46 protein-coding genes and 1 pseudogene (2 of these 47 running past the window's edge) are annotated in these 57671 nt (G+C 41.5%); 27 read left to right on the top strand and 20 right to left on the bottom strand.

All coding sequences use genetic code 11. The features are described 5' to 3' along the window. The 9 genes in view from BSAG_RS01955 to BSAG_RS01995 are tightly spaced (at most 32 nt apart) and all read left to right on the top strand, a layout consistent with a single transcriptional unit that may run on beyond the window. Positions 1 to 1994, top strand: the 3' portion of a protein-coding gene (locus tag BSAG_RS01955) for a SusC/RagA family TonB-linked outer membrane protein (protein ID WP_004310819.1). It extends 952 nt beyond the left edge of the window; the window shows 1994 of its 2946 coding nt (coding positions 953–2946); its start codon lies off the left edge, out of view; the stop codon is at positions 1992 to 1994. A gap of 18 nt (positions 1995 to 2012) precedes the next feature. Then, positions 2013 to 3542, top strand: coding sequence for a RagB/SusD family nutrient uptake outer membrane protein (locus BSAG_RS01960; protein ID WP_004310820.1), 1530 nt, complete (start codon positions 2013 to 2015; stop codon positions 3540 to 3542). A gap of 21 nt (positions 3543 to 3563) precedes the next feature. Further along, positions 3564 to 4478 (top strand): DUF4984 domain-containing protein, encoded by a 915-nt coding sequence (locus BSAG_RS01965; protein ID WP_004310821.1) that lies wholly within the window; start codon positions 3564 to 3566, stop codon positions 4476 to 4478. A gap of 17 nt (positions 4479 to 4495) precedes the next feature. Next, positions 4496 to 6052 (top strand): DUF5003 domain-containing protein, encoded by a 1557-nt coding sequence (locus BSAG_RS01970; protein WP_004315960.1) that lies wholly within the window; start codon positions 4496 to 4498, stop codon positions 6050 to 6052. A gap of 11 nt (positions 6053 to 6063) precedes the next feature. Further along, a complete protein-coding gene (locus BSAG_RS01975; RefSeq protein WP_004312041.1) occupies positions 6064 to 8757 on the top strand; it encodes a DUF4458 domain-containing protein in 2694 nt (897 codons plus the stop codon). A 20-nt stretch (positions 8758 to 8777) separates the two neighbouring features. Beyond that, positions 8778 to 10487, top strand: coding sequence for a hypothetical protein (locus BSAG_RS01980; RefSeq protein ID WP_004312040.1), 1710 nt, complete (start codon positions 8778 to 8780; stop codon positions 10485 to 10487). 3 nt (positions 10488 to 10490) lie between these two features. Further along, positions 10491 to 12548, top strand: coding sequence for a S8 family serine peptidase (locus tag BSAG_RS01985; RefSeq protein ID WP_004312039.1), 2058 nt, complete (start codon positions 10491 to 10493; stop codon positions 12546 to 12548). Positions 12549 to 12559: 11 nt separating this feature from the next. Next, positions 12560 to 13372 carry a DUF1573 domain-containing protein gene (locus BSAG_RS01990; RefSeq protein ID WP_004315959.1) on the top strand — a complete coding sequence of 271 codons (813 nt, stop codon included), beginning with the start codon at positions 12560 to 12562 and terminating at the stop codon, positions 13370 to 13372. Positions 13373 to 13404: 32 nt separating this feature from the next. Then, complete coding sequence (locus tag BSAG_RS01995; RefSeq protein WP_008770893.1) at positions 13405 to 13887, top strand: lipocalin family protein; 483 nt, start codon at positions 13405 to 13407, stop codon at positions 13885 to 13887. Between the two features lie 3 nt (positions 13888 to 13890). Here the strand turns inward: BSAG_RS01995 and BSAG_RS25375 are convergent, their stop codons facing one another. Further along, positions 13891 to 14037 carry a hypothetical protein gene (locus BSAG_RS25375; RefSeq protein ID WP_008018500.1) on the bottom strand — a complete coding sequence of 49 codons (147 nt, stop codon included), beginning with the start codon at positions 14035 to 14037 and terminating at the stop codon, positions 13891 to 13893. A gap of 264 nt (positions 14038 to 14301) precedes the next feature. Here BSAG_RS25375 and BSAG_RS02000 point away from each other — a divergent pair, with 264 nt between their 5' ends. The 3 genes from BSAG_RS02000 (at position 14302) to BSAG_RS02010 (ending at position 16043) form a co-directional block, all read left to right on the top strand. Continuing rightward, the gene (locus tag BSAG_RS02000; protein WP_004315958.1) at positions 14302 to 14730 is read left to right on the top strand and encodes a Fur family transcriptional regulator; all 429 of its coding nucleotides are present in this window, start codon (positions 14302 to 14304) and stop codon (positions 14728 to 14730) included. Between the two features lie 22 nt (positions 14731 to 14752). After that, positions 14753 to 15313 (top strand): NADH peroxidase, encoded by a 561-nt coding sequence (locus tag BSAG_RS02005; RefSeq protein WP_004315957.1) that lies wholly within the window; start codon positions 14753 to 14755, stop codon positions 15311 to 15313. A 94-nt stretch (positions 15314 to 15407) separates the two neighbouring features. Next, the gene (locus tag BSAG_RS02010) at positions 15408 to 16043 is read left to right on the top strand and encodes a SagB/ThcOx family dehydrogenase (RefSeq protein ID WP_008018496.1); all 636 of its coding nucleotides are present in this window, start codon (positions 15408 to 15410) and stop codon (positions 16041 to 16043) included. A gap of 144 nt (positions 16044 to 16187) precedes the next feature. On the opposite strand, the gene BSAG_RS02015 is transcribed toward BSAG_RS02010, so the two are convergent. Both BSAG_RS02015 and trxA read right to left on the bottom strand, forming a co-directional pair. After that, positions 16188 to 16652: a thioredoxin family protein gene (locus BSAG_RS02015; RefSeq protein WP_004315955.1), complete on the bottom strand. Its 465-nt coding sequence runs from the start codon at positions 16650 to 16652 to the stop codon at positions 16188 to 16190. A gap of 17 nt (positions 16653 to 16669) precedes the next feature. After that, positions 16670 to 16969, bottom strand: a complete 300-nt coding sequence (gene trxA, locus BSAG_RS02020; protein ID WP_004315954.1) for a thioredoxin — start codon at positions 16967 to 16969, stop codon at positions 16670 to 16672. A gap of 169 nt (positions 16970 to 17138) precedes the next feature. On the opposite strand from trxA, the gene BSAG_RS02025 reads away from it, so the two are divergent. Next, positions 17139 to 18266 (top strand): glycosyltransferase family protein, encoded by a 1128-nt coding sequence (locus BSAG_RS02025; protein ID WP_004315953.1) that lies wholly within the window; start codon positions 17139 to 17141, stop codon positions 18264 to 18266. After that, positions 18263 to 18445, top strand: coding sequence for a type II toxin-antitoxin system HicB family antitoxin (locus BSAG_RS02030; protein WP_004315952.1), 183 nt, complete (start codon positions 18263 to 18265; stop codon positions 18443 to 18445). The genes BSAG_RS02025 and BSAG_RS02030 overlap by 4 nt, the downstream gene beginning before the upstream one ends. An 86-nt stretch (positions 18446 to 18531) precedes the next feature. Here BSAG_RS02030 and BSAG_RS02035 read toward each other — a convergent pair whose 3' ends face one another. The 3 genes from BSAG_RS02035 to BSAG_RS02045 are packed head-to-tail and all read right to left on the bottom strand — an operon-like array spanning position 18532 to position 24147. Further along, positions 18532 to 20688, bottom strand: coding sequence for a S46 family peptidase (locus BSAG_RS02035; RefSeq protein ID WP_004315951.1), 2157 nt, complete (start codon positions 20686 to 20688; stop codon positions 18532 to 18534). After that, positions 20689 to 22848: a S46 family peptidase gene (locus tag BSAG_RS02040; protein WP_004315950.1), complete on the bottom strand. Its 2160-nt coding sequence runs from the start codon at positions 22846 to 22848 to the stop codon at positions 20689 to 20691. A gap of 54 nt (positions 22849 to 22902) precedes the next feature. Further along, on the bottom strand, positions 22903 to 24147 hold the full coding sequence (locus BSAG_RS02045; protein ID WP_004315949.1) for an anaerobic sulfatase-maturation protein: 1245 nt from the start codon (positions 24145 to 24147) through the stop codon (positions 22903 to 22905). A gap of 157 nt (positions 24148 to 24304) precedes the next feature. On the opposite strand from BSAG_RS02045, the gene BSAG_RS02050 reads away from it, so the two are divergent. From BSAG_RS02050 to BSAG_RS25825, 3 genes are all read left to right on the top strand, one after another. Next, entirely contained in the window at positions 24305 to 25039 is a 735-nt protein-coding gene (locus tag BSAG_RS02050) for a DUF4369 domain-containing protein (protein WP_004297344.1), read from the top strand. Between the two features lie 42 nt (positions 25040 to 25081). Further along, positions 25082 to 26836, top strand: a complete 1755-nt coding sequence (locus BSAG_RS02055; protein ID WP_004315947.1) for a tetratricopeptide repeat protein — start codon at positions 25082 to 25084, stop codon at positions 26834 to 26836. Between the two features lie 165 nt (positions 26837 to 27001). Next, entirely contained in the window at positions 27002 to 27265 is a 264-nt protein-coding gene (locus BSAG_RS25825; RefSeq protein ID WP_004315946.1) for a hypothetical protein, read from the top strand. A gap of 312 nt (positions 27266 to 27577) precedes the next feature. On the opposite strand, the gene BSAG_RS02060 is transcribed toward BSAG_RS25825, so the two are convergent. After that, complete coding sequence (locus tag BSAG_RS02060) at positions 27578 to 28336, bottom strand: lysophospholipid acyltransferase family protein (protein ID WP_004315944.1); 759 nt, start codon at positions 28334 to 28336, stop codon at positions 27578 to 27580. Between the two features lie 120 nt (positions 28337 to 28456). On the opposite strand from BSAG_RS02060, the gene BSAG_RS02065 reads away from it, so the two are divergent. The 3 genes and pseudogenes from BSAG_RS02065 to BSAG_RS26225 form a co-directional block, all read left to right on the top strand. After that, positions 28457 to 29710: an exonuclease SbcCD subunit D C-terminal domain-containing protein gene (locus tag BSAG_RS02065; RefSeq protein WP_004315943.1), complete on the top strand. Its 1254-nt coding sequence runs from the start codon at positions 28457 to 28459 to the stop codon at positions 29708 to 29710. After that, positions 29707 to 32574: an AAA family ATPase gene (locus tag BSAG_RS02070; protein ID WP_004315942.1), complete on the top strand. Its 2868-nt coding sequence runs from the start codon at positions 29707 to 29709 to the stop codon at positions 32572 to 32574. Before BSAG_RS02065 ends, BSAG_RS02070 begins: the two co-directional genes overlap by 4 nt. Before the next feature lie 483 nt (positions 32575 to 33057). Then, positions 33058 to 33102, top strand: a pseudogene (locus BSAG_RS26225) (hypothetical protein); the annotation flags it as partial. A 72-nt stretch (positions 33103 to 33174) separates the two neighbouring features. Here the strand turns inward: BSAG_RS26225 and BSAG_RS02080 are convergent. The 4 genes from BSAG_RS02080 to BSAG_RS02095 all read right to left on the bottom strand — a co-directional run bounded on the left by BSAG_RS02080 (position 33175) and on the right by BSAG_RS02095 (position 37039). Then, positions 33175 to 33687, bottom strand: a complete 513-nt coding sequence (locus BSAG_RS02080) for an RNA polymerase sigma factor (RefSeq protein ID WP_004315940.1) — start codon at positions 33685 to 33687, stop codon at positions 33175 to 33177. Positions 33688 to 33755: 68 nt separating this feature from the next. Continuing rightward, positions 33756 to 34658 (bottom strand): vitamin B12 dependent-methionine synthase activation domain-containing protein, encoded by a 903-nt coding sequence (locus BSAG_RS02085; protein WP_008015952.1) that lies wholly within the window; start codon positions 34656 to 34658, stop codon positions 33756 to 33758. 300 nt (positions 34659 to 34958) lie between these two features. Next, on the bottom strand, positions 34959 to 36299 hold the full coding sequence (locus tag BSAG_RS02090; RefSeq protein WP_008770895.1) for a dihydroorotase: 1341 nt from the start codon (positions 36297 to 36299) through the stop codon (positions 34959 to 34961). Next, positions 36296 to 37039, bottom strand: a complete 744-nt coding sequence (locus BSAG_RS02095; RefSeq protein ID WP_004312608.1) for a polyprenol monophosphomannose synthase — start codon at positions 37037 to 37039, stop codon at positions 36296 to 36298. Before BSAG_RS02095 ends, BSAG_RS02090 begins: the two co-directional genes overlap by 4 nt. Positions 37040 to 37298: 259 nt before the next feature. Between BSAG_RS02095 and mfd the strand changes: the two genes are divergently transcribed. The 3 genes from mfd to BSAG_RS02110 all read left to right on the top strand — a co-directional run bounded on the left by mfd (position 37299) and on the right by BSAG_RS02110 (position 41257). After that, a complete protein-coding gene (gene mfd, locus BSAG_RS02100; RefSeq protein WP_008770896.1) occupies positions 37299 to 40673 on the top strand; it encodes a transcription-repair coupling factor in 3375 nt (1124 codons plus the stop codon). An 87-nt stretch (positions 40674 to 40760) separates the two neighbouring features. Then, a complete protein-coding gene (locus tag BSAG_RS02105) occupies positions 40761 to 40973 on the top strand; it encodes a hypothetical protein (protein WP_004312604.1) in 213 nt (70 codons plus the stop codon). Beyond that, the gene (locus BSAG_RS02110) at positions 40961 to 41257 is read left to right on the top strand and encodes a type II toxin-antitoxin system RelE/ParE family toxin (protein ID WP_004312602.1); all 297 of its coding nucleotides are present in this window, start codon (positions 40961 to 40963) and stop codon (positions 41255 to 41257) included. Before BSAG_RS02105 ends, BSAG_RS02110 begins: the two co-directional genes overlap by 13 nt. Positions 41258 to 41289: 32 nt before the next feature. Here the strand turns inward: BSAG_RS02110 and BSAG_RS02115 are convergent, their stop codons facing one another. The 9 genes from BSAG_RS02115 to BSAG_RS02155 form a co-directional block, all read right to left on the bottom strand. Beyond that, positions 41290 to 43146, bottom strand: a complete 1857-nt coding sequence (locus tag BSAG_RS02115; protein WP_004312601.1) for a YgiQ family radical SAM protein — start codon at positions 43144 to 43146, stop codon at positions 41290 to 41292. A gap of 105 nt (positions 43147 to 43251) precedes the next feature. Further along, positions 43252 to 43476: a sulfurtransferase TusA family protein gene (locus tag BSAG_RS02120; RefSeq protein WP_004312598.1), complete on the bottom strand. Its 225-nt coding sequence runs from the start codon at positions 43474 to 43476 to the stop codon at positions 43252 to 43254. Next, positions 43476 to 43793, bottom strand: a complete 318-nt coding sequence (locus BSAG_RS02125) for a hypothetical protein (protein ID WP_004312597.1) — start codon at positions 43791 to 43793, stop codon at positions 43476 to 43478. Before BSAG_RS02125 ends, BSAG_RS02120 begins: the two co-directional genes overlap by 1 nt. A gap of 78 nt (positions 43794 to 43871) precedes the next feature. Next, positions 43872 to 46781 carry a hypothetical protein gene (locus BSAG_RS02130; RefSeq protein WP_004312595.1) on the bottom strand — a complete coding sequence of 970 codons (2910 nt, stop codon included), beginning with the start codon at positions 46779 to 46781 and terminating at the stop codon, positions 43872 to 43874. 218 nt (positions 46782 to 46999) lie between these two features. Then, entirely contained in the window at positions 47000 to 48991 is a 1992-nt protein-coding gene (locus BSAG_RS02135; RefSeq protein WP_004312593.1) for a glucosamine-6-phosphate deaminase, read from the bottom strand. A 148-nt stretch (positions 48992 to 49139) separates the two neighbouring features. Continuing rightward, entirely contained in the window at positions 49140 to 49916 is a 777-nt protein-coding gene (locus BSAG_RS02140) for an amidohydrolase (RefSeq protein ID WP_004312590.1), read from the bottom strand. 37 nt (positions 49917 to 49953) lie between these two features. Next, positions 49954 to 50508 (bottom strand): 1-acyl-sn-glycerol-3-phosphate acyltransferase, encoded by a 555-nt coding sequence (locus tag BSAG_RS02145; protein WP_004312588.1) that lies wholly within the window; start codon positions 50506 to 50508, stop codon positions 49954 to 49956. 7 nt (positions 50509 to 50515) lie between these two features. Next, positions 50516 to 50785, bottom strand: coding sequence for a hypothetical protein (locus BSAG_RS02150; protein WP_004306027.1), 270 nt, complete (start codon positions 50783 to 50785; stop codon positions 50516 to 50518). Between the two features lie 123 nt (positions 50786 to 50908). Then, the gene (locus tag BSAG_RS02155) at positions 50909 to 52096 is read right to left on the bottom strand and encodes an ATP-binding protein (protein ID WP_004312586.1); all 1188 of its coding nucleotides are present in this window, start codon (positions 52094 to 52096) and stop codon (positions 50909 to 50911) included. 1014 nt (positions 52097 to 53110) lie between these two features. Between BSAG_RS02155 and BSAG_RS02160 the strand changes: the two genes are divergently transcribed. The 4 genes from BSAG_RS02160 to BSAG_RS02175 form a co-directional block, all read left to right on the top strand. Then, the gene (locus BSAG_RS02160; RefSeq protein WP_004314983.1) at positions 53111 to 54064 is read left to right on the top strand and encodes a tyrosine-type DNA invertase cluster 3b; all 954 of its coding nucleotides are present in this window, start codon (positions 53111 to 53113) and stop codon (positions 54062 to 54064) included. A 414-nt stretch (positions 54065 to 54478) separates the two neighbouring features. Continuing rightward, on the top strand, positions 54479 to 55228 hold the full coding sequence (locus BSAG_RS02165) for a YjbH domain-containing protein (RefSeq protein ID WP_004325599.1): 750 nt from the start codon (positions 54479 to 54481) through the stop codon (positions 55226 to 55228). 6 nt (positions 55229 to 55234) lie between these two features. Further along, positions 55235 to 56452, top strand: a complete 1218-nt coding sequence (locus tag BSAG_RS02170) for a hypothetical protein (RefSeq protein WP_004314980.1) — start codon at positions 55235 to 55237, stop codon at positions 56450 to 56452. 47 nt (positions 56453 to 56499) lie between these two features. Continuing rightward, positions 56500 to 57671, top strand: partial view of a carboxypeptidase-like regulatory domain-containing protein gene (locus BSAG_RS02175; RefSeq protein ID WP_004314979.1) — the 5' portion only. It continues 289 nt past the right edge of the window; only the first 1172 of its 1461 coding nucleotides appear in the window; it begins with the start codon at positions 56500 to 56502; its stop codon lies beyond the right edge, outside the window.

Below are 57671 nucleotides of genomic sequence, written 5' to 3'. Positions count from 1 at the left end.
ATTATGTGTCGGGTAACTTTTTTGACCAGGATGGAATTGCACAAGGGTCAGGATTCAGACGTTATAATATGCGTGCAAATGCAGACGTAAAAGCTAGTAATTGGCTTAAAGTTGGTACTACTTCCACTGTGTCTTATGAAGATATTGAACAGGCGCAGACTGGAGAATATACTTCAGTAACTCCAATTTCTGCTTCACACTTTATGATGCCTTACTGGAATCCTTATAATGAAGATGGATCGATAGCTTCAACTAAAGATGACAGTTGGACGGGAACCAATCAAAATCCGCTCGATTGGATGCGGAATAATCCTGTTAGTTATAAAAAATATAAAGTATTGTCCACTTTATATGCCGAAGTAAATCCCATTAAAGGCTTGACCATAAAGTCACAGTTTGCTGCAGATTATGCGCATATGACAGCGTTTAGACAATCCTTTCCGAGTTTTTCCACAAATAATGGTTCGGGGAATGCCGGGCGTAGTTCTAATGACAGATTGAGTCTGACAATTACTAATACTGCTAATTACATGTTTACATTGAGGGAAAAACATTCTTTTAATTTTTTATTAGGACAGGAAGGAGTAGATGCCCAGTCAGAAGGATTCTCCATTTCTATGAGAGGACAGAACAATGATCTTCTTACTAATATTTCGAATGGTACGCTAGCTGCCTCTTGGTCGGATACGGCGGCAGGAACCCTTTATTCCTATTCATACCTCTCTTTCTTCGGAAGAGGCGAGTATAATTATGATGGTCGCTATTATGTAGACTTTTCATTGCGTACTGATGCTTCTTCCCGTTTTGGTAAGGACAATCGATGGGGTGCTTTCTGGTCTGTCGGATTGATGTGGAACCTTAAGAAAGAAAAGTTTCTAAATGAGTGTAAATGGTTGACAACCACTCGTCTAGCTCTCAGTACGGGTACTTCCGGTAACTCGGATATCGGCTATTATGCATGGCAGTCTTTGGTGAAAGGCGGAATGGACTATATGGGTGAAACTGGTATTTACCCTGCTCAAAGCGGTAATCCCGATTTGAGTTGGGAGAAAACATGGACCACTAACTTGGCTTTGCATTTGGGCTTTTGGAACCGGATAAACTTGGACGTTGAGTTATATAATAAGAAGACTACGGATATGTTGATGGATGTTCCGCAGTCTTATGCAGTGAATGGTTCGGGAAGCCGTTGGGACAATATCGGAGCAATGGTCAACCGGGGTGTGGAAGTCATGGTGAACGGTGATGTTATCCGTACAAAAGATTTCTCATGGAATCTGAGCGCAAATTTCTCATATAATAAGAATAAAATTACCGAGCTCTATAATGGAGTAGATGAATACGAAATTGCAAGTACCAATCTTAAGTATGTGGTAGGTCGGTCATCTACTGAATTTTATATTAATCGCTATGCTGGAGTCAATCCTGCTAATGGCGATGCGTTGTGGTATACAAAAGATGGTGAGATAACAACAGAATTCAGAGATTCTGATAAAGTGATGACTGGCAAGAGCTTTGTGGCTCCATGGCAAGGTGGATTTGGTACGACATTAACGTGGAAAGGTATTTCACTGGCTGCACAATTTAGTTGGGTGGCTGATCGTTGGGTGTTTAACAATGACCGTTATCTGGATGAAGGAAACGGGCTGTTTGAAACATATAATCAGTCCCGTCGATTGCTTTATGACCGTTGGAAGAAGCCGGGTGACGTGACGGATATACCTCGTTATGGAGTTACTCCGCAAATGGATTCTCGCTTTTTGGAAGATGCCTCTTTTTTGAGATTAAAAAATTTGATGCTTAGTTACAACTTCCCTCAAGCATTGCTTAAAAAGACTAATTTTTTGACGCATTTGAGAGTGTTTGTGCAAGGACAAAATCTGCTCACATTCACCAAATTCTCAGGGCTTGATCCTGAAGGTGTGAGCAATATGTATCAGGCACAGTATCCTTCAACTCGCCAGTTTACTTTTGGTCTGGAAGTTTCATTCTAAACATATAACTATAAAACAATGAAGAATAAGATAAAGATTTATTTGTTGTTGATAGCTGTGGGCATTGGCTCCGTATCATGTTTGGACAAGTATCCCGACGATGCTATCCAAGCCGGCCAGGCTATCAAAACAGTGGACGATGCTAATCAGGCAATTATTGGCATCTATGCGGCATTTAAGGATGCTTCGCTCTATAGCGGACGTCTGACGTTGTTGCCCGATTTGCAGACCGATCTTGTGTATGCCGTTACCGGATATTCGAATCAATACGGTGATTTGTGGCGTTGGAATATATTAGCTACCAATGAAGATATCGAGGCTGTATATGGAGCTTTGTATGCTATTATTAATCGTTGTAACTTCTTGTTAGATTATATTCCGGGAGTACAGCAAAGCACGACGGACGATGACGCACTCGATAAACTGGAAATGATTCACGGTGAAGCCCTTTTTGCTCGGGCGTTGTGTTATTCCGAACTAATTAAGCTATTCTGTAATTCATATGAAAGTGATGGGGAAGCAGAAAATGAACTGGGAGTAGTGCTTACTTCTCATTATGATTCGGTAGACAATACCCGTCGTGCTTCGTTGAAAGATTCTTATCAATTTGTACTGGATGATCTTGAATTGGCTGCTGAATACTTGAAAATAGATGAAAACAGTGTGTCAAAGGACGACCTTTACAGCACTACGTATATTAATGAATATACGGTTTATGCTCTCCGTGCTCGGATTGCTTTATATATGAAGCATTATACTGAGGCAATCAAGTATTCCACCAAAGTCATTGACAGTGGTTATTATGTGCTTTCAAGTGCATCTATACAATATGGAAGTACCGGCCAGAGTTTCTATCAGTATATGTGGACGAATGATGCTTCGACTGAAATAATTTGGAAGGTGGGTTTTACACCTACTTCTTATGGCGGGGCTTTAGGTACAATATTTTTTAATTATGATTATTCAACAGTACGTCCTGACTATGTACCTGCAAAATGGGCCTTAGAATTATACGATCCGTACGATCTTCGTTTCTCAATTTTTTTCCAAACATATCTAACAGGATATCCACATGCATTGCAATGGTCATTACTTCAGAAATATTGGGGAAATACCACTCTCATGGAAAGCTATAACATTCGTCACGTCTCTATGCCGAAACCATTTCGATTGTCAGAGCAATACCTTATCCGTGCGGAAGCATACTGCTTTAAAAATTCACCCGACTACGGAAGTGCAGGCAAAGATCTCGGAACTTTATGTGCTGCGCGTTATTCTTCGTATAGCGGTGGCGTGAGTGTATCTGAGAAGAATGCTTTGGAGGTAATCGAACAAGAACGTGTGAAGGAACTTTATATGGAAGGTTTCCGTCTTCAGGACCTAAAACGTTGGCACAAAGGATTTGAAAGAAAGCCGCAGAGCGAGTCACTGGACAATGGTAGCAGTTTGAAAGTGGAGAAAGACGATCCGCGCTTTGTATGGCCTATTCCTCAAAATGAGTTGGATGCACCGGGATCAGACATTCAACCGAATGAAAGCAATAAATAATAGTTTTTAAAATCAATAAACATGAAAAAGATTTTTATTGGATTATCAGCCATATTCGCCTTCGCGTTCGGATTCACCGGTTGCGACACCGATTATGTTACATATAGCGGTCCCGATTATATCATGTTCTCCGATACATTGACCGTACTTCCGGTTCAAAACAATGAGGAGTATTTCGATATACCAGTGGCGGCTACCGAAGCTTGTAGCTACGATCGAACGTTAGGAGTGGAGATTTTGGATAAAAAGACGAATGCGGTGGAAGGGCGGCATTTTTCTCTCGAATCAAACACGGTGACCATCAAGGCGGGTGAGCGCACTGCGAATGTTCGCATACGTGGTATTTATGATAATATAGAGGTTACCGATTCGTTGGGAATGGTTCTCCAACTGGTCAGTAAGGAAGAATCTAAGTGGGAACTCTATGGAACCGAAACGAAGGTGATTTTGGAGAAAGTATGTCCGTTTGATATTCATTTGTTTGAAGGTTATGCTTTAATAGTAACTTCTACTTATTTTGGTTCGTATATGAAGGATGTAAGCCAGCGGTTAATTCGTACAAAAGTTGATCCCAATGCAGAAAACACTATCATTATGAAAGACTACTTCTATAAAGGATATGACCTCAAAGTGAAGTTTACTACCAACGACCTGCTTAATCCGTTGATTGAAATGGAAGATCAACCGTTTGCTTCTACTATGGAAGCTTTTGATACAATTTATGGTGATTGGGAAGTGTGGGCATATCAATCAGGGTATTACCTCTCTTATTATAGTAGTTGTGAAAGATTTATTTTCCAGTATATGACATTACATGTACCAGGTATGCCTGCTGGAAAAGATGAAGTCGGTACTTACATAAATGTAGTGAAATGGGTCAGTGATGACGAAGCGCAAATTCTTATCGAAGAAGGCGTCAATAATTCATTAAAATAATAATAAAAAATAGAAATATGAGAAAGTTTAAACAAAGAAACTTGGTTGCGCATATACGGAAGTTCAGTTTGGAAAGCTGTTTCACGGCTCTGTTCATGGCGTTATGCATTAGTGCTTGTTCGGACGACGACGATGCAGCAAAAGTGGTTTTTCCCGAAAAACAAACTGTCAATTGTGTATATGGTGATACAAAAGAATTGAATTTTGAAGCGAATGCCAACTGGCAGTTGACTTCTTCGGCTACATGGTGCCGGTTTATGAATGATGGTCATGAAGATTATTCTTTGTCGGGAACTGCTGGAAAGCAGACTGTGACATTAAAGATTACCGATGAAGTTGTGGCGTTCGATGCACCTACCGTTGCTCATTTGACTATGATGATAGGAGCGGATAAGGCGATTATTGCTGATGTGGTGCGTGATAATAAAACGCGTGAATTGAAGATTTACGATATGGAAGGCAATGAAATCCAAGAAATAGAAGTCGGATATGATGATTATAAACCTTTTCAAGTAAAGGCTAACTTCCGTTTTGCTGCAACTAACAGACCGGAATGGTTGGAGGTAGCCGGCAATGCTATTGTAGGTACTGTAAATGAAATGACAAAAGGTGAGGTCAAAGTGATTGATAATCCTCTGTATGCAAAGTATGTACAAAATGGTACATTGACTTTTGCCGACGAAGATGGGGTTATGTCTTATTCATTCCCTTTGGTATATAAAGGTATGGATCCGAAAAAAATTAAGATACTTAACTCTAATCCTTGGAATTGGGAAGTGTCATTGGATGGCAAGACATTCATACAAACAAGCAGTGCAGGAGCCAGTGCTTCTACTACAACTTCTACTTATAATAAATTTATACCCTATACCGTGCAGGCTTTGAATGATGAAGTAGTTCCGGTGTACATTCAGAAAGTGGTTGAATATGGAATGGTGCAGATGAAAATTGGAGAAGAAGATGGAGTGGACTGGATAAAACTTGAAGATGATAAAAAAGGTAATTTGCGATTGAAAGTCAATGATTCTTCTGAAGAAAGAGAAGGATACGTGTTACTATTACCTCAAGCGTTATATGATGAAATTAAAGATGAATTATGGGAAAATTTGATAGAAATGGATATGGAAACATACGAACAGGATATCAAATATACTTATCAACAAAATAATCTTTTGATTAATTTTGTGCAGAAAGAGAAAAAGCAAGAGGTGGCACAGGCGTTTAAAGTGACTTACTTTGATTCAAGTTGGAATACACAAGAAGCTATTTGTACGAAGGTTACTGATACCGATATAATAAATTTATATCCAGATGTAAGTGATATTTATACTATGGAGTGGCCTTCTGCTCAAGGCGGGGTTACCATTGATCCATTAGAGGGTGATTTCGAATTAGAATGGAATTTTAAAGTAATGCGTAATGGTGAAGATATAACTTCGGAAAAAATTTGTGAAGGTAGTGATACATCATTGAATGCTTTTATTGAGGGTACTTTGACAGAAGAATTCCATATTCTGATTGAGAAAGATGGTGAAATAAAAAAAGTACTTATTGTTACTCCAAATTATAATTAATCATTGAATAAATGAATAAGAAACTATATTCCATATTATTCTTTGTTCCCCTCATTGTTTCTTTATTGGCAATGACGGTGGTGACAGGATGCTCTGATGATGACGAGCCGCTACAATCCACTTATGGATATGTGCAGTTTAAGTTATTAAAGAGTGCATCCATGGACAAAGGTACGACAACTCGTGCAGTGACCGATAAGCTAGATAAGCTAAGCGATGCACAGAAAGTGAAAGTTGTCATGCAATACAATGGTTCAACTATTACTCAGACTTTGTTACTGGATTCATACAATGCAGAAAATGCAGAATTCGGATTGCGTAGTGATAAGTTGAAGTTGCTCACAGGAACCTATACTATCATTGGTTATTATTTGTATGATAAGTTGGATAATGTATTATATGCCGGACCTGCCGGAAAGGATAATGTATTTACGATTATTGCTGACGGTTTGCATACTCAAAAGTTGAGTGTAGATGCAGTGTCACGAGGTATGGTCACATTTAAATTGGTGAAGGACTTTGTGAAAACTCGCGCGGCTGAGGATGAAGCATATCCATTGAGCAATATTTTATCAATTGATATCACAGTGAAGAACCTTTTCACTCAAGAGCTGACTACGATAGAAAAGATTCGGGTAAAATATGTAGAAGACTTTACCGATGAGCCTGCCGACGGATATGGCGACAGAAACCAGGAAACGTCTTATGCAGAGTGCGACACAGTGGCATGGCTGAAAGCAGGTACGTACCAAATAAGCAGTTACAAAACCTATTCGGATGAAAAGGCTAATAATTCATTGGAGGTGGCAACTGTACAGACTTCCAAGTCGTTTGTCGTGAAAGATAATGAAGTGACAAAGGACGCGGAAGTACCTATCCGTCTTGACGAAACAGCCGAATATATTAAAGATTATATAGCACTGAAAGCTATTTGGGAAAAGATGGGCGGTCCGTCATGGAAGTATTATGGGGAATCCGCACCGATGGGAGTTAATTGGAATTTCAATAAGGATATTGACATGTGGGGTAACCAGCCCGGTGTGCAGTTGTTGGAGAATGGTCGCGTAGCTCTAATATCGCTTGCCGGATTTGGCGCTGAGGGCGTTGTGCCCGATGAAATTGGACAATTCACTGAATTGAGAATTTTATCATTAGGAACACATGATGAAAAGCTCGGTGGACACTTGTTCGACAACTATTCCGTCAACATGAGCGACGAACAACGTAAGGCTATGCGAATGGATTATGATACGAAATTTCTTTCTAGGGATGCTCGGGAAGATTTGTCTACTATTCTACGCAAAGGAATTAACGATAATCCGAAAATGAGTCCCATCAAGAGCAGTCGTATTTCTACGAAAGATGTGCAGTTTGGTGCTTTGACGAATAAAATTACTGGCGTATCTAAAGCTATCATGAGGCTGACGAAATTGGAACAATTCTTTATATCTAATTCACCTGTCAGAAGTGATGGACTCTTTGTGAATGTGAAACCTGATTCGCCTTACTATGAGGAACAGGAGGAATGGAATTGGAAGAATATGGCAACTTTGACGGATATAGAAATCTACAATTGTCCTCACTTGGAAAAACTGCCTGTAGATATGTTGAAGCAGTTGCCTGAATTGGTCTCACTCAATATTGCTCATAATCCGAGTATAGATGGAGACCAATTGAAAAGTGATTGGGAAGCGCTGCTTGGAGAAGATTCACAGTGTGCAGATAAGATTCAGCTTCTTTATATGGGATATAATAAGCTTAAAGAATTTCCTGAATATGGTCTTCTGAAGAAAATGAAAAAATTAACACTTTTGGATTGTACTAACAATGAAATTGAAATATTACATCCTTTTGGCAAGGAAGTCAAACTCATGAAAGTGTATCTGGATAATAATAAAATAAAAGAAATCCCGGGTGTTGAGGATGGCAATGGATTGAAATATTTCTTCGGCTGGAATGATGTGGAAACTTTAAGTTGCACAAACAATCAGTTGACGGAAGTGCCGAATATTTTCAATGCTAAGTCCGATTACGTGATGGGGACAGTAGACTTCTCTAACAATCTGATAGATAAATTTGAGGATGGTGAGAATCATCGGGGTATCAATGCTTCTACTGTAAATTTGCACCATAACAAATTTACGATATTCCCTAAACTTTTGTTTGAGAAAGAATCACCGATGCAAACACTGAACCTTTCCGCCAACGGTATGACAACCATTCCTAAAGGGGCACTGAAGGGAAAGACGTCTTTGGAGTATCTCACTAGCCTTGACCTGACTTATAATAAGTTAAGTTCGCTGACAGATGATTTTTATGTGATTAATATGCCGATATTGTACGGATTGGATTTAAGCTATAATAGATTCTCCAAATTCCCTTCTCAACCGCTGTCTATCAATTATCTGGTAGTGTTCGGCATTAGCCACCAACGGGATGATAACGGTAATAGAACACTGCGTGAATGGCCTACGGGACTTTATAAAAATCCGAGTCTTAAGGTCTTTTATATCGGTTCAAATGATTTACGTAAAATTGATGATACCATTTCGTCGACTATCGTGTTGTTTGAAATCAAGGATAATCCGAATATTTCGATTGACATGAGCGGGATATGTCCGTATATTAGAGCTGGACAATATACGTTGATTTATGATAAGTCGCAGGACATCCGCGGTTGTGATGCGCTTGATTTGGATAAATAAACAAAATAGAATAAAAATCAATGAAATATTTAGTAAAGATAGCATTAGGATTATTCGTTTACATGGCTGCTGTGGCATCGTGTAAAGATGATGACGATAGTGGTATTACCGGATTCTCGATAGATAAGGAAGATATCACGATGGGTGCTGACGGTGGCAAGGATATAGTAACCGTCTCATCGGGAGGCGAATGGGCTGTCAGTGCGTCGGAACCTTGGGTGAACATTTCTCCTGCTAATGGTTTCGGTGCTACTGAGTGTACGGTTTCTATCGATTCGACCTTAATTAACGGAATGCGTAAAGCAGAAATACGTTTTATACCTCAGGGGCAGGCGCCATGTGTGATGACGGTGCATCAAACTGGTTATGGCAAGATGATTTATATAGAAAAGCCTGATGTGGAAATCAAAGCATCAGATACTTATGACAATCGCCATTTTGATGTGATCGTAACCACAAATGTTGCGTTCAAAATGAATACGGAATATGATGTTATTCCAGAAAAAGAGTGGCTCACTTTGCCTGAAGATCCCACTGTTGATTTAGATCGTGGCTCTCGTCCGCGTACAACTAAAATCCGTGTTGAATGGACGATGAATCCGGATTTTGACATTCGTACAGCTAAAATTCATTTCACACCTAAAAGCACCGAAGATAAACTGGAACAGCCTGCTGTGTTGACGATCTCTCAGAAAGCTTCACCGAGGATTGAGGACAATCGCTCGGGCGACTCATTGACGTTGCTCACTATCAGAGAACGCTTGGAAATAGGTAACAACTGGAATCCGGGTGAGAACATGAGATATTGGGACAATGTAGTATTGTGGGAAGAAGGTGATGAAGGACTTCCGAAGGGCGAAAATGTAGTGGGACGTGTACGTTCTGTGTCTTTTAATATGATTAATACCAAAGAATCAGTTCCGCAAGAAGTGCACTACCTGACGTATGTGGAAAGCTTGACTTTCTTTGGCAACTCTAATACGGCAACTAAGAGCATTACGTTGGAAGATGATGTGTGCGGTTTAGAGTATTTGAAATCTTTGACTGTAAGTGCTTACGGATTGTCTGCAATTTCGGATAATCTTGTCCTATTAGGTGATCGGCTTGAGACGTTGGATTTAAGTAGTAACAACTTCAATTCGGTGCCTTCTATTATTACGAAGGAGAATTTCCCGAAACTGAAGTCACTCAACTTAATAGGTAATAGAAGATCGGTTATTTCTGATCTTAGAAATGCGAAAGATCCCGTCAAATACCCGGATGGTATCGGTTTGTTCTTTAATACCAAAGATGATAATACACTTCGTAGATTGTTTATGTGGGATAATTTGGAAGAGTTAAGGTTGTCCTACAACTTTATAGAAGGAACATTGCCTGATTTTGAAATAGGAGTGGACGGAGTGACCGGTTACTCACAGGCCGATGTAGAAGCATTTGGCGGTGATACTATACAGTATTTGGTAAATGAGGGCGCCCATATTCCTAAGATACTTCCGAAAATGAGAAAACTTAGTGTCAACTTGAATTTCTTTACCGGTAATCTGCCTGAGTGGGTGTTGTATCATCCTCATTTGATAGAATGGGATCCGGAGGTATTGATTTATAACCAGATGGAAAAAGGGTTAAATTCAGAAGGAAAAATGGTAAGGTTTGATAACGAGCCGACTAATTTCGACAAGTATTTTGAAGCCTTCCCTAAATTCAAGGAAAAATATGAACTCAAAGACTAGAATATGAAGAAAATATATATATATATAATGACAACGTTTGCACTGTTGGCAGGAGCTTGCAGTGACAACGACTTAAACGATGATGCTCCGGTAGTTCCCGTCACTCCGGATATAGTGATACCGGAAGGGGCTGCCGAAGGGGAATTATTGGTTAAGTTTGTCCCCGAAATGACTGAGATTCTCGACCATACGATGAAAATACGTGCGGTGGGAGCCTCTACCCGGTCGGGTATTCCGTCAACGGACGAGGTGCTTTCTATTTTAGGAGCGTATGACTTCGAACGCGTTTTTCCTGTCAATTCGCGCACCGAAGAAAAGAGCCGTGAAGCCGGATTGCATCTTTGGTATTTGGTGCGTTTTGATAAGGGCACAGATTTGAAAGAAGCTATGGGAAAACTGTCTAAATTGGGCGAAATTTCGAAACTTCAAATAAATCCTACCATTCAGCGGGCATATAATCCTAAAAAGAAACCAGTTCCGGTATCGGAAGCTGCTCTGAATAAGATGAAAACGCGTGCGGCAGATAACGGTTTTAAGTTCAATGATGAGCTATTACCGCATCAGTGGGGATATATAAACCGAGGAGATTATAGCTTTGTAACTGAGAAAGCTCCTGCTATTGTGGGGTCCGACGTTAATTGTGAAGAAGCGTGGGAACTGTGTACGGGTGATCCGGAAATCATTGTTGCCGTGCTTGACGAAGGTGTTATGTGGAAGCATCCTGATTTGGAGGCTAATATGTGGGTGAACGAAAGCGAGGTATTGGGTTCGGACGATGATGCGGACAAGAATGGTTATAAGGGTGACCGTTATGGTTACAACTTCGTAAAAAATAGCGGGATCATCAGTTGGCAAGCAGCCGAAGATACTGGTCACGGCACTCATGTGGCGGGAACGATAGCTGCCGTGAATCATAATGGTATAGGAGTCAGCGGCATTGCCGGAGGAAATGGAACCAAACCGGGAGTGAGGATTATGTCCTGTCAGGTTTTCGATGGTAATTCCCAGGTAAAGATGGTGAATGAGGCGAGAGCTATTAAGTATGCAGCCGATAACGGTGCCGTAATCCTTCAATGCAGTTGGGGATATAACTCCGCTTATTCCAATCCGTTGCAAGGATATGTACCCGGGCCTGCCACTGACGAAGAGTGGTCAAAGACTTATCCATTGGAAAAAGAGGCACTGGATTACTTTATCCATAATGCAGGTTCTCCTAACGGGGTGATTGAGGGCGGATTGGCCATCTTTGCTTCAGGCAATGAATACTCATATATGTCTTCCTATCCGGCAGCTTATGAGGGATGCCTTTCGGTAGCTTCTATTGCAGCTGACTATACGCCGTCATCATTCAGCAATTATGGGATGGAAGTGGATTTCTGTGCTCCTGGTGGTGATAGCGAATATCATTGTGTTCCGGGTGAAGATACTGATGGTAATAATGTGAACATTGATCAGGGAATGATCCTCTCTACTTTAGTGGTGGAAGGCAAAGCAGCCTACGGTTACAATGAGGGTACGTCTATGGCTTGCCCGCATGTGTCGGGAGTGGCTGCACTCGGTTTGTCGTATGCTTTGCAACAACGTCGCCACTTCAAGGTGCAGGAGTTTATAAACTTGATGAAACAAACGGCGAGAGAGGTGGATTCCTATTATAAAGGTTATAAGACCTATTATTATTTGCATAATTCTCCGGGCTGGTCGGCAACAAGAATGGACCTTTCTTCTTATAGGGGCAAAATGGGTAAACTGGTTGATGCTGGTGCATTATTGCATGCTATTGCCGGAAGCGGGTCGGATATGAAAATGCCCAATCTGTATGTCGGAATCGATAAAATCGTAAAAATAGACTTGGCACGTTATTTCCTGAATGGAGAAAATCTAATATACGAATGCGAGATTAGCGATACGTCGAAGGCAACTGTTACCCTTGAAGGTACTATACTGAAAGTGAAAGGAGTTGTTGCGGGTATGACAAGCGCTACGATGAGAACAAGCGACGGAAAGGAACAATCCTTCACCATTACTGTCCGCAAAAATGCGAATGATAGTGGTTGGATGTAATAGTTTGATAGATGAAGAATAGGCAATGGAGATATTATTTGCTTTATTGGCTGATGGTCTTTTTCCCTGCCCACTACCTTGGGGCGCAGGGAATAGCCTATCAGTCTGTAGAAGTTGATTCGTTGATTAATCCTCCTTTACTGAAAGAGGGAGGAGAGATGTTCAGTTTCGATTCTCTCCGTATACATATTGGCAGTATATACGATACCGATGCGCCCCGAACCTACACATTTCCGTTTCGCAATGTCAGTGGCAAGAATGTACGGATCACGAAGATAACCACTTCGTGTGGATGTACAGCAGCAGCGTTCAGTTTGGGAACACTTGCTCCGGGAATGGAAAGTATGGTTACATTGGTGTATAATCCTAAAAATCGCATCGGAACTGTAGAAACATATGCGTTTGTGTATACGGATATTTCAGAAAAACATCCGGTAGCGCGTCTGATGTTGATAGGTGAGGTTGTCTGTTCCGATGAATGGAGATATCTTCCTTCTACAATGGGAACCTTGCGTATGAAACGCAAACAAATTGTCTTTTCGGAAATGACCTCTAATGTTTGCCCTTCTGAACGCATTTTATGTGCTAACATCGGGAAGAAACCTTTGAAGCTTTCTGCGCAGATGCTTCCTCCATACGCTGTTTTTCAAACAGAACCGGAAGTTATACCGCCAGGGCAGGAGGCAGACATCGTGATAACCGTAGATGGTAGTAAATTGCCTGACAACTTAGGTAATGGGCTGCAGTTCAATTTTATTGTTGAAGGGGTCGACGCACCATTGACAGATCGCTTGGTCAGAGTAACTATCAAACGTTTACAATAATATTTTTGATTAACATTTAAAAAAACTATAATATGAGAATTCTTTTCAGAATAATACCATTATGCATGCTTTTGTTTAGCTTTATGGCTTGTGATGACGATGAAGAAGTAAAAGTGGAAACGCTGGAAGTAACTCCCGCCAATCTGAATGGTACTTGGCGGTTAGTAGAGTGGAATGGAGAGCCTATGGCTGATGGTACTTATTGTTATATAACTTTTGTCCGTAGAGATAAAACTTTTGAGATGTACCAGAAATTCGATAGTATGTATGCTCGTTTTCTTAGCGGGATATTCGAGATAGAGAAAGATACTTATTTGGGATATATTATTAGCGGTAAATATAATAACAGCTTGGGCGGTCGTTGGAACAATTCGTATATCGTAACAGAACTTTTGCCAGCAGGAACTATGATTTGGACGGTGAAAGATGATGCAGGAGATGTGTCTAAATATGTTCGTTGTGACGGAGTTCCTTCTAAAATTGTAGAAGAAGCTAGAGATGATATAGATAATTAAAATTTAACTTATTGAAAGAAAAAGAGGATTCACTTCATTTATTGAAAATGTTGTGAATCCTCTTTTTTTACGCTTTGAAGAACCTTCTTTGCTGAATGCAGCATTTAATTGTGCATTCATATCAAACATTTTTAATTCTTTTTCGCTCATAATATCCTTTTTGTTGATTCATCTAAAATATTGAAAAAATCTTTATAGTAGTTTTCGTATGCTATTATGTTTCTGTGTATGTAGCGAAGATGATAGAAGTTTACTAGTTGAGCATTATGAATAAATAATTTATCTCTTCACCTAATTATAATTAGCCATGTCATAAAAAAAGTCATGAATTATTTGGAAATAAAATAAAGCCTTCTTATCTTTGCATTGGATTTATAATTGTAATGAATACAACTTTGAAAAGAAAGGAAGATAATGAAACCATACGATCGATTATTAGAGCATAATATCAAGCCTTCCATGCAACGCATCGCTATCATGGAATATTTGATGGAGCATCCGATTCATCCGTCGGCTGATGATATTTACACAGCATTGTCTCCTTCAATGCCGACACTTTCAAAGACAACGGTTTATAATACTTTGAAATTGTTTTCCGAACAGGGTGCGGCATTAATGCTTACGATTGACGAAAAGAATACAAATTTTGATGCGGATACTTCTGTACATTCCCATTTCCTTTGCAAACGTTGCGGACATATTTATGATTTGAAATGTCCGGAAGCGATTAAACAAGTGGAAAATCTGGAAATGGATGGTCATCAGGTATCGGAAGTTCATTATTATTATAAAGGTATTTGCAAGAATTGCTTAAGTAAAGATAAAGAAACACGTATTGACTAATTAATTTAAAATTGAGAAGAAAATGAAGAAATTTAGATGTACTGTATGCGGTTACGTTCATGAAGGTGACGCAGCTCCTGAGAAATGTCCATTGTGTAAAGCTCCTGCCAGCAAGTTCGTAGAAGTTGTTGAAGTAGAAGGTGACGCATTGTCTTTTGCTGACGAACACGTTATCGGCGTTGCAAAAGGTTGTGACGAAGAAATGATTAAGGACCTGAACAATCACTTCATGGGAGAATGTACTGAAGTTGGTATGTATTTGGCTATGAGCCGTCAGGCAGACCGCGAAGGTTATCCTGAAGTAGCTGAAGCTTTCAAACGTTACGCTTGGGAAGAAGCTGAACATGCTGCTAAGTTTGCAGAACTGTTGGGTGACTGCGTATGGGATACTAAAACTAACCTGCAGAAACGTAAAGACGCTGAACAAGGTGCATGTGAAGACAAAAAACGCATTGCAACTCGTGCTAAAGCTCTGAACCTGGATGCTATCCATGACACTGTACACGAAATGTGCAAAGACGAAGCTCGTCACGGTAAAGGTTTTGAAGGATTATACAACCGTTATTTCGGTGATAAGAAATAATTAAGCCTAATAAACTCTTAAAAGGTCTGTATTCCACAACGAATACAGACCTTTTTTATTTATATTTGTCTATCAATTTTTAAATACCACAGTTATGAGAAAAGTACAACTATTATTAGTTTGTTTAATGCTTTCAGCGGCTGCCTTTGCTGCTGATAAGGTGATTAAATTGCCGAAGCCTAATTTAAACCGCACTGGTGCGGTGATGAAGGCATTGTCTGAACGACATTCAACTCGCGAATATGCTTCGAAAGCATTGAGCCTGGCTGATCTGTCTGATTTGTTGTGGGCTGCTAATGGAATAAACCGTAAGGAATCCGGAATGAGAACTGCTCCGTCAGCGTTGAATAAACAGGATGTGGATGTATATGTAGTGTTGCCTGAAGGAAGTTATCTGTATGATGCTAAAAATCATCAGTTGACACTGATAGTTGCGGGAGATTATCGTGGTGCAGTAGCTGGTGGTCAGGCGTTTGTGAAAACAGCTCCGGTATCATTGGTTTTAATCAGCGATCTTTCGCGGTTTGGCGATGCCAAAAGTCCACGCAGTCAGTTGATGGGGGCTATGGATGCCGGTATTGTTTCCCAAAATATTTCAATCTTTTGTTCTGCTGCTAACTTGGCAACAGTACCACGTGCTTCGATGGACAATGAGCAGCTAAAGAAAGTTTTGAAATTGAAAGATAGTCAGATGCCAATGATGAATCATCCTGTAGGATACTTCAAATAAGGATTCGCAGGAAGACTTATAAGCCGTATAAAGAAGATTTATAAGCCTATAAAAAAGAGTGACGCTATCTCTATCGGATACCGTCACTCTTTGCTTGTTATAGCGTCACTATCCTGACCGGATACCGTCACTATATTTTCTTCATTATTTCAAGAGAAATTCATCAATCGCTTTCTTGTAAGTTGCTTTATCAGCAGCTCCACGGAAAAGCTGTGGATCCCCTTTCATCGGAATGAACACAAACAATGGAATACTTGTAGCATTAAACAAAGCTGCCAGTTCTTTTTGTTTATCCACGTTAACTTTGTAGATGACAATTTTCCCTGCATATTCCTTTGCCAGTTCTTTCATGATAGGAGCTGTCTGACGGCAAGGTCCGCACCAGTCTGCATATAAATCGATGATGGCGGGCTTGTCGCCTTTGTATTTCCACTCCTTTGATTTCTCATAATCGAAGACGTCTTTCAGAAACATATCTTTGTCCATTACGACGACTTCACCGTTACCTGTTACCTCTTTTTTACCTTGATTGGATTCCCCGCTGTCATTGAAAGCGTATACAATCACGCTTACCATGACAAGGGCTACCATTACTAATACTTTCTTCATTTGTTATCTTTACCTTTTTAACTATAATGCTTTTCAATAACCCCTTGCAGCTCGCTGCTATGGATTACGCCGGAATGTCTCCAGACAGCCTCTCCATTTTTAAATAATATAAAGGTCGGGACAGCTTGTATGCGATATTTAGTAGCCAGGTCTTCATGCTGGTCAACATCTATCTTTGCAATACGTGCTTTATCTCCTACAATTAATTTTAGTTCTTCTAAAACTGGTTTCATAGCTTTACAGGGTCCGCACCATTCTGCAAAGAAATCAACTAAAACCGGTACCGGTGACTGTATTAAATCTTCAAACTTTTCCATAATCTTTCCTTTCTTAGAGTTAAATGACAGTCATTGAAGACTGCAAATATAAATCCTATTTTATTATAATAACGAAAAAAGGTCGTTTTTGTTCATAGAATAGTCATTGTAGAGTCATCATCTTGTAATGTGAAAGAGGGAACTTTGCGTATCGAAAAATAATAGAACTATGAAATTCTTATTTATTGTTCAAGGTGAGGGGAGAGGGCACTTTACACAGGCGATCACCCTCGAAGAAATGTTATTGCGTAATGGACACGAAGTAGTGGAAGTCTTGGTGGGAAAAAGCTCGACACGTACCTTGCCGGGATTTTTCAATCGGAGCATTCACGCACCAGTGAAGCGCTTCATTAGTCCAAACTTTCTGCCTACAGCAGATAATAAGCGGGCAAATCTGACGAAAAGCTTTGCATACAATTTATTGAAACTACCGGAATATATCCGTAGTATGTATTATATAAATCAGCGGATCAGGGAGACAGGGGCGGAAGTCGTCATCAACTTCTACGAACTTTTAACCGGACTTACCTATGCACTCTTCCGCCCCTCTGTTCCGTATATTTGCGTTGGACATCAGTATTTGTTTTTGCATCATGATTTCGAGTTTCCGGATAAGAGTTCGTGTCAGTTATGGATGTTGCGTTTCTTTACCCGGATGACTGCTCTGAAATCCTCGAAGAAGCTGGCTTTATCTTTCCGGGAAATGGAGCAGGATGATAATAATCAGATAGTAACTGTCCCTCCTTTGATTCGTCAGGAAGTGACAGCTATCCGGCCGGAAGAGGGGAATTATATTCACGGATATATGGTCAATTCCGGGTTTGCCGATAGCGTGGAGCATTTTCATGCAAGGCATCCGGAAGTCCCACTAACATTTTTCTGGGATAAATCGGATACCGAGGAGGTGATACGGGTGGACGAAACATTGAGTTTCCATCAAATAGATGATGTGAAGTTTCTTAATGCTATGGCAGGTTGCAGAGCTTATGCCAGTACGGCTGGTTTCGAGTCTATTTGTGAAGCAATGTATCTTGGAAAACCAGTGTTGATGGTCCCGGCACATATTGAACAGGACTGTAATGCGTATGATGCAATGAAAGCGGGAGCAGGAATAATCAGTGATTCCTTTGACTTGCAACCGTTGCTCCGTTTTGTCGGGAAATATGCCCCGAACCGTCACTTTATTTATTGGGTTCGCAGTTGTGAACGTCGGATCATCCTGGAACTGGAGAAACTGGCAGCCTCACAATCAGAAATAACTTCAATACCAACATTCAATAATTATTTACCAATATGAAACTGAACAGAACAGATTATGTGCTTGAAAGCGCATCGGATGGTGGCTATTATGCCTGGTTGACTGTAAATATGCACTGTAACGCTTATGGAGAATCTCCGGAAGAAGCAATTCAGAATTTACAGAATATAATGAATGAAATGATTGATGAGATGTATATGGTGGAAGAGTTTATATAAATTGAAAATAGAGAATTAAAAATTGAGAAATATAATGCCAGATGGCATAACTTTTATTTCTCAATTTTTAATTCTCAACTCTCAACTTACTCAATGCTAAGTTCGTCGATGATATGAGAGGCTCCTGCGTATTTATCGATGATAAACAAGGTATAGCGGATGTCAACACAAGCGGCTCGCTGCGATGAAGGACGGAAAGCAATGTCTCCTGTTAAGCCTTCAAAGTTGCGGTCGAAAGCAGTTCCAACCAACTGACCTTTGCTGTTAAATACCGGACTACCGGAATTTCCTCCTGTATTGTCGGTGTTTACAATAAAGCAGACGGGCATTTCACCGTTTTTACCATAGCGTCCATAATCCTGGGATTTATACAGCTCTTTCAATTTTTGAGGCACTACAAATTCCCAGTTACCCTGATCTTCTTTCTCCATTACACCTTTGAGGGTGGTATGAGCATCATACACAACACCGTCAGCGGGTTCATAAGAAAGTACCTGGCCGTAGGTCAAACGTAAAGTTGAATTGGCGTCCGGATAAATAGGTGTACCTTTTTCCTGTCTCATATCCATCATGCCTTTCACCCATACTTTATGAGCAGCGTCATAGTTCTGATTGGCTTCTTTCATGGCAATGGCTGTTTTCAAGATCCCGTCGGTAATAGAATATTTGAATAATACCATCCAGTCATATCCTATTTTATACAAACTTGGTTTCTTGATAAACTTTTCAAAGTTTTTAGGATTGCCAAAAATAGAATGTTCAAAGCATGCATCGACGAAGGCATCGATACTTCCCTTGAAGCGGGAATTGATGATTTCGAAGATGTTGATTCGTTGTTCCTCCGGAATATAGTTGGCATAAGTTTTCAGCATCTCTTTGGCAACCATCCGTTCTACTTCGGGGAAGGGGACAGAAGCAAAATACTTATCAGCTTCTTGCTTTAATTTTAGCTTCGCCTCTTTTATTTGCTCCTTATCTTTTGATTTTAGAGCGGCAACCAATTCCATCGTGGAAGGGATGCGCATAAAATCAAGGGCGGTGACCAATGCTTCATTGATAGCCTGCTGATGATAGATCGCGTCACGGCGATGAGTCACAATAGAACGAATCTCATCAAAAGCTTTCTGATATGAATCATCTCCTTTTTCACGGCCACGGGCTAATAATTCCTCTTGTTGCGCACGTTTGGTATCCAGTACGTTGAGACGTACCAGTCCTTCATTCATACCGATGGCATTCTTCCAGTAGTTGGCTGATGAAGCATATTTGCTCGCATAATGAATACGTACGGCAGGATCTTTCAGCATTTGCTCCATGAGTACTTTCTGACGGGCTCCACGTACATGTTGGCGCATAAAGTTGGTCGTTTGCATTCGCTCTTCCACTTCGTCGGAAATCATATATCGCCAGTTACGTCCCGGAAATCCCATCACAAAGGTGAAATCTCCTTCCTGAACTCCGGCAATGCTGATTTTCAGGTGTTTCTTTACCTGCAAAGGAACGTTGTCTTTTGAATATTTTGCCGGTTTTCCGTTCTTGTCCGCATAAATACGGAAAAGGGAAAAGTCGCCTGTGTGACGAGGCCACATCCAGTTGTCGGTATCTGCGCTGAATTTGCCGATGGAAGAAGGAGGAGCGCCCACCATACGAATATCACTGTACACCGTTTTGATGAACATATAATATTTGTTTCCTCCGTAAAAAGCCTTGAGCTCCAGTTTTGTTGCAGGAGTTATTTCTATGTTCTCTGCTTTGGCGAAACGTTCTGCCACGGTGCCCAGATAACTTGGTGACAGGTAGTTGACACCTTCCGGGTCCGGATCTTTTTTCAGTTGCTCGTTGACGTAATCGGTCACATCCAGAATCCGGTCGATAAATGTGACGGTCAATCCCGGAGTAGGAAGTTCCGCGTCACGGTTCATAGCCCAGAAACCATCTGTCAGGTAGTCATGTTCTACATTACTGTGTTGCTGGATAGCTCCATAACCACAGTGGTGATTCGTCAGTACCAGTCCTTCGGAAGAGATAATTTCTCCCGTGCATCCTCCTCCAAAGTGTACCACAGCATCTTTTAGGGAAAGACCGTTCGCGTCGTATACTTCTTCGATCGGAATTTCAAGACCGAGTTCGCGCATGGCAACTGCGTTCTGGGTTTTCAGATCGGTTAGCATCCACATGCCTTCGTCGGCGTGGATGCTAAGAGTTGCCAGTGAAAATAGGACAAATAGGATTTGTTTTCTCATTTATTCTACGATTGTCATTTCATTAATCAAGTGTCCGCAGTTGCCTAACTTCTCCAGAATGAACAGGACATAACGGATATCCAGGTTAATGCAACGTTGCAGGTTGTTGTCGAAGTTGATGTCACCGCTCAATGATTCCCAGTTACCATCAAAAGCACAACCGATCAGTTCTCCGTTTTCATTCAATACCGGGCTGCCGGAGTTACCGCCGGTGATGTCATTAGTAGACAGGAAGCAGACAGGCATATCACCGTTCGGTAAAGCATAACGGCCATAATCTTTTTTCTCAATCAGCTCTTTCAGTTTGGCAGGTACAACAAATTCACGGTCTTCCGGATTTTCTTTCTCAAGAATTCCTTTAGTGGTGGTGTAATAGTTGTAGTGTACGCCGTCTTTCGGATCGTATGGTTTCACGTTACCATAAGTCAGACGAATGGTAAAGTTTGCGTCCGGGTAAGAAGGTACAGGCAATTTCATTTCGCCCAGACCACGAATATAAGTTTTGTGCAGCAAAGCCAGTTCCTGATCCATGTCCTTGAGCTGGGAAACCAGTTTATCCATCAAGTCATATTTAGATTGGCAGTATTGCAATGCAAGATCGTTGTCGATTGCTTTCACTGACGGCTTCTTCGTAAACTTCTCGAAGTTTGCGCGGTTGGCAAAAATAGAGTTGTCGTACATATCATCAACAAACTTGTTGTAATCGCCCTTATATTTCTGCTCAATCACTTTGTAGATAGACGGACGCTGGTTAGCCGGAACCATTTCCGCATATAACGGGAACAATGCTTTAGCAACTTTGCGGTCTACTTCATGGTCATAATCTTTGTTATGGATACTTTCGTAAGTGCTTTCCAGCGCTTTCATACGTGCTTCGATCACAGAGTCGTTCTTTTCAAGCAATGCTTCACGTGTTTTAGATAACATGACATTACCAAATTCGATAGCTCCGAAGAAAGTCTCTCTCAAACAAGTATATTGATAATTGAGAGGGGTTGTTTTAGCTACCAGGTCATCGATGTTCTTCACGACTGCCGCATATTCGGCATTGTTTTGTGCCTTTGCAAATTCTGCGAATTTAGCTTCCTGTGCAGCTTTCGTTCCCAACACATCATTATCGATGATGGCTTTATTCATACCGATGGAGTTTTTCCAATAATTGCTGGAACCCGCATACTTGTTAGCATACTGAATACGGATTTTGTCACTGGCATTCATCACTTCCTTCAGGACAGCTAAACGTGCGCTACGAATACGGATACGCGGGTCGTTTTCCGATTCCATACGTTCTTTCACCTCTGATACAGTCAGGTAACGGCTCGTGCTTCCGGGGAATCCCATAATCATTGCGTAATCTCCCTCTTTCAACCCTTTGATAGAGATAGACAAATGTTTCTTTGTTTTCAGGGGAACATTGTTTTCACTGTATTCTGCCGGTTCACCGTTCGCGTCAGCATAGATACGGAACATGGAGAAGTCGCCGGTATGGCGCGGCCACATCCAGTTGTCTGTCTCGCCACCGAACTTACCGATAGAAGAGGGGGGAGCAGCTACCATACGTACATCCGGATATATTTTCTTATAGAAAAGATAGAATTTATTTCCGGCATAGAACGGAAGAGCCTGCGGAACAATTCCTTTTTTGTCTGCCAGGTCACTTTTGAAATAAAGGTCATGAGCCAGCTTTTGAAGGAATGTATTGCTGAATGATTCGGATTCGGTGATTTCCTTCGCTGCAATTTTGGCATTGACAATGTCTGTAACATCTTCGATACGTTCGATAAATGTAAATTTCAGTCCCGGAGTAGGAAGCTCCTTGTCTCTGGAAGTAGCCCAGAAACCATCTGTCAGATAATCGTGCTCAACACTACTATGTTGCTGGATGGAAGCGTAGCCACAGTGGTGATTGGTTAGAATCAAACCTTCGGGCGAGATAATTTCTCCCGTACATCCACCTCCGAATATACCTACGGCATCTTTGAGAGAAACGCCGTTTGGATTATATAAGTCTTGGGCTTCCAGTTTTAATCCCTGTTTTTTCATCATGTCTATGGAGTGTTGCTGTTGCATCAATTGCAATAGCCACATACCCTCATCCGCTCTAACGGAAAATACAAAAAGCGCAGCCAGCGCTACCAGATAAAATCTTAGTTTGTTCATTATTTAATGATAAAATTTGAATATATGATTGTTAATATGTTCTGTTTCTCATTCTCAACTCTCCACTCTCAATTCTCCATTTCTTAAAGCTTCCATGATATTAGCAGGCGGACGTTGATTCATCAGTTCGTTTTTCATAAAGTCCATGTAAGGAGCTACATGTTTAAAGAACTGATAATAACCTTTGCATAAGTAGTTCAATCCCGGTTCACCTTCTGCCGTTTGGCTAAAACGATTTTTCGGGCATTCCCCGTTGCAGGCAAACAGGAACTCACACTCCTTGCATTGAGTAGGGAGAGACTGGTATTTCATGTTTCCGAAGTTGTGCTGACGCTCGCTATGCATCATTTCTACCAGTGTCTTACTGTAAATGTTACCTAACTTATATTCGGGGAATACAAAGTGGTCGCAAGAATAAACGTCTCCGTTGAATTCCATTACACCGGCATGTCCGCAAGTCTTTGCCATCGTGCATATACCGGGTTGCTCACCCATCCAGTTGGCCAGGGTAGAATCGAATATCTGCACATAGTATTTGCCTACATCTTCTTTCACCCATTCGTCAAAGAGAGTACAGAGGAAGTTCCCCCATTGTTCCGGAGTGATTGAAAAGTCAGCCAGTGTTCCGGCTTTATTTTCGGCAAGAGAAGCGAGATGACGTCCGTCTTCATGTGAAAGAATGCGTTCAACGATAGGAGCGAACTGGATATATTGACAACCGATTTCTTTGAAGAAACGATAAAACTCCAACGGATATTCGGCATTGAAGTCGTTAATAACTGCCATTGCATTCCATTCTACCCCGTGTTTCTTCAGAAGATTGATGCCTTGCATCACTTTCACAAAAGAAGGTTTTCCTAATTTGTTTTTGCGATACTCGTCATGAAACTCCTGCGGACCGTCGATGGAGACACCTACCAACCAATTGTTTTCACGGAAGAATTCGCACCATTCGTCAGTGAGCATAGTTCCGTTGGTCTGGATGCAATTGTCGATCGTACGTCCATGGGCGTATTTCTTTTGCAGTTCCATTGCCTTTTTATAGAAGGAGAGCGGTCGCATCAGCGTTTCTCCTCCGTGCCAGGTGAAAAGTACCTGCGGCATGGTTTGTGAGTTAATGTACTCGTCGATAAACTTTTCCAGAAGTTCATCGCTCATTATGTGTTTCGGATTGTCTTTGTATAGGTTGGCCTTTTCCAAATAATAGCAATACTCGCATGCTAGGTTGCATACGGCACCTACAGGCTTTACCATTACATAAAGCGGTTTGGCAAAAGGGGCAAATGTTGATGTTTTCATGACTGCAAAATTAGATAAACTAAATGAAAAAAATAGCCTTACACCTATGTTTATAAGGATTATTAAAGAAAAGAGTCTTACAAGATTTAAATATTGATAAAATGTTTCTTTGAATTCTGAATCAGTTGTACCTTTGTGCACAGAATTTAATGAATAAATGAACGTGAATAAAATTTTGCCTTTTTTGCTTTTGCTTCCGTTTCTGGCTTCCTGTACCAGTAAGTACAAGATTGAAGGAACATCTTCAGTGAATAGTCTGGATGGAAAGATGCTATATCTTAAATCCCTGCGTGATGGCGAGTGGGTGAAGCTGGATTCTGCTGAAGTGGTGCATGGTCTGTTTTCAATGAAAGGGAAAATAGATTCCGTACAGATGGTGACACTATATATGGATGAAGAAAGCATTATGCCGATCGTTCTAGAAAGTGGAAAAATAACAGTTACTATCAGCAATACGGACTTGAAGGCAGTGGGAACTTCTTTAAATAATGCGTTGTACGAGTTTATCAGCAAAAGAAACCAATTAGAAGAAAGTATCAGCGAACTGGAGCAGAAAGAAACCCGTATGGTATTGGATGGAGGGGATCTGGATGAAATTCACAGTCAGCTGGTGGTGGAAGGTGATTCACTGATGCAAGCGATGAATCAGTATGTGAAAACGTTTATTTCCGACAATTACGAAAATGTATTGGGACCCAGTGTATTTATGATGCTTTGCAGCTCTTTGCCCTATCCCATTATGACTCCGCAGATAGATGATATTATAAAGGATGCTCCTTACTCTTTTAAAGATAATAAGCTGGTAAGAGAATTCCTGTCTAAAGCAAGAGAAAACATGAAGTTGATAGAAGAACATCAACGATTGGAACAAAATGCTTCAACAAATAAGTAATACTTGAGTTTTTTGTGTATTTTTGCATAAAACTCAAGTAAAATGAAAACGACTACTGTTTCGGTATACGCCGCTTTCTTTTTTATTTTAGTCTTATCGGTTTCTTGTCGTAGAGATTCGGAGGCCTCCGATGTGGCGTTCCAGAAGATCGAAATATGTATGGAATCTCTTCCGGATACGGCTCTGTATCTATTAAAATCAGTTCCTCATCCTGAAAAATTGCGTGGAAAGTCGCAGGCGGATTATGCGCTTTTATTAACGCAGGCAATGGATCAGAACTATGTGAAGTTTACTTCTGATTCGTTGATTGCATTGGCACTGAATTACTATACTGTAGAGCGTGGTGACACTGCCATGCGTGCTAAAGCACAGTATTATTATGGTAGAGTGCTGCGTGAATTGGGTAAAGATGAAGAGGCTTTGTCGTTCCTGTCTTCAGCAAAGGAAATGTTCGGGAAGATTCAATGTTGCAAGATGTTTGCCATGGCTACTGATGAAATAGGGATGGTGAACCGGAAAAAGAAATTGTATCAGGAGTCATTGAAGAATTTTCAGGAGTCATACGCTATCTATGAAGAGTTAAAAGATTCTGTGGGCATTGTCAGAGCCGGGCAGAATATAGGCCGGGCTTATTTGTTTCAGAATAACTGGGATAGTTGCTATTTCTATTATAATAATGCTTTAGAATTAGCCAGAAAAAAACAGTATCCGTCTGAAGTTTCCATTTTACATGAGTTGGGTATCCTGTATCGTTCTATGGGAGAGCTGAAAAAGTCAGAACGCTATTTCCTTGCTGCTTATGAAAAAGAAACGGATGAAGAAAGGAAATATGTAGAGTGTATGTCTTTGGGATATTTGTATATACAAATGGGGGATGTGGAGAATGCCAGGAAATACTTTAAGATGAGTATAAATTCCTCTAAAGAGTATACCCGTATTGATGCATACAACAATTTATACTTTTTGGAAAAGGATATTGATAATTTTGAAGAAGCAATTACTTATCATGAAAAAGCGGATTCCATTGTCAGCGTATTGGATGAGGTCGATTCTTTGGAGTTGATAACAGAACTGCAAAAGCAGTATGAGAACGAAAAACTCCGGAGCGATAATTTACAAATGAAAATGCACCGTACGGTTTTTCTGTTTTGCGGTACGATTGTTTTTCTGATTGTAGCCTTCTATATGTGTTATTACTATTACAAAAGTAGGAACCATAAAAAGAAGATTGCCGAGATTGAATCCCAGATTAGAGATAATGAAGAGGAGATAAAGCGATATCAGCAGGAGATGGAAGAAATCCAGGAGTTGAAAGACCAAGTGCTGGAAGAGAACCGCATACTCGAAGAAAATCGAATGAAGGTAGGCGAGTTGAATGGAAAGATTGTGCTTTTGAGTATGCAGAACAAAACCTTATCGGGGTTGTTGAAAGAACTAGGAGGAGAGTTAACAGTCGGACCATCTTCTGAACAGTATATATCTGCTTTTCGATTATTGCTTGCTATCAAAGAGGGAACATTAAGAGGTAAGTTGTCTGATGGAGAACGCTATAAATTGTTTAGTCTGTTTGATTTACTCTATGCTAATTACGTTACCCGATTGCTTGACAAAGCTCCTTTATTGACAAAACGTGATCTTGAAATCTGTTGCTTCCTTAAATTTGGGCTGACTAATGAAGAGTTGGCTCGTATTTTCCAGACCTCTTCCGACTCGGTAACCAAGGCGAAGGGGAGACTAAAAGGCCGGTTAGGCATTTCTTCACAAGAAGATTTAAATGCATTTTTAAGGGACTTTTGATAAATAAAAAATGAATTGTCCGGGTCAATAACAGAATCAAAATATGTATTTTATTGAATTTTAGATCTTTACGATGAATCAGACACACTGATTTTGTCCGGGTGACTTTTTTTGTGTTTTCAGATGCATGCCGTACTTTTGACCTAACAAAAACCAAATAGCTATATGAAAAATCCTAATGAATTATCTGCTACCTCTTCATGGAGAGGTAACGAATTGCAGTTGATAGAACAGAAAGCCAACATTGTTGTCGGAGTAGCTAATTCTCGTACGCGGTTAAGGATAGGAGTTCTATTAAGTAAATATTCAGAGTATCAGGTGGATTATATATCCTCCGAGAGTGAAACAGGTAAACTGATTGAAGAAGCCGATCTAATAATTGGAGCGGGATTACTGCCTATGAAGGGGTGTTACGCCGGAAACCGGTGATTGTAGTGGGGGATTATGGTCTTGGAGGCTTGGTCACTCCGGATACATTCCGTAAGCATTATAACAATCGGTTTAGAGGAAAGATTAATGGTGCAAGAGGTGAATCTTTCTCATTGGAGAATTTAGAAAAAGAAATTCATAAAGGTTTTAATTTGACTTTTCAAGAATTGCAAATGATGTCAAACCAAACCATAACTTTGCAAAACATCTAAATATCTGAATTCTTTAATTTAATAGTTTGATGCATAAAACTGGTTAGGAGTGTGGGGGTGCGTGAGCATCCCCATATTCATTTTAGGTATAATACACAGATTACCGGTCTTGATCTTCGTTTTTCACCATTCCCTTATGTTGCTCCGGGAGGGCACTTTCAACAGCTGCGTATGCCTCTGCCATGGTTGCCTTGATATTTTCCATGCCTTTTCCTTTGGGAGGAATAGGGTCGTGAATAGTCAGAATCATGCGATGGCGATGTATCCATTTGCCTGTGCGTGGAAGGATTTCAAATGAGCCATCGATAGTGACAGGTACCACTGCCAACTGTAAATCATCCGCCAATTGGAAAGCCCCTTTTTTAAAATATCCCATGTGTCCGGTAAAAGTGCGTGCACCTTCGGGAAAGACCACCAGAGAAACTCCGTCTTTCAACGAGTCTTTTGCCTGCCGGATGGTTTCCAAAACCTTCTTCGGGCCGGAACGGTCTACAAAGATATGTCCTGCGCTTTCACAGGCTTTTCCGACGAATGGCAATTTACGCAGACTTTTTTTCATCATCCATTTAAAGTTTCTTCCAATGAAGCCGTAGATGAGGAAAATATCAAATGAACCCTGATGGTTAGGTACAAAAATATAGGAAGTTTTGTCATGCAGCTTTTCGCGCCCCTCAATCTTCACGGGAATCAACAGGAACAGACAAATTAATTGTGACCATATCTTCCCCGGATAATATCCCCAGAAGTGGGCTCCTCCCAAGAGGGAACCTACAATAGTGACGATTGCCGTAAGAATGGTCAGCACTAATAAAATAGGCAAAGCGATGCAAATCTGATAAATATAATACAGTATCTTCATAGGGTTGGATTTTTATCCTGCAAATATACATGATTATTGGTAAAAAAGAGAGGCAGATGTGAGATAATCTTTCCGATTGTGTTATTTTTGCCTCTTGTTAGTAGAGATAGTTATAAAATTATGATACGTATATTACATACTGCCGACTGGCATTTGGGACAAACCTTTTTTGGATATGATCGCACGGGAGAACATGAGGTATTCCTGAATTGGCTGGCAGAAGAAATTCGTCAGAAAGAGATTGATGCATTGATTATAGCCGGAGATGTTTTTGATGTTTCCAACCCTTCCGCTGCATCCCAAAGCATGTATTATCAGTTTATTTATCGGGTGACAGTGGAGAATCCGAATCTGCAAATTGTCATTGTGGCCGGCAATCATGATTCGGCAGCACGTCTGGAAGCTCCTTTGCCTCTGTTGCAGGCTATGCGGACAGAAGTCAGAGGGGTGGTGCGCAAACTTGAAGGTGGAGAAATTGATTATGACCATTTGATCGTGGAACTGAAGAACCGGAAAGGGGAAGTGGAACTGCTTTGCATGGCTGTCCCTTTTTTGCGCCAGGGGGATTATCCGGTCGTGCAGACGGAAGGCAACCTGTACGCGGAGGGAGTTCGCGAACTATATTCGCAGCTTCTGCAAAGGCTATGGAAGCAAAGGACAGCGAATCAGTCGATTCTTGCCATCGGTCATTTGCAGGCTACAGGATCGGAGATTGCAGAAAAAGATTATAGTGAACGTACTGTGATTGGTGGTCTGGAATGTGTATCGCCGGAAGCTTTTTCCGAACAGATAGCGTATACGGCATTGGGGCATATACATAAAGCGCAGCGAGTGTCGGGAAGGGAGAATGTGAGATATGCAGGAAGTCCTATTCCGATGTCTTTTGCAGAGAAACATTATCATCATGGAGTCGTGATGGTGACCTTTGACGGAGGTTGTGCAGTAGACATTGAACGGTTGGAATGCCCGAAATTAATCCCTTTGGTAAGTGTACCGAATGGAGATCCCGCCTTGCCGGAAGTGGTGTTGGAAGCCTTGAAAGAATTGCCGGAGACAAAGGATGTAGCTCCTTATTTAGAAGTGAAGGTATTGCTGGAGGAACCGGAACCCATGCTTCGGCAGGAGATTGAGGAGGCATTGGCAGATAAAAATTATCGATTGGCACGCATTGTGTCTACCTATCGCACCGATGTAGAAAATACGGAGAAAGAAAACGAGAACTGGAAGAGAGGATTGCAGGAGATGTCTCCCTTGCAGATTGCGCAGTCTGCCTTTGAAAAGATTTATCAGGTGGAAATGCCTGCCGAACTGACAGGTTTGTTTCAGGAAGCCTATTTGGCTGCTACTCATAAAGAAGAGGAGGAAGAAGAATGAAAATACTGGCTATACGATTGAAGAATCTGACCTCGATAGAAGGGATGGTAGAAGTGGATTTTACAGCAGAACCATTACATTCTGCAGGTATATTTGCCATATCAGGACCTACGGGTGCCGGTAAGTCTACTTTACTAGATGCTTTATGTCTGGCACTGTATGATAAAGCTCCCCGTTTCGCAACTTCGGTGGAAAGTGTGAATCTGGCAGATGTAGGAGACAATCAGATAAATCAGTCCGATGTAAGAAATTTATTGCGTCGGGGAACAAGCGACGGTTATGCGGAAGTCGATTTCTTAGGCATTGACGGACGGCGTTACCGTTCTCGCTGGTCGGTAAGACGGACAAGAAATAAGATAAGCGGTTCTTTGCAGCCACAAACGCTGGAGGTGAAAGAACTGGATACGGAGAAAGAATTCCAGGGTACCAAAAAAGAGTTGTTGATTCAGTTGGTGGAGCTGGTGGGGTTGACGTATGAGCAGTTTACCCGTACCGTATTATTGGCGCAGAATGATTTTGCAACATTCCTGAAATCGAAAGGAGCGGCCAAAGCGGAGTTGCTTGAGAAGTTGACGGGAACCGGTGTATATTCCCGGATTTCTCAAGAAGTCTATGCACGGAATAAGGCGGCACAGGAAGAAGTCACTTTGATTCAGAATCGAATGAATGTGATCGAATTGATGCCGGAAGAAGAATTACTTGCTTTACAAAAAGAGAAAGAGCTGTTGGCCGAAAAGCGTGTGACAGGAATCAAACTGCTGGCAGAGCAAAATGAACAACTGAATGTGGTTCGTTCATTAAAAATGCAGGAAGATCTTTGGAAGAAGAAGCAACAGGAAGAACAGGAGGAGCAAGCAAGATTGAAAATGTTACAGGGCGCATTGGCTTCACAAGAAGAAGGATTGGTGCATTTCAAGGCACAATGGGAAGCCATACAGCCGGACTTGAAGAAAGCCCGTCAGTTGGATATACAGATACAGTCACAGCAGGACAGTTACACACAATCGAAACAGATGTTACAGTCCGCTAATAAACAGGTGTCGGAGCAGGAACAAAAAATGCGGATGGCTACGGAGCAGTTGCAGGTTTCTTATTCTTCTCTGAACCGTTTGCTGAATCATGTAGGAATAAAAGAAGTGTTGCAACTAGAACAGGTGGAAGAAATTCTACGGCAGGAAGAAAATAAACTGACAGCCGGGGTAAACACGAATGAAGAACGGTTGTTGCGATTAAACTCTTTCGGATATCCGTTATTGACCGAAGAACAGATGAAGTTGCAAAAAGAGCTGACACGCCAACAGAATATCCGGCAATTGACGGAAACGCAGACGAAAACAAAGGCAGAAATAGAACGGTTGGAGAAAGAAACAACTGATTGCCTAAAACAATTGACGGAACAAGAAACCGCATTGAAAGTAACTCAACGCCTTTACGAAAATGCACGTATGGCAGTGGGAAAAGACGTGAAAGCATTGCGTCAGCAATTGCAGGAGGGGGAAGCTTGTCCGGTTTGCGGTAGTACGGCGCATCCTTACCATCAGGAACAGGAGGTAGTAGATACTCTTTTCCGGAGTATAGAACAGGAGTATAATGCAGCAGTAGCAAACTGTCAACAGATCAATAACCGGAGCATTGTTTTGCAACGTGATTGGACGCATCAGAAGATGGTGGACGGACAGATTGGAGAACAGTTGGCGGCATTGTATAAAGCTGGGATCGATGCTGGTAACGAAGAGCAGATACAACATCGTTTGACGGAACTGGCAGAACGTATTTTAGAATATCGTAATCTTTATGCAGAATGGCAACGCAGCGATGAAGAAATTAAAAAGATGCGTGCGCATTGTGAAGCTCTTCGTGAGAATGTATCTCTTTGTCGCCTGGCGATGCAGAAAGTATCGTCTGCTAAAGAACAGTTGTTATTACTGCAGAATACTGCTTCAGCCGAACAAAAGAGATTTGAAGTTATAGAGAAAGCGTTGAATGTGCTCCGTCAGGAACGTTCGCAACTGTTGAAAGGAAAAAGTGCGGATGAAGCGGAAGCAGCCGTGGCAAAAAGAGAAAAAGAGCTGAATTTGGCTTTGGAGAAAGCACGCAAAGAGGTAGAGGCTGTGCACAATCGCCTTTCTGGTCTGCAAGGAGAGATGAAGCAAATTACGCTGGCTATCGGAGAATTGCAGGAACAGTATAAAAAGATTGAGTCTCCCGAACAACTTCCCGAAATAATAAAGAAACAACAGGAAGAAAACCTGAATATCGAACGTACCTTTTCTACTATGGAAGCCCGTCTTTTGCAACAGGCAAAGAATAAGCTAACTGTGGAACAGATTGCGAAGGAACTGGCAGAGAAACAGACGATTGCCGAACGTTGGGCGAAACTTAATAAACTGATAGGCAGTGCGGACGGAGCGAAATTTAAAGTGATAGCTCAAAGTTACACTTTGAATTTGCTGTTGCTTCATGCCAATAAACATTTATCCTACCTTTCTAAACGCTATAAGTTGCAACAGGTTCCCGACACGTTGGCGCTTCAAGTGATAGATTGTGATATGTGTGATGAAATACGGACTGTGTACTCTCTTTCCGGTGGTGAATCATTCCTGATATCTTTGGCGTTGGCTTTGGGCTTGTCTTCCTTATCAAGCAATAACCTGAAAGTAGAATCTCTATTTATTGATGAAGGATTCGGCTCTTTGGATGCGGAAAGCCTGCGTACGGCAATGGAAGCATTGGAACAATTACAGATGCAGGGACGGAAAATCGGAGTTATTTCTCACGTACAGGAGATGAGTGAACGAATTTCTGTTCAGGTGCAAGTGCATAAGAAAGTGAATGGAAAGAGTGTGCTTACCGTTGTAGGGTAAGCACATCCATTATCTCCTTTTACATTAATTCGTTCAATTCGCTTAAATTCTTCTTTATTTCGTGGATGCGATTTAAGAACTTCTTGCGGTAAATCCATAAAATCAATCCTAGTCCTCCGCCCCATAACAGGATAAAGAAGGCTATCATGCCTATTCCATATTGCCACACTTGCCAGTAGATAAATGAGAGTACAGCCAGTACCAGGAGGAAAGCAATAGCAATCAGTCGTTCTCTGATGGTCCATCGGTGTATACGGTTCACGCGGCTGATTACCTCTACCAGAGGCATCTCGTCTATTTGAGTCCGTTGGAGGTAGCGGGTGGTGACGATGTCCCAGCAAAGTGCGGGAATCCATGCGAAAATGATAATGATGTAGATCGGGTTCAATCTGTTGTGCAACAACACCTCCGCTAAAAACAAGATCAATATCGGCAAAGAAATCAGAATAAGCTTGATGTTCAGGCTGGCAATGGCATGGATACCTTTGTCTGCATGCCTTATCAGCTTTTCAAGCTCTTCTTCTTTGATGAACTCTTTATCTTTCAAGTGTTCATCCAGGGCATTCCAAGATTTTTTCAGTTCTTCCAGTTCCATATATCTTATTCCTCCTTTTTCATTCTTTTAAGTTTGTCTTTGATGCGGCTTAGTTTAGTCGCTACATTGGTAACCGTCAGTCCGGTAATTTCTGCTATTTCTTCATAACTTTTGTCTTCGAGATAGAGCAGGATAATTGATTTGTCTAGTTGTCCCAGCTGGTTAATCATCTGATAAAGCTGTTTCAGCATTTCGTTGATCGGGTCGTGTGCTTCTATGGTCCAGTCAGTATCTTTGGTGAGACTGACTATTTCCGGCACATTCTTTTCTTTACGATAAAAACTGATACAAGTGTTGAGAGCAATACGATAAATCCATGTAGATACTTTACATTCTTTTCTGAATTTAGGATAGGCTTTCCAAAGATTCAGTAGCACATCCTGATAAAGGTCATTGAGCGGAGCATTGGGGTTGGCGTACAGATAGCACACTTTGTAGATCACCCGTTCATATTCGCGGATTACCGACAAGAACTCTTGCTCAATAGGAGGATTGGCTTCTGTTGCTTGTTCTCTCATGAAGTCTATGATTGCTTTTCTGGTTAGTTAGTCGTGAGAAAAGGAGAAAAATCACAGGAGAATGATGATTATTGAAGATTCGCTGCCAGAAATTTGCGCATTTCTTCGATGCTTTTTCCCCGGCGGCGGGTATAATCTTCGAGTTGGTCCTCTCCAATCTTTCCTACAGAAAAATATTCGGAAGCCGGATGCGAAAACATAAGTCCGCAAACAGAAGCGTGCGGATACATGGCCCCGTTTTCAGTCAATGAAATACCTATCTGTTTCATGTCCAGCAGTTCATCCAACAGGAAGTTGACAGACTGATCCGGTAAAGACGGGTAGCCGACGGCAGGGCGAATACCTTGATATTTCTCGACCAATAAATCCGCTATGCCCAGATTTTCTTCTTTGGCATATCCCCATGCTTCTTTTCGTACATACTCATGCATCTTTTCTGTTGCAGCTTCTGCCAGTCGGTCGGAGAGGGTTTGGACAAGCAAGTGTTTATATGGGTCCTGTTCATACAGTCCTTCCATGTCCGCATCAATAGAAGAAGCAAAAGCACCGATGGTGTCGGGGATACCGGAAGAAAGAGGACGGATAAAGTCGCTTAGACAAAGGAAAGGACTTCCATCTCTTTTGGGCGTCTGCTGACGCAGTAAAGGAAAGGTGACGAATTGGTCTTTTTCTTTCTCAATAATTAGATTATCTCCGTCAGAATTTGCTTTACAGAGCTTGAATAGGGTCTTTACCTCATAATCCCGGTCGAGCAGATCGAGCATCCGGTTGGCTTCTTTAAATAGCTGCATGGCTTCGGAGGCCTTGTTACGCTCTTCTTCCGGAAAAGTCGTCAGCCACGAAGCACGGCAGACGTCACATCCGTGAATGTTGGCAATGGCTGCAAAACGTGGCTGGAAACCCCATGCGTGGAAAAAGTAAATCCAGTTGATGTAGGGAGTGACTGTATGTATTTTATAAGATAGAATCATAATTTATACAATTAAATGGGAATTTAGCGGTTAAATGAGAATTTAGCGGTTAAATGGGAATTTAGCAGTTAGGCTGAAAGCCTTACAATTATATATTTATTGGGGTGCCCTGAAAGGGCTTAATTCTATAGCGTAGGGCAACGCCCTACGAAAAAAACACACCAGCCACAAGCCCTGAAAGGGCGGAACTGTATACAATTATGCCCTTTCAGGGCGCAAATTCAGATTGTCGTTTTTACGTAGGGCGTTGCCCTACGCTATAGAATTAAGCCCTTTCAGGGCACTCCGCAAAATTATCATTTATCGTTCGAAGAACAATTCTTGTCCGCGATAAGTCTCGTCTATTTCTCCGTTGTTATATAACAGATGTCCGTTTACAAATGTTTTCTCTACTTTCCAGTCGAATGTGTGTCCCTCTAATGGACTCCATTTACATTTGCTTAGAATACAATCGGTTGTTACAGTCCATTCGCTTCCGGGGCGGACTAATACCAGGTCAGCCTGATAGCCTTTGCGGATGAATCCCCTGTTTGGTATCTCATACATCTGTGCAGGAGCATGAGCCATTTTTTCTACTACTTTTTCGATAGTAAACACTCCTTTATCTGCCAACTCCAACATGCTGACCAGCGAGAACTGAATCATCGGCATCCCGGACATTGCCTTTAATGCACCTCCTTCTTTTTCACTAAGCAAGTGTGGGGCATGATCGGTTGCGATGGCATCAATCAGACCGCTATTGACAGCCTCTTGCAAAGCTTTCCGATCTTGTGCAGTCTTGATGGCAGGGTTACATTTAATGCGGGCACCCAATGTCTGATAATCTTCTTCCGTAAAGAGTAGATGGGAAACGCAGGCTTCTGCTGTAATTCTTTTTTGTGCCAGAGGAACGTTGGAAAACAGACTCAACTCTTTAGCGGTGGAAATATGCATGATGTGCAGGCGGGCATTTGTTTCCCGTGCCAGTTGCACAGCCAGCTCGGACGAACGATAGCAAGCCTCTTCCGAACGGAGAAGCGGATGAAGAGCCAGAGGTACATCGTCTCCGTATTCTTTCTTATATTTATCCGTATTTTCTTTGATAATTCCCTGGTCTTCGCAATGGGCGGCGATGAGCAGATCGGTTCCGCCGAATATATTACGCAAGCTGGCCATCCGGTCTACCAGCATATTGCCGGTGCTTGAACCCATAAATAACTTCACGCCACAAACCCGGTGTTTATCCAGTTGCGCAAACTGGGTATAGTTATTATTCGTTGCTCCGAAATAGCAGGAATAGTTGACTGCTGATTTCTCACCTAGTAGGGTGAATTTCTCTTCCAAAGCCTCCAGCGTCGTAGTCTGCGGGTTTGTATTGGGCATATCCATGATGGAAGTGACACCTCCTGCTGCAGCGGCATGGCTTTCTGTGGTAATATCAGCTTTATGAGTCAGGCCGGGATCGCGGAAATGAACATGTTCGTCGATGGCACCCGGTAGGAGATAACACCCGCTTGCGTCAATGACTTCGTCACAAGGGGCAGTTGCTTTTTCTTCACCCACCAATATTTCGGCTATCTTTTCATTTTCAATGACTACTGAACCCAGTACTTTTCTTCCTTCGTTAACAATAACGGCGTTTTGAATCAGTGTACGTTTCATGACTTTTGCGGGAATTTATGGAACCAACTATTTACTTTTAATTTAATCACACCAAATATGGCCTCTCCAAAGATGCTGCTATTCATCTTGGAAGTCCCTAGTTCACGATTAATGAAAATCACGGGAACTTCGATGATTTTAAAACCACATTTGTAAGCGGTGAATTTCATTTCAATCTGAAAAGCATATCCCTTAAAACGGATATGATCCAAATCAATCATTTCCAGTACCTGACGGCGGTAGCAGACAAATCCGGCTGTCGTGTCGTGTACGGGTATTCCTGTGATGAACCGCACATATTTGGAAGCAAAGTACGACATCAATACCCGTCCCATCGGCCAGTTCACTACATTTACTCCGCTGATGTAGCGGGAGCCGATGGATACATCTCCACCCTGTTCCGAACAAGCCTGATACAAACGGGGCAAATCGTTCGGATTATGACTGAAGTCGGCATCCATTTCAAAGATATACTCGTATGCGTGTTCCAGTGCCCATTTAAATCCGGTAATATAGGCAGTGCCCAATCCCAGTTTCCCTTTACGCTCAATCATAAAAAGCCGTTCGGGAAATTCTTGTTGCAAGGTTTTTACGATGGTTGCCGTTCCGTCCGGAGAGCCGTCTTCTATTACCAGAATATGGAATACTTTGGGAAGGCCGAATACGGCACGGATGATATTTTCTATGTTCTCCCGTTCATTATAGGTAGGGATAATTACAATGCTATCCGATGTCTGCATATAGATACTATAAAATTTAAAACAAAAGTAGTTCTTTTCCTTTAGTTATAGCCGAACTAAGGAAAATTTAACGTGAAGAGCAGAATGCAATCTTTTGTTTCTTGGTGTGAAACGGTTTGTTCCTCGGTGTGAAACAAGTTGTTTCTCGGTGTGGAACACTTTGTTTCTCGGTGAGAAACTTTTGGGGGATGAAAACTTTCCCACACTTATGTCTGTCCTGCGATTCTTTTTTGTAATTTTGCGGGGAAATTTTATAGGTATGACAATAACTGAATTGCAACAACAATATGCTGCCCACCCCAATATGGCAGTGATGAAGCGCTTGTTGAAGGACACTTCTGTTCAGACTGTTTTTTGTGGAGGACTGTGTGCATCTGCTGCTTCTCTTTTTTCTTCTGTATTGGTACAAGAGAGTGGTTGTCCGTTTGTCTTTATTTTAGGTGATCTTGAAGAAGCCGGCTATTTTTATCATGACTTGACGCAGATATTGGGTACGGAAAAGGTGTTATTCTTTCCATCTTCATTCCGTCGCTCTATTAAATATGGGCAAAAAGACGCAGCCAATGAGATTCTGCGCACGGAAGTACTTAGCCGCTTGCAAAAAAGGGAGGAGGGACTATGTATCGTTACGTACCCGGATGCATTGGCAGAGAAAGTAGTGTCGCGAAAGGAATTGAGCGATAAAACCCTGAAATTGAATGTAGGGGAGAAAGTGGATACCACGTTTATCACTGATGTGTTGCATAGTTATGGCTTCGAATACGTAGATTATGTATATGAACCGGGGCAATACGCTGTTCGCGGTAGCATTATCGACGTTTTCTCTTTTGCTTCGGAATATCCTTATCGTATTGATTTCTTTGGTGATGAAGTAGAAAGTATCCGTACCTTTGAAGTAGAGTCCCAATTATCCCGTGAGAAGAAAAGTGGAGTGTCCATTGTTCCCGATTTAGCAGTGACAGGAGATGTGACAACTTCCTTTCTGGATTTTATCCCGAAAGATACTACTCTGGCAATGCGCGATTTTCTTTGGTTGCGTGAACGAATCCAGGTGGTGCATGATGAAGCGTTGACTCCCCAGGCAATAGCTGTTCAGGAAGCCGCAGAAAATGGAGGCATTACATTAGAAGGAAAACTGATAGACGGCAGTGAATTCACTGTACGGGCACTCGATTTCCGCCGATTGGAATTTGGTAACAAACCAACCGGAACGCCGAATGCCAGTGTTACTTTCAATACATCTGCCCAACCCATCTTTCATAAGAATTTCGATTTGGTAGCTTCTTCTTTCAAAGATTATTTGGAAAAAGGTTATTCGCTATATATCTGTAGTGACAGTATGAAGCAGACAGATCGTATCAAGGCTATTTTTGAAGATCGGGGCGATCAGATTAATTTTACTCCCGTAGAGCGTACCATACATGAAGGATTTGTAGATAACACACTACGGCTCTGTATCTTCACCGACCATCAGTTGTTTGACCGTTTCCATAAATATAACCTGAAAAGTGATAAAGCTCGTTCGGGAAAAGTGGCACTATCTTTAAAAGAACTGAACCAGTTTACTCCGGGGGATTATGTGGTGCATACCGATCATGGTATCGGACGTTTTTCCGGTTTGGTGCGTATACCGAATGGTGATACTACGCAGGAAGTTTTGAAACTGGTGTTTCAGAATGAAGATGTAGTGTTCGTTTCCATTCATTCCCTGCATAAAGTTTCCAAATACAAAGGTAAGGAGGGAGAGGCTCCCCGACTTAACAAATTAGGTACAGGGGCATGGGAGAAACTGAAAGAACGTACGAAGAGCAAAATCAAGGATATTGCCCGCGATTTGATAAAATTGTATTCGCAGCGTCGTCAGGAAAAAGGGTTCTCTTATAGTCCCGATAGTTTCTTGCAGCGTGAGTTGGAAGCATCCTTTATTTATGAAGATACCCCGGATCAGAGTAAGGCGACGATTGATGTCAAAGCGGATATGGAAAGTGACCGCCCGATGGACCGTCTGGTCTGTGGAGATGTAGGATTTGGAAAAACAGAAGTTGCAATTCGTGCCGCTTTCAAAGCTGTTGCCGATAATAAACAAGTGGCCGTTCTGGTTCCGACAACGGTGCTTGCTTACCAGCATTTTCAAACATTCCGCGAACGTCTGAAAGGACTGCCATGCCGGGTGGAATATTTAAGCCGCGCACGTACTGCCGCACAAACCAAAGCTGTATTGAAAGGACTGAAGGATGGAGATGTCGGTATTCTGATAGGTACCCACCGTATCTTAGGCAAGGATGTTCAGTTTAAAGACTTGGGACTGCTGATTGTCGACGAAGAACAGAAATTCGGAGTTTCCGTAAAAGAAAAGCTGCGTCAGTTGAAAGTGAATGTAGATACACTGACAATGACTGCTACTCCGATTCCCCGTACCCTTCAATTTTCGTTGATGGGCGCGCGTGATTTGAGCGTGATTTCCACTCCGCCGCCTAACCGCTATCCGATTCAGACCGAAGTGCATACTTTTAATGAAGAAGTGATAACGGATGCCATCAATTTTGAGATGAGCCGCAACGGGCAGGTCTTTTTCGTCAATAACCGGATTGCGAACTTGCCGGAACTGAAAGCAATGATAGAGCGCCATATTCCGGATTGCCGTGTAGCAATCGGACACGGACAGATGGAACCGACAGAACTGGAGAAAATTATTCTGGATTTTGTCAACTATGACTATGACGTGCTCTTGGCAACCACAATCATCGAAAGTGGTATCGATATTCCGAATGCAAATACCATCATTATCAATCAGGCGCAAAACTTCGGCTTGAGTGATCTCCATCAGATGCGTGGACGGGTAGGGCGTAGTAACAAGAAGGCATTCTGTTATCTGCTGGCTCCTCCGTTGGGTAGTTTGACGGCCGAAGGAAGACGACGTCTTCAAGCGATTGAAAACTTTAGTGATTTGGGAAGTGGTATTCATATTGCTATGCAGGATTTGGACATTCGTGGAGCCGGAAATTTGCTCGGAGCCGAGCAAAGTGGCTTTGTCGCTGATTTGGGATATGAAACATATCAGAAGATTCTGACTGAAGCTGTCCATGAGTTGAAAACAGATGAATTTGCAGAACTGTATGCTGATGAAATAAAAGGTGAAGGACAAATTAGTGGAGAAGAATTTGTAGAGGAGTGTCAGGTAGAAAGTGACCTCGAACTTTTATTGCCGGCCAACTACGTAACCGGCAGCAGCGAACGTATGTTGCTCTATCGTGAACTGGATGGACTGACATTGGACAAAGATGTGGAGGCTTTCCGCTCCCGCTTGGAAGACCGCTTCGGACCGGTTCCCCGGGAAACGGAAGAATTACTCCGCATTGTTCCTTTACGCCGTTTGTCAGCTCGTTTGGGAGCAGAGAAGATTTTCCTGAAAGGCGGACGAATGACCTTGTTCTTTGTTTCCAATCCGGATAGTCCGTTCTATCAAAGTAAGGCTTTCGGTAAAGTGATAGACTATATGATGAAGTATACCCGGCGCTGTGATCTGCGTGAGCAAAATGGCAGACGGAGTATGTTGATTAAAAATGTTACTAATGTGGAGACGGCAGTCAGTGTGTTGCAGGAGATTGTGGCGTTGCCGGTGAAAGAAGAATAAATAAGCTTTTCGGGGAAGATAAGCGAGGAATTGTTTGTTTTATACCAAGGGGATCTTTATCTTTGTAGATATAACTTAATAACTGATATGGCTAAGAAATCATATAAACCTCAAGATAATGAATTGCCACAGGTCAATGAACCAGTGGCTGCTTATCATGTAACTACTCCTAATGCAAATCTTTATGTTCCTACAGAATATGAACAGGAAATTATAATGCATTCTGAAAAAGATTATGAGGAGGGTAGATTGCATACTCAAGAAGATGTGGATAAGCTGGTGGAACAATGGCTAAGTTAAAAATAGTCTGGACAGAAACAGCGACTATTGTTTTTCAGCAAATTCTGACTTTCTATAATGTGAGAAATGGAAATACCCAATATAGCCGTTCCATTTATACAATGGTGAGAGACGTATTGCAATTAGTCGCTAAATATCCTTATATGTATAAAGCTACCTCTGTTCCTAATATACGTGTTTTTCATTGTGATTATTTCAAAGTCTATTATCGGGTACTTGAAAAGCAGATTCTTGTGGAAGCTGTTTTTGATACTCGCCAAGATCCTGATAAGGCTCCTTTTTAGAGGTGGTTTTGTAAGTGATGGAATGGAGCGAATTAGCGTTTTCCGTATAATTTGTCTATCAAATCAGAACGTCCGATACGTCTCAACTCATTGATGATATTTCTCCTTTCTTCCGGTTTATACCAAAAAAAGAACTGTCGTTGTGCTAGTTTCTCCCGTTGGGTTTTAGCACTGAATATCGGTTCTAACGTGTATGGATGGAATCCGGTATACCAAGCTTCGGTAGCAACCGTCATCGGAGTGGGAGTGAAGTCCTGCACTTGTTCCAGGTGGAAGTCCAGACGTTTAGTGATAACGGCAAGTTCCGCCATATCTTCTTCTTTGCATCCGGGATGCGAGGAAATGAAATACGGAATCAGTTGTTGACGTAGATTCTCTTCCCGGTTGATACGGTCGAATATCCTCTTGAATGTTTCAAATTGCTCGAAAGAAGGTTTGCGCATCACAGATAATACCCGGTCACTGGTATGCTCCGGAGCTACTTTCAGCCGACCACTTACGTGATTGACAATCAATTCACGGGTATACTCGGCAGTGCTGCGGTTGATCGCTTCATCTTTACTTTGATGAAGTAACAGGTCATAGCGTACTCCGCTACCGATAAACGATTTTTTTATTCCGGGCAAGGCATCTACTGCACGGTAAATATCCAGTAAGGGGCGATGGTCGGTATTTAGATTTGGGCAAACTTTCGGATGGATACATGACGGTCGTTTGCACTTCTTGCAAATAGCTTCGTCTTTTCCTTTCATCTGATACATGTTAGCGGAAGGACCACCCAAATCGCTTAAATATCCTTTGAAATCGGGTAACTGGATGACCTCTTTCACCTCTTTCAGTATGGACTCTTTGCTACGGCTGACGATAAACTTTCCCTGATGAGCGGAAATGGTGCAGAAGGCACAACCGCCGAAACATCCCCGGTGAATGTTGATGGAAAACTTAATCATGTCATAAGCCGGAATCCGTTTCCCTTTATATTTAGGATGAGGTAGCCGGGTATATGGCAAATCAAACGAACGATCGAGATCTTCCTGGCTCATCGGAGGATATGGAGGATTGACTACTACTATCTTGTTTCCGACGGCTTGCGTGATTCGGGAAGCCGAATATTTGTTAGATTCTTCTTCGATATGCCGGAAATTACTAGCCTGTTTCTTTTTATCTGCCAAACATTCTTCGTGCGAATAAAGTGAAAGGTCATTTTCGGCAGAGGTCCATTCTGTTGCACGACAAAGATAGGCTGTTTGAGGAACTGATCCGATGATTGTTCTGAATTTACTGCTTGTCAGTACTGGCTCTTCAGTAGTAAGCAGACTTTTCATATTCTTCACCAGGTCTGGAAGTGGTTTTTCTCCCATTCCGTAAATGAGCAGGTCGGCACCGCTGTCGCATAAAATGCTCTTTTGCACTTTGTCCTGCCAATAATCGTAATGACTTAACCGTCTTAAACTGGCTTCGATTCCTCCGATAACTACGGGAACATCCGGATAAAGTTTCTTTAGTATCTGGCTATAAACCGTGGAAGGATATTCCGGACGCATATCCGGACGACCGTCCGGGGTATATGCATCTTCACTGCGCAATCGTTTGTTGGCTGTGTATTTATTTACCATCGAATCCATGCATCCACCGGAGATGCCGAAGAATAGCCGTGGGCGTCCCAGCTTCTTGAAGTCACGCAGGTCGTCACGCCAGTTGGGCTGGGGTACAATGGCTATTTTCAAACCTTCCGCTTCAAGAATCCGTCCAATAACGGCAGCACCAAAAGAAGGGTGATCTACATAGGCGTCAGCACTGAATAGAATGACATCCAATTCATTCCATCCGCGAAGTTCTACTTCTTTCTTGGTAGTAGGTAACCAGTCAGTCAATCGATATTCTTTCATGCTGCAAAGATACGGATAATAAAAAACATCCCAATGATTTTTTTATTCATTGAGATGTTTAACTTCGATTATCGGGATGTTTTGCTTCAATCATTGAGATGTTTTTTATAACTTCCCATTGATTGTGAACTGTAATGTCATTTGTTCTCCGTCATAGATTTCACGAAAACCGATACCTTGCTCGGACAGATATTCCTTTAGATCCTGAAACGCGTCAGCATGGTTCATGATAATCTCTATCGTTTCTCCCGGAGAGGCAGTGCACATTGCTCTTATTGCAGGAATCAGCGGACTGTATGCTGTTATTCCGCAGGTATCTACCGTAATCATTATTCCTCTTCTTCTTCCGCTTCTGTGTTGGAAAGCCAGGTAAGATAGAGCTTGATGAGCTGTTGCAGACCGAATGCCTTCATATTATTGTGATAAATCACGTCGATACAAAGGTCCAGCAAGTCTTTACTGTCTTCTTCCTGACTGGCGATAAGGGAGCGGATATTTAGTTTCAACTTATCCAGAACTGCTTCATCTACAATACCGGTACTGTCGATAAGATGACGGAACAGAGCATATTTCTCAATCGTTCTCAAGTTTTCATTAGATACTTCTATGCTGCGTGTACCGCTAGGATTTGCTTGTATAGTATACATTGTTTTTTAGTTTTAAAGGTTATTATAGTAGCAAAGATAGAATTTAAAATGAGAAACGGATTAAAAAAAGGATATTTTTTATTTTTGAGTAAAGAATCCCAGGATGCCTGCCATAATGGTTGCCCGATCCGCTTCCGACTGGATGCTTTCGAAAGGAAAGCCCAATACAAAAGTGCGGTAGTTCCCTTTGTAAGCGATACCTGCGCTCTGATTGCCGGGTGCATACGTAAATACAGGGAAAGCAGTATCTACGGGAACGATGCAATCTGCTGCAGGAACCGCATAACTGTTCTCATTGGGCAGACGCGGGATCGTGATTGTGCGCCCCAATCCTTTAATCTGATTCGAACTCTTATCCGTCAGGCTACTTTGATAACCATATTTCAGTATTTTCTCTGTAAACTCCCGGTTGCCTTGTGTGCCGCTCATATCGCTTCCTACATAAGCACCGCTGACAAATAGACTACCTCCCGACTGACAATAACTGGTCATAATTCGTTGCATAGCCGAGGAGAATGTCTTGTAGTACGCTTTATTTGCGGGGTCTTCTTTTTCCAGTCCCAGGATATAATCTACCACCGGATAATCTTCTAACGTAACCAATCCGTTTTCTACCGCTTCGTCACTGCATGACACAAAACTATATTTGCCGGCTGCCTGAATCGCTTTTCCATGAATAAAAGGATAATCGAATGTGTTCCCTGCTATTTTCATTCCTTCTAACTCGTTTCCGCTATGGCCCAGACTGCCTTTTCCTTCTTTTCCGGCTTGTGTACGGTCGAAGCCTGTTTGTGCTCCGCAAAACGAAATGTTTGATATATACGGGACTCCGGGATCTTGTGATAAATCGAATCCTGCTCTATCAGAAGTATTAACGACCGCCGGACCGCTGATTCTGTCAAAGCCATTGATGATAATTACCTTTTCCTGTTCGCGTTTGGCTTTATAAGCGGAAAGGATTTCGGAGGGAAAACTTTCCCCGCCGCGGTTTACGGCAGTCACTTTGAATGAATAAACGAGCCCTGGTTCTATTTTAACGGTGTGGGACGTTTTGCTGACTAAGGTTCCATTGTCAAAGCCTCCATAACCGATGCGTGTATATACGATGTATTCTCGTGGGCGTGCAGTCGGTTCTTGCGGATCATCTTCACCTTTCCATGAAAGTTCCAGCGTATTCTTTTTCTTTCCGAATTGAATGGCGAAATTGCTGACTGGCAGGGGCTGAACTATATATTCTTTATCATGCTGGCTGGTAATGAACTGCAAAATACCTTTGTAAATGGCTCGTCCCACTGTAAACTTGAAGTTCGGATCATGCCCTAACTGCATATCTGCGAAGTTCTGATGGGAGAGCAGTTCGATAATCGTAGAAGGTGTAGCCGGGAGACGTGTTTCACTGTAATTCCGGTTCCACATACTGCGGCGTGTCCAGGGGATGCTGTAACTTGAATAAATATCTTTCTGAATCTGTGTGAGCAGAATATCGGCTAAGTCACGTGATGCATACCGGTCTGTTCCTGCATTCAGTTTTCCATTATTGAAATCGGTGGTATAGATACCGAGCGATCCGATAAACTCATCAGTCTTGCTGCATCCGGCATCACTGTGCAACGCCATAGTCATTTCCAAAGGTACGCCTAAACCCGATTGTTGCGGGTTGTAGACAGAACTGCCCGACAAATAGTTGATAGCGTTGGAACGTGTGTTGATGTCGTCTGTATAGTCGTTTTCACCTTTGCGTCCTGCATATACTTCGTATGGCATTCCCGCCCATTGCGCAGAGTAGCGTGCTCCTTCCAAATAACGGGGTAGCCTGCTGGTTCTTCCTCCACGGGCAATGTTTCCCATTCCACCTCCAAAACGTACCGCATCGGCGCATACAACTCCATGTTCGCTGCTCTCGTTGCTAAGTACCACCATGCCGTAGTCGTTGTTCCCTTTATCAAATTCAAACGTTCCGAGGTAAACCCATGTGCCTCCACCTATTTTCTGATTAACTTTAAATTCGGTTACTCCTCCGTTATGGAATACCAGATATTTGGCGTCGCTTACACTATTGGGGAGTGTCTGATAAGAAACATAAACAGCATACTTGCCTGTTGCCGGTAGAGTAGGTACCCATTCGGCAAATACCTGGTCTTTCTTCTTCTTTTTCTTTCTTTCGGTTGGTATGAAACGGCAGGTTCCGTCGGTGAAAGGATTCTCTCCCTCTTTGTAGATCGTTTTCTTTTGAGCAAATCCTCTTACCGGGGCATTTGCCCAATTAGCTTTTTTGCTACCCACTTCCAGATAAAGGGAAGCATTGGGAGTGTCATTATCTACAATGATCTCATTCTTCTGCGTATCTCGTTCACGGGGAGTATAAACAATCGCTCCTGCATTTTCCAACATGGGAATCACGTAAGGAAGGACGAAAGATTGAGTGAACATATCTTCTGTGGTACAGAATAATCGAGGGCGTTGCCATCCCCATTCGTTTTTATCATTTTTGAAGTAGTTGCCGTGGCTTTGCCAGATTGCGATATGACGGTCTTGCAGTCCGCGTGAAATTTCATTGGGACGTGAAATGTTTTTCACCCAGGGAGCTCCTTTATAATCTATATTCAAAGATAACCTCTCCTTATCCTTTTTCTTATTCCGGTAGAAATTAGGTACCAAATCCTCAATAGGTTTTCCATCCGCATAAATGGTGAGCTGGTAATAATGAACAGGCCCCGGAAGCAGTTCTTTAACTTGATTATAAATGTTTTCTACAGTTTCCGGACGGAAAGGCTGATAGGCGAAACTTTCCGATGCATAGATTGCAATTGTCTTGCGATCATAATTTATATCGAAACTGTTCAGTTTAGGAGTGCTGATTTTGGCTGTTGCGGTATATTTGTTGAAGTAATCCGTCAGCCGTTCTTTTACATTTCTTTCAATATCTTGAGCGAAAAGAAAATTAGCACTTACAGTAAGGCATAGAAGAAACACTATTATCTTTTTCATTATTCAATGCTTTTGTTCTCATTTTCACCACAGAGGAAAGGAGGACACAGAGTTATTATGAATAACCATTTTATATCGCTTCATAGATTTAACCTTCGTGTCCTCCTTTCCTCTGTGGTGAATTATCCCCGCAAAAATAACAAAAAAAGAGCGAGAAGTATCGAAACTTCCCACTCTTCTTTCATTGTTTTATATTCTCTTAATTAAGAATATTATTCTTATAAAGGAACGTATTCTACAAATGCTTCCATTGCTTCGTAAGAAGCCAGTCCTAACTTATCATACAAAGTAGCTGTACCACGGTTGCGGTCTTCGCTACGTTGCCAGAACAAACGTTCGTCATTACCCAAGAACGGAGCGCTTTCCATCTGCGACTGATGTTTCAGGATAGAGTTACGTTTTGCACGAAGTTCTTCCGGACTGATCGGCACTGCCATTTCAATATTTTCGATTTCCCATTCAGCCCACGCACCACGGTACATCCAGATACGGCAGTCTTTCAGCCATTTGGCACCTTCTTCTTTTTCAAGATCAACGGCTGCGAATACGGCGTCCGTACATACACGGTGTGTGCCGTGCGGGTCGGCCAAGTCACCTGCAACGAAAATCTGATGAGGTTTCACTTCACGAAGCAAGTTACGTACGATTTCCACGTCTGCTTCACTGATCGGGTTTTTCTGAATCTTACCTGTTTCATAGAACGGCAAGTCTAGGAAGTGGCATCGTTCCAATGGTATATTGTTATAAGTACAGGCCGTACGGGCTTCACCACGACGAATCAGACCTTTGATAGTCAGAATGTCACGACTGTCCATATCACCATCTTTCTTCTCTTTCAAGAAATTACGTATTTCTGCATATTTCTCATTGATAACCTGATCTGCACTGTTATTGAAGAGTTGGTTGAATCCGTTGATGAAATGCATGAAACGAACTACTTCTTCGTCACCAACGGCGATATTACCGGAAGTTTCGTAAGCTACGTGTACTTCATGTTTTTGCTCTACCAAACGACGAAGCGTACCACCCATCGAAATAACGTCATCATCCGGATGCGGAGAGAAAATGATTACACGTTTCGGATACGGTTTTGCACGTTCCGGACGGTAGGTGTCATCAGCATTAGGTTTGCCACCCGGCCATCCGGTAATGGTGTGCTGTAAATCATTGAAGATTTTGATGTTTACATTGTACGCAGAACCGTAAAGTGCCAGAAGTTCACTCAAACCGTTTTCGTTATAGTCTTTATTTGTCAACTTCAGAATCGGTTTGCCGGTCAACTGACACAACCAAACGATGGCACTACGGATTAGTTTATCATTCCATTCGCAAGAAGTTACCAGCCACGGACGTTGGATACGTGTTAAGTTCATAGCTGCTGAAAGATCAAGAGCTACATGCGCGTTGTTGTGAGTTTGCAGATAAGAAGCCGGAATAGTGTCAGTGATCGCACCTTCCACACATTCTTTAATCATAGCTGCTTTGTTTTCCCCCCATGCAAGCAGATAAACCTTCTTTGCGCCAAGGATAGTGGATACACCCATTGTAATAGAACTGATCGGCGTATTATCCAGCGTTCCGAAAATCTTGGATGCTTCGTTGCGTGATGCATTATCCAACAAAATCAGACGAGTGGTAGAATTCAGTCGGGAACCCGGTTCGTTGAACGCGATGTTACCTACACGGCCAATGCCCAACAAGGCAATATCAATACCTCCGAAGCTTTCGATGCGTTGTTCGTACAGACGGCAATATTCGAAGATGGTATCTTTGGCAATGCTTCCGTCGGGAGTGAATATATTTTGTTTGTCAATATCGATGTGATCCAGCAACATACTCTTCAAAGCATTGAAGTTGCTGTTGATTGCATCGGGAGCCAACGGATAATATTCATACATATTAAATACGATCACATTGCGGAAGCTAAGACCTTCTTCCTTATGCATGCGGATGAGTTCGGTATATACGTGGCTGGGCGAATCACCTCCGGGGAGTGCCAATACGCAGAAGCGTCCTGCTTTTTGTTTTTCGCGGATGGTCTGTGCTATTTCGCGAGCAATATAGTTAGCACCTTCTTCTACGGATTCGTAGATGTCCGTAGGGATTTTTTCGAGTCTTGTCAAGACTGATTTTTCAAATGCATTCTCCGGTCTGTAGTATCTGGGGGAGACCCGGTGGAGACTGATTTGAGAACTAAGATTTGTTTTCATAAAGTTGTTAATTAAGTTATGTAAGATTAGCGTCCTTACGACTGTATTTTCACGACAAAGATACAAAAGAAGTCTATATAATTAACTACCGAATTCTAGGTATTGTTGCTACATGAATCTGTTTTTAACATTTGTTATTTGGCAAATGTTATAGATGGAATTCGTCTGCATCTTTCCATACCGGGAACTTCTCTCTGAATTGGTTGAGAGCAGTGAGATTTACACTGACAGTCGTTATTCCTTCCTTTTCATCTGGAATTGAGCCGATTTCTTCTCCGAAAGCGGAGTAGACTTTACTTCCTCCATTATATGAAAGTTGGTACCCGTCTGTACCTACTCTGTTGACACCGCATACATAGCATTGATTTTCTAAAGCGCGTGCCCGGAGTAGAGTATCCCAAACCAGACGGCGGGGGATAGGCCAGTTGGCTACATATATTAAAAGGTCGTACTCGTTGCCTACGTTTCGGCTCCATACAGGGAAACGAAGGTCATAGCAAACCAGCAGACAGATATTCCATCCATGATAGGGGATGATGAGTCGTTTATCACCGGCCGAAAAGTGTTCAGCTTCCCGTCCCATACGAAACAGATGTCGTTTGTCATAATAGAACTCTTCTCCTTCCGGCGTCAGAAAGAACGCACGGTTATAAAACTGTTCGTTCTCTGTTGCTATATAGCTTCCGCAAATGGCTAGCTGGAATTTGGCGGCCCATTGTTTGAGTGTTGTAATGGTTTCCCCGGAATTTGGCTCTGCCAGTATTTTACTCTGCATACTGAATCCGGTAGAAAACATCTCCGGTAAAACAACAATCTCCGTTATTCCACGAAGACTTTGCAGCTTTTCGTGGAGCAAACGGAGATTTTCTTGTTTATTTTCCCAAACAATATCGGTTTGTATGATAGAAATACGGATAGACTCCATGATAACTAAGTATTATACTTAATACCTAATACTTAAATCATATTTCTCCAAGAGCGAAATTCTCCGGATGTTTTCCTTTGAAATCCTTGAAGTAAAGTTTGATTTCTCTCATGTCCTTATTAATATCTCCTGACGGCATGATAGCTTTCGTTGCCGAAATCGTTTTTTTGCTGTAATCAATACCAATCAGAACGATAGGAACCTGTGCTTTCAAGGCTATAAAATAAAAGCCTTTTTTCCAGTTTGGATTCGCTTTACGGGTTCCTTCGGGAGTGATAGCCAAATTAAACTTTTTATATTCGGCAAATTTATGAACCATCTGATCTACTAGCGAAGTTTTTCGACTGCGGTCGACGGGAATTCCGCCAACTGCTTTGAAAAAGATTCCAAGCGGAAAGAAAAACCATTCCTTTTTCATCATGAAACTTGTCTTACGGCCTATAGCACCATAAAATAGTTTTCCAATAAATAAATCAAGGTTTGTTGTGTGTGGAGCGGCACATATCACGCATTTGTCATAATTAGGCACCGTAACGTTTGTCTTCCACCCTAACAGGCGGTAATAGATAAAGCTATAAATTGCTTTTTTCATTCTGTTGTTAGTTCAATTTCCCTATAGCTTCAATAATCTCGTTTACCTTTGCATTAAAATCAGCACGGAATTTCTTATAAAAACCTTTCACGTTGCCCGGTTCTGTGTGGCTGATGCGAGTAACAAATTCATCCTGCATCTTCAGTACCTCTGCCATCAGTTCATCTGCTTTCACCTTGTCTGTGCCAGGGATGAACATACTGTTGATTAAACACTCGGTGAATAATTCTCCTGCGATATAGTTTACGTTCTTTTTGAGTTCTCTTCTACTTGCCATAATCTTTACATTTAATGGTGAATAATAAAAAATACTTGCGGTAAAGATAGGTACTTTCTTTGATTCTAGCGAATAATACGGGGAAAAACATTATTCAAGCCTGCATCTTCTTGCTGTATTTCTTTATTCAAATAACTTCGCAGGATTGATACTTAAGAATTGTTCGGCTTTCATGCCCCCTTCTCCGACTACGAAACTAGCATACGGTTGATACATTTTGCGTATTTCTTCTAGTCCTGCATTATACATTTCACTGTTGCTTTTTACTTCTATGGCTACAATCCGGTTTTTCTTTTTCAATATATAATCTACTTCCTTATCTTTTTCTCTCCAGTAAAATACTTCATAGTTACCAGTAAATGCGTTGGAAACAATATGTGCACCAATTGCAGATTCAAAAATACGTCCCCATTCTTTTCTGTTGAGAATAGCCTCCTTAAAAGTCAAATCATTATATACGGTTTTTAAAGCATTGTTGAATACCTGAAATTTAGGAGCGCTTGCTCTTTGGCGCGACTTGTCCATTGCAAACTTTTGTAAACCGGTCAGTAAGCCGCTATCTCCCAGTAAGTTTAAATATCCTGCTAGCGTTGTTGTATTTCCAGCGTCTTGTAATGCTCCTACCATTTTGGTCAGCGATACGATTTCACCGGAATAAGAAGTTCCCAGTTCAAAAGTTTGCCGTAATAATGCCGGTTTGCTAATTGGGGAATCGTATAAAATATCTTTATTGATAGTGGCATCTATGATTGCTCCATTGATATATTGTCCCCAGCGTTCTTCATCTTCTATCAAAAAAGCTGCTCCCGGGTATCCACCGAAATAAAGATACTGTTCCAGACTCATATTAAATGCATCCCGCATTTCCGGATACGACCAGTGTGTCATTCTTATCTCTTCAAAGCGACCCATCATCGAGTCTGATAATCCCTTTTCTAACAATACACGTGAAGAGCCGAGAAGAACGACTTTCATATTAATATCATTGAATGTATCTGCATCCCATTCTTTTTTGACTACTTCACTCCAATTTTTTATTTTTTGAATTTCATCGATTATCAGAATAAATTCAGATAATTTTTCTACTCGCATCTGTACTCTTGCCGTATTCCAACAGTCTGAAATCCAAGATGTCTGTGTAGCAGGAATACTATCTGCCGAATAGATTTGATAAGGTAGATTCAGATCATTGACTACTTGTTTGATGACTGTAGTCTTTCCAACTTGGCGAGGTCCTAACACTACTTGCAGGAAATGTCGAGGCTCTTTTAGTCTTTTTGTAATCGTTTGATATTGAACTCTTTTATACATGTTTTCTGTTGTTTATTCAATAGAATGAGTACTTTTACTCAATATATTGATTAGTTTTACTCAATAAATAACGCAAATATACACAATAAGTTGCTTTGTATCATTTTAAATCTACAATTCTTTATCTTTTCTTTAATCATGAAATTAAAGAGTATAAAAATGAATGAAACGGTGCAGAAATGAATGAAAGTTTGGTCTACTATAAAGTTGAAAAACATAAAAACATCTGCCACCTGCAACGAAAAGCGTGTAACACACTAATTAATAAATAGTTGGAACGTTGCAGATACCTGCGGCAGATAGGTTGCAGATAAAGTATCTGCAACACGTTATATAATCAAAGAAAAAGCCTGGATTCCTTTGTGCAAAGCTATGGGATAATTGGGGTGACTCCGTGGAGAAATGGTGGTGTCTCTACGGGGAAACGACAGTATCCTTACGTGGAAACTGTAGTGTCTCGCCTTAGGAACTCTCGTTTCCTGCCGTGGAAACTGTAATTTCTAATGCCGGAAACGACAGTTCCCCGCCTGGAAACGGGAAGTTAATGTATACAATAAACTTTTGCCCTCCTAGAGAATTGGCTTATGTAAGGTTTATACTGTGTGGCAGATACTTTATCTGCAACCTATCTGCCGCAGGTATCTGCAACGCTCCAACTATTTATCAACTAGTGCATTACACGCGTTTGGTTGCAGGTGGCAGATGTTTTCATGTTTTTTCAACTTTATAGTAGGAGGATTACGCATCAAAATTAGGGTCACAACCGTAAGTCATAAAACAGATTCACCTCTGTGCCCTCTGTGTACTCTGTGGTGAAAACAGTGCAGACATGAATAAGATTCACTTCTGCGGCCTATATGGTGAATAAATTCAGAACGTTATAGGAAAGTAAAAGAATAACTTCCACGCGAGTGAAGGTTTTCTTTTACTTTTCTTTTTTTATAATAGCTGCAATCATAAAGTAGCTTACTTTTGTTCTTTCTCTATATATTGTATAATCTAAAATAACTAGTGATGCAAAAAATGAATAAAAATGGATTTAGCCAATGTGCCGGAGCGTACATTGAGCGTTTGCGAAAAGAAGGGCGATATTCTACCGCTCATGTTTATAAGAATGCTCTTTTTTCTTTTAGTAAGTTTTGTGGAACAGGTAACATATCGTTCAGGCAAGTCACCCGGGAGTGTTTACGATGCTATGGACAGCATCTTTACGGGTCCGGATTAAAGCTCAATACGGTTTCTACTTATATGCGTATGTTGCGTAGTATCTATAATCGGGGAGTAGAAGCGGGAAGTGCCCCTTATGTTCCCCGGTTGTTTCATGATGTCTATACAGGCGTGGATATTCGGCAAAAGAAAGCATTGCCTGTGACCGAATTGCACAAACTACTGTATGAGGACCCGAAATCCGAACGTTTGCGTCGTACGCAGACGATTGCAGCTCTGATGTTTCAGTTCTGTGGAATGTCATTCGCGGATTTGGCGCATTTGGAGAAATCTGCTTTAGACCGGAATGTGCTTCAATATAACCGTATCAAGACTAAAACACCTATAAGCCTGGAAATTCTGGAAAGTGCAAAAGAGATGGTGAATCAGCTTCGAAGCAATAAACCCGCTCTTCCTGATTGTCCCGACTATTTATTCGATATTCTGCATGGTGATAAGAAGCGGAAAGATGAAAAAGCATATAAAGAATATCAGTCTGCTCTTCGTCGTTTTAATAATTCTTTGAAGGATTTGGCGAGAGTGTTGCGCCTGGACTCACCCGTCACTTCATATACCTTCCGACATTCTTGGGCCACTACTGCCAAGTATCGCGGAGTTCCGATTGAAATGATTAGTGAATCGCTGGGACACAAATCTATTAAAACCACACAAATATATCTGAAAGGCTTTGGATTAAGAGAACGCACAGAAGTGAATAGAAAGAATTTATCTTACGTTAAAAATTACAATGTAAGTAGGTGATAGATAGGCAAAGCTTTAATAATCAGTATTTAAATGTATCCGTTACTTCTTAGGTAACGGAATCAAATGTGACGCAAAGATAGACAAAAATATAAATAGCAAACAAATATTCTCCCATTTTTTTTCGTTTTATCTGATGCATACGGCAAAAAAAAATCTGAACATGAAATAATCATATCTTCATGCCCTCTGATTTATATGTCCTGTCTTAAAAAGAATTTCCCCCTTCGCTAAAGGCAAAAACTCTTCTACCACTGTAATTGTCGATGTTTTTCTCTGTTCTCATTCCGATTGGTCTTGATTGTGTGTTTTCCGTTACCTAAGAAGTAACGGAATTATATAAGGTAAAAATAGTGGATTAATCAAAAAAGTTTTGAGAATATCTCTATTTAAAAGTATAACATACAAATAAAGATGAAACAAACTAAAGCGGCTTTTAGGAATAAGCCATTTATTTCGTTAAAAGGTAGTATTCTATTTCTGATACTCATTCCGATGAGCGGTCTGGTTCACGCGCAATATTCCATGGGAACAACGGGGCAGTTGATGATACCTACCGCTGAAATGCAGGAGACCGGTACATTTATGGGAGGAGTCAATTTCTTACCCGAGCAAGTTACTCCATCGGTTTTCAGTTTTCCTACCATGAACTATTTTGTAGATATGACTCTTTTCTCTTTTATCGAATTCACTTACCGGATGACATTACTCAAAATGACAACCGGTACAGGCAGGACGGGTTATCATAATCAGGACCGTTCTAATACGATTCGTATTCGTCCGCTAAAAGAAAGTCGCTATTTCCCAGCTGTTGTGATTGGTGGAGATGATCTTTTGACAGAGAAGAAGACTCCATATTGGGGAGCTTATTATGGTGTGTTGACAAAGACTATCGGATTTCGTTCGGGAGACCAATTGGCTGTAACGGCCGGATGGTATATTCATCAAGGTGATTGTCGTGTATTTAATAAAGGACCTTTCGGAGGTGTCCGCTATACGCCTTCTTTTTGCAAAGAATTGAAGTTGATGGTGGAATATGATACGCGTGGATGGAATATGGGTGCTGCCATGCGCTTTTGGAAGCATTTGTCCGTCAATGTGTTTACTCGTGAATTTACATGTGTTTCCGCCGGTCTGCGGTATGAATGTACATTAATGCATTAAAAGAAGATGAAAAGGATTGTTAGTGCGACCGCTGTTTTTCTCTGTGGTATTTCTTTGTTACAGGCACAGCCAGTTCGTGTGAGCGAGACACTGAAAGAGTTGGATATGGAGAATATTTCAGTTGTGGAGAAAAGGGACACGATAACTGCGGCTTTTGAGACCTCTGCTTATAGAGGTATTTATAATGGAATCGGTATTGCCATACGCCATTTGGTTATTATACCGGAAATACCGACTTTGCAGCTACTTATATTAGATAATGCCTTACCACAATTATGCATAACCATCCCTGCAGAATTGATTCAAAAATATCAAGCCGGTGAATGTGCGTTGGATGAAGTGTATCGCAAGATGGGGATGACTACTTCTACCGAAACTGCTGTACGGCAGCTGAAAGGCGTAAAACGAAAAGAAAGTTCTTTCGGTAAGGTCGATTTGGTAGTATATCCCAACGTGATGTTAGTCAATAATGTAACTTATAAGTTGTATAAAGCGGCTCTCGAGTTGCAACCTGCCGTGGAAATGCAATTATGGAAAGGCGCCTCACTACGGATGCAGGTTTCTTTGCCTATTGTAAGTAATGAAGATGGCAAGTGGAACTGCGTTCGCCTGGGATACATGACTTTTCGTCAGGATTTTCGCTTGGCTAATCATTGGAAAGGATACCTCACAGGCGGTAGTTTCTCGAATGACCGTCAAGGACTTGCAGCAGGCATCGGCTATTTTTCAGCAAATGGTCAGTGGACGGTAGAAGGTGGAGGAGGAATAACCGGCTCTGCTCATTTCTATGGTAGCGAATGGAAAATGAGTCAATGGAAAAGAGTCAATGGACAAATTAGTGTAGGATATTATATTCCGGAAGTGAACACCTTGGTGAAAGTAGAAGGAGATCGTTTTATTTATGGCGATTATGGGGTACGCGGAACTCTTTCACGCTACTTCGGCGAATATATTGTAGGTATATATGGTATGTATACAAATGGAGCAACGAATGCAGGATTCAACTTTTCTATTCCATTACCGGGAAAGAAACGCAAGCGACATCTGCTACGGGTAATGCTTCCCGAATATTTTGCTTTTCAGTATGATATGCGTAGCGGGAATGAATATGCCCATCGTTCGTTGGGCGAAAGTTATACTGTTGAACCTAAGTCGGCAGAGAATTCACATTTTTGGCAGCCGGATTATATTCGATATTATTTGATTAAAACGAGTGAGAAGTGAAACATGATTGATATTTTAACTAGTATTTTTAACAAAATTGAAACATTATGAAAAGTGTAAAATGGTTTTATGTGGGTGCCATGGCGATAGCCTTGGGTATGTTAACTTTTGCGACAGTAGCCTGTCACGATGATGATGACGATCCGAAACCGGCAGAAGGGGAAGTAATTGAAACTCCAAAACCGGTAGTGGAGTATTACATTATGGGTACGGTGACTTCTGGGGGAGAAGCAATGAATGGGGTAAAGGTAAAAGTGGGTAGTAAAAATTACACAACCGACTCGAATGGTAAGTTCTCTGTTACAGAAAGTGCTACAGGTACTTATAGTATTGAAGCGTCTTCTAATGGATATCTTTCACAGAAAACGTCAGTTGTCATTGCAGAGAATGCAGAGAATCGTAGTGTGGTAACGGTAGCTCTGGCTCTGACAAAGGAAAGTCGGAAAGAAACGGTGTCAGTAACTGCAGAAGAAGAAATTAAAGTAGAGGATAATAGTGAATCTAATACTACCATTGAAGATCCGGGAGAAGTTGCTCCGGAAGTAGTGGTAGAGGATAAACCACTCGTGAAAGTCGAATTGGCAATACCGGCAGGTGCAATTGATACAGAAGCTAGTGCAAGCCTTATTAGTGATGGGAATGTTGGCATTAGTGTAACAACCTTTGTTCCTGCTCCTGCAGAAGTGACTACTGAAGTGAAGGCTGAAGAAGTGAATCAAAATGTAGAAAAAAGCATACCTTTAGCTGCTGCTAAATTTGAACCGTCTGGTTTGAAATTTAAAAATGATGTTACGATTTCTATTCCTAATCCTATCCCTGGAATAACATTTGCTGATGCTGATATGATACTTACTTATCAGAATCCAGATACAGGAGAATGGGGAGATGCAAAAGATAATGATGGAAATGTAATTAAAAATGTATCTTCTACTACAGAAAATGGAGCTGTCACTGCATATACAGCCGATGTCGATCACTTCTCTGCTTATGCTATAGAGAATAAAGTATACAGCAAGATTAGTAATGAAACTGTGACAACTAATATTCTAGGACAAGCTAGTCGTGATAATAGCGAGAATGCTAAAGCGGTGACTGGCATTGAATTGAAATATAAGGAAAAGTCTGGTTGGGACTATGATAAGAATGATGCTGGTCTTGTTGCTGAAGTTAAATCGCAATTAGGAGCTGGTGCTAGTGCTGAAGATACAAAAACGGTGAA

This window comes from Bacteroides sp. D1 (assembly GCF_000157095.2).
Taxonomy (GTDB): domain Bacteria; phylum Bacteroidota; class Bacteroidia; order Bacteroidales; family Bacteroidaceae; genus Bacteroides; species Bacteroides xylanisolvens.
Note: the sequence above shows the minus strand (reverse complement) of the source record. Positions and strands in the feature narration are given on the sequence as shown.

Coding starts and splice junctions, on each gene's coding strand:
- BSAG_RS02125 (WP_004312597.1), bottom strand. CDS start 43,793: ATGTATACTATACAAGCAAATCCTAGCGGTACACGCAGCATAGAAGTA.
- BSAG_RS02045 (WP_004315949.1), bottom strand. CDS start 24,147: ATGAAAACATCAACATTTGCCCCTTTTGCCAAACCGCTTTATGTAATG.
- BSAG_RS02085 (WP_008015952.1), bottom strand. CDS start 34,658: ATGATTCTATCTTATAAAATACATACAGTCACTCCCTACATCAACTGG.
- BSAG_RS02025 (WP_004315953.1), top strand. CDS start 17,139: ATGAAATTCTTATTTATTGTTCAAGGTGAGGGGAGAGGGCACTTTACA.
- BSAG_RS02010 (WP_008018496.1), top strand. CDS start 15,408: ATGAGAAAAGTACAACTATTATTAGTTTGTTTAATGCTTTCAGCGGCT.
- BSAG_RS02005 (WP_004315957.1), top strand. CDS start 14,753: ATGAAGAAATTTAGATGTACTGTATGCGGTTACGTTCATGAAGGTGAC.
- BSAG_RS01960 (WP_004310820.1), top strand. CDS start 2,013: ATGAAGAATAAGATAAAGATTTATTTGTTGTTGATAGCTGTGGGCATT.
- BSAG_RS01985 (WP_004312039.1), top strand. CDS start 10,491: ATGAAGAAAATATATATATATATAATGACAACGTTTGCACTGTTGGCA.
- BSAG_RS02110 (WP_004312602.1), top strand. CDS start 40,961: ATGGCTAAGTTAAAAATAGTCTGGACAGAAACAGCGACTATTGTTTTT.
- BSAG_RS02115 (WP_004312601.1), bottom strand. CDS start 43,146: ATGAAAGAATATCGATTGACTGACTGGTTACCTACTACCAAGAAAGAA.
- BSAG_RS02165 (WP_004325599.1), top strand. CDS start 54,479: ATGAAACAAACTAAAGCGGCTTTTAGGAATAAGCCATTTATTTCGTTA.
- BSAG_RS01990 (WP_004315959.1), top strand. CDS start 12,560: ATGAAGAATAGGCAATGGAGATATTATTTGCTTTATTGGCTGATGGTC.
- BSAG_RS02095 (WP_004312608.1), bottom strand. CDS start 37,039: ATGCAGACATCGGATAGCATTGTAATTATCCCTACCTATAATGAACGG.
- BSAG_RS02015 (WP_004315955.1), bottom strand. CDS start 16,652: ATGAAGAAAGTATTAGTAATGGTAGCCCTTGTCATGGTAAGCGTGATT.
- BSAG_RS02040 (WP_004315950.1), bottom strand. CDS start 22,848: ATGAACAAACTAAGATTTTATCTGGTAGCGCTGGCTGCGCTTTTTGTA.
- BSAG_RS02030 (WP_004315952.1), top strand. CDS start 18,263: ATGAAACTGAACAGAACAGATTATGTGCTTGAAAGCGCATCGGATGGT.
- BSAG_RS02035 (WP_004315951.1), bottom strand. CDS start 20,688: ATGAGAAAACAAATCCTATTTGTCCTATTTTCACTGGCAACTCTTAGC.
- BSAG_RS02105 (WP_004312604.1), top strand. CDS start 40,761: ATGGCTAAGAAATCATATAAACCTCAAGATAATGAATTGCCACAGGTC.
- BSAG_RS01975 (WP_004312041.1), top strand. CDS start 6,064: ATGAATAAGAAACTATATTCCATATTATTCTTTGTTCCCCTCATTGTT.
- BSAG_RS02135 (WP_004312593.1), bottom strand. CDS start 48,991: ATGAAAACAAATCTTAGTTCTCAAATCAGTCTCCACCGGGTCTCCCCC.
- BSAG_RS02120 (WP_004312598.1), bottom strand. CDS start 43,476: ATGATTACGGTAGATACCTGCGGAATAACAGCATACAGTCCGCTGATT.
- BSAG_RS02140 (WP_004312590.1), bottom strand. CDS start 49,916: ATGGAGTCTATCCGTATTTCTATCATACAAACCGATATTGTTTGGGAA.
- BSAG_RS02070 (WP_004315942.1), top strand. CDS start 29,707: ATGAAAATACTGGCTATACGATTGAAGAATCTGACCTCGATAGAAGGG.
- BSAG_RS01980 (WP_004312040.1), top strand. CDS start 8,778: ATGAAATATTTAGTAAAGATAGCATTAGGATTATTCGTTTACATGGCT.
- BSAG_RS02055 (WP_004315947.1), top strand. CDS start 25,082: ATGAAAACGACTACTGTTTCGGTATACGCCGCTTTCTTTTTTATTTTA.
- BSAG_RS02080 (WP_004315940.1), bottom strand. CDS start 33,687: ATGAGAGAACAAGCAACAGAAGCCAATCCTCCTATTGAGCAAGAGTTC.
- BSAG_RS02065 (WP_004315943.1), top strand. CDS start 28,457: ATGATACGTATATTACATACTGCCGACTGGCATTTGGGACAAACCTTT.
- BSAG_RS01965 (WP_004310821.1), top strand. CDS start 3,564: ATGAAAAAGATTTTTATTGGATTATCAGCCATATTCGCCTTCGCGTTC.
- BSAG_RS02155 (WP_004312586.1), bottom strand. CDS start 52,096: ATGTATAAAAGAGTTCAATATCAAACGATTACAAAAAGACTAAAAGAG.
- BSAG_RS02170 (WP_004314980.1), top strand. CDS start 55,235: ATGAAAAGGATTGTTAGTGCGACCGCTGTTTTTCTCTGTGGTATTTCT.
- BSAG_RS25825 (WP_004315946.1), top strand. CDS start 27,002: ATGAAAAATCCTAATGAATTATCTGCTACCTCTTCATGGAGAGGTAAC.
- BSAG_RS02145 (WP_004312588.1), bottom strand. CDS start 50,508: ATGAAAAAAGCAATTTATAGCTTTATCTATTACCGCCTGTTAGGGTGG.
- BSAG_RS25375 (WP_008018500.1), bottom strand. CDS start 14,037: ATGAGCGAAAAAGAATTAAAAATGTTTGATATGAATGCACAATTAAAT.
- trxA (WP_004315954.1), bottom strand. CDS start 16,969: ATGGAAAAGTTTGAAGATTTAATACAGTCACCGGTACCGGTTTTAGTT.
- BSAG_RS02150 (WP_004306027.1), bottom strand. CDS start 50,785: ATGGCAAGTAGAAGAGAACTCAAAAAGAACGTAAACTATATCGCAGGA.
- BSAG_RS02000 (WP_004315958.1), top strand. CDS start 14,302: ATGAAACCATACGATCGATTATTAGAGCATAATATCAAGCCTTCCATG.
- BSAG_RS01995 (WP_008770893.1), top strand. CDS start 13,405: ATGAGAATTCTTTTCAGAATAATACCATTATGCATGCTTTTGTTTAGC.
- BSAG_RS02130 (WP_004312595.1), bottom strand. CDS start 46,781: ATGAAAAAGATAATAGTGTTTCTTCTATGCCTTACTGTAAGTGCTAAT.
- BSAG_RS02090 (WP_008770895.1), bottom strand. CDS start 36,299: ATGAAACGTACACTGATTCAAAACGCCGTTATTGTTAACGAAGGAAGA.
- mfd (WP_008770896.1), top strand. CDS start 37,299: ATGACAATAACTGAATTGCAACAACAATATGCTGCCCACCCCAATATG.
- BSAG_RS02060 (WP_004315944.1), bottom strand. CDS start 28,336: ATGAAGATACTGTATTATATTTATCAGATTTGCATCGCTTTGCCTATT.
- BSAG_RS02050 (WP_004297344.1), top strand. CDS start 24,305: ATGAACGTGAATAAAATTTTGCCTTTTTTGCTTTTGCTTCCGTTTCTG.
- BSAG_RS01970 (WP_004315960.1), top strand. CDS start 4,496: ATGAGAAAGTTTAAACAAAGAAACTTGGTTGCGCATATACGGAAGTTC.
- BSAG_RS02160 (WP_004314983.1), top strand. CDS start 53,111: ATGCAAAAAATGAATAAAAATGGATTTAGCCAATGTGCCGGAGCGTAC.